Origin of the sequence: Lentzea sp. NBC_00516, from assembly GCF_036346835.1 — a bacterium.
GTDB lineage: Bacteria > Actinomycetota > Actinomycetes > Mycobacteriales > Pseudonocardiaceae > Lentzea > Lentzea sokolovensis.
Genome location: NZ_CP107840.1, coordinates 9,413,595 through 9,469,707, shown reverse-complemented (window position 1 = coordinate 9,469,707; position 56,113 = coordinate 9,413,595). Strand labels below are relative to the sequence as shown.

The 56,113-nt window shown below is 68.7% G+C and carries 56 protein-coding genes (2 of these 56 only partly in view); 27 read left to right on the top strand and 29 right to left on the bottom strand.

The annotated features are described in order from the left end of the window. Positions 1 to 88: the 5' portion of a hypothetical protein gene (locus OG205_RS44100; protein ID WP_330273684.1), read on the bottom strand. 137 nt of this gene lie to the left of the window's left edge; 88 of the gene's 225 nt are visible here — the first part of the coding sequence; its start codon is at positions 86 to 88; its stop codon lies beyond the left edge, outside the window. Positions 89 to 294: 206 nt separating this feature from the next. Between OG205_RS44100 and OG205_RS44095 the strand changes: the two genes are divergently transcribed. Then, complete coding sequence (locus tag OG205_RS44095; protein ID WP_330273683.1) at positions 295 to 618, top strand: hypothetical protein; 324 nt, start codon at positions 295 to 297, stop codon at positions 616 to 618. Positions 619 to 664: 46 nt separating this feature from the next. On the opposite strand, the gene OG205_RS44090 is transcribed toward OG205_RS44095, so the two are convergent. After that, positions 665 to 2,665, bottom strand: coding sequence for a PQQ-dependent sugar dehydrogenase (locus OG205_RS44090; protein ID WP_330273682.1), 2,001 nt, complete (start codon positions 2,663 to 2,665; stop codon positions 665 to 667). A 198-nt stretch (positions 2,666 to 2,863) separates the two neighbouring features. On the opposite strand from OG205_RS44090, the gene OG205_RS44085 reads away from it, so the two are divergent. From OG205_RS44085 to OG205_RS44065, 5 genes are read left to right on the top strand one after another with little or no spacing between them, the layout of a single operon-like run. Continuing rightward, positions 2,864 to 4,057, top strand: coding sequence for an extracellular solute-binding protein (locus OG205_RS44085; protein ID WP_330273681.1), 1,194 nt, complete (start codon positions 2,864 to 2,866; stop codon positions 4,055 to 4,057). After that, entirely contained in the window at positions 4,054 to 5,100 is a 1,047-nt protein-coding gene (locus tag OG205_RS44080) for an ABC transporter ATP-binding protein (protein ID WP_330273680.1), read from the top strand. The genes OG205_RS44085 and OG205_RS44080 overlap by 4 nt, the downstream gene beginning before the upstream one ends. Beyond that, entirely contained in the window at positions 5,097 to 5,987 is an 891-nt protein-coding gene (locus OG205_RS44075; RefSeq protein ID WP_330273679.1) for an ABC transporter permease, read from the top strand. The genes OG205_RS44080 and OG205_RS44075 overlap by 4 nt, the downstream gene beginning before the upstream one ends. Beyond that, complete coding sequence (locus tag OG205_RS44070) at positions 5,984 to 6,808, top strand: ABC transporter permease (RefSeq protein ID WP_330273678.1); 825 nt, start codon at positions 5,984 to 5,986, stop codon at positions 6,806 to 6,808. The genes OG205_RS44075 and OG205_RS44070 overlap by 4 nt, the downstream gene beginning before the upstream one ends. Positions 6,809 to 6,858: 50 nt before the next feature. After that, the gene (locus OG205_RS44065) at positions 6,859 to 7,842 is read left to right on the top strand and encodes a LacI family DNA-binding transcriptional regulator (RefSeq protein ID WP_319978778.1); all 984 of its coding nucleotides are present in this window, start codon (positions 6,859 to 6,861) and stop codon (positions 7,840 to 7,842) included. 210 nt (positions 7,843 to 8,052) lie between these two features. Here OG205_RS44065 and OG205_RS44060 read toward each other — a convergent pair whose 3' ends face one another. The 3 genes from OG205_RS44060 to OG205_RS44050 are packed head-to-tail and all read right to left on the bottom strand — an operon-like array spanning position 8,053 to position 12,684. After that, positions 8,053 to 9,834 (bottom strand): AMP-dependent synthetase/ligase, encoded by a 1,782-nt coding sequence (locus OG205_RS44060; protein ID WP_330273677.1) that lies wholly within the window; start codon positions 9,832 to 9,834, stop codon positions 8,053 to 8,055. Positions 9,835 to 9,864: 30 nt separating this feature from the next. Next, positions 9,865 to 12,003: a molybdopterin oxidoreductase family protein gene (locus tag OG205_RS44055; protein WP_330273676.1), complete on the bottom strand. Its 2,139-nt coding sequence runs from the start codon at positions 12,001 to 12,003 to the stop codon at positions 9,865 to 9,867. A 33-nt stretch (positions 12,004 to 12,036) separates the two neighbouring features. Further along, on the bottom strand, positions 12,037 to 12,684 hold the full coding sequence (locus OG205_RS44050; protein WP_330273675.1) for a zinc-binding dehydrogenase: 648 nt from the start codon (positions 12,682 to 12,684) through the stop codon (positions 12,037 to 12,039). Positions 12,685 to 12,822: 138 nt separating this feature from the next. Here OG205_RS44050 and OG205_RS44045 point away from each other — a divergent pair, with 138 nt between their 5' ends. After that, on the top strand, positions 12,823 to 13,770 hold the full coding sequence (locus OG205_RS44045) for an MASE1 domain-containing protein (protein ID WP_330273674.1): 948 nt from the start codon (positions 12,823 to 12,825) through the stop codon (positions 13,768 to 13,770). On the opposite strand, the gene OG205_RS44040 is transcribed toward OG205_RS44045, so the two are convergent. Beyond that, complete coding sequence (locus OG205_RS44040) at positions 13,767 to 14,987, bottom strand: serine hydrolase domain-containing protein (RefSeq protein WP_330273673.1); 1,221 nt, start codon at positions 14,985 to 14,987, stop codon at positions 13,767 to 13,769. The genes OG205_RS44045 and OG205_RS44040 overlap by 4 nt on opposite strands. A gap of 111 nt (positions 14,988 to 15,098) precedes the next feature. On the opposite strand from OG205_RS44040, the gene OG205_RS44035 reads away from it, so the two are divergent. After that, on the top strand, positions 15,099 to 17,927 hold the full coding sequence (locus OG205_RS44035) for an ATP-binding protein (RefSeq protein ID WP_330273672.1): 2,829 nt from the start codon (positions 15,099 to 15,101) through the stop codon (positions 17,925 to 17,927). Positions 17,928 to 18,000: 73 nt separating this feature from the next. Here the strand turns inward: OG205_RS44035 and OG205_RS44030 are convergent, their stop codons facing one another. Continuing rightward, the gene (locus OG205_RS44030; RefSeq protein ID WP_330273671.1) at positions 18,001 to 19,572 is read right to left on the bottom strand and encodes an alpha/beta fold hydrolase; all 1,572 of its coding nucleotides are present in this window, start codon (positions 19,570 to 19,572) and stop codon (positions 18,001 to 18,003) included. 111 nt (positions 19,573 to 19,683) lie between these two features. Further along, on the bottom strand, positions 19,684 to 20,343 hold the full coding sequence (locus OG205_RS44025) for a TetR/AcrR family transcriptional regulator (protein WP_330273670.1): 660 nt from the start codon (positions 20,341 to 20,343) through the stop codon (positions 19,684 to 19,686). 76 nt (positions 20,344 to 20,419) lie between these two features. Between OG205_RS44025 and OG205_RS44020 the strand changes: the two genes are divergently transcribed. Beyond that, complete coding sequence (locus OG205_RS44020; RefSeq protein ID WP_330273669.1) at positions 20,420 to 21,406, top strand: PHP domain-containing protein; 987 nt, start codon at positions 20,420 to 20,422, stop codon at positions 21,404 to 21,406. Here the strand turns inward: OG205_RS44020 and OG205_RS44015 are convergent. Beyond that, a complete protein-coding gene (locus OG205_RS44015; protein ID WP_330273668.1) occupies positions 21,369 to 21,947 on the bottom strand; it encodes a hypothetical protein in 579 nt (192 codons plus the stop codon). The two genes, OG205_RS44020 and OG205_RS44015, sit on opposite strands and share 38 nt — an antisense overlap. A gap of 169 nt (positions 21,948 to 22,116) precedes the next feature. Between OG205_RS44015 and OG205_RS44010 the strand changes: the two genes are divergently transcribed. The 5 genes from OG205_RS44010 (at position 22,117) to OG205_RS43990 (ending at position 26,967) form a co-directional block, all read left to right on the top strand. After that, complete coding sequence (locus OG205_RS44010) at positions 22,117 to 23,475, top strand: CBM96 family carbohydrate-binding protein (RefSeq protein WP_330273667.1); 1,359 nt, start codon at positions 22,117 to 22,119, stop codon at positions 23,473 to 23,475. 20 nt (positions 23,476 to 23,495) lie between these two features. Next, positions 23,496 to 24,698: an MFS transporter gene (locus tag OG205_RS44005; protein ID WP_330273666.1), complete on the top strand. Its 1,203-nt coding sequence runs from the start codon at positions 23,496 to 23,498 to the stop codon at positions 24,696 to 24,698. After that, entirely contained in the window at positions 24,695 to 25,651 is a 957-nt protein-coding gene (locus tag OG205_RS44000; RefSeq protein WP_330273665.1) for a hypothetical protein, read from the top strand. The genes OG205_RS44005 and OG205_RS44000 overlap by 4 nt, the downstream gene beginning before the upstream one ends. A gap of 111 nt (positions 25,652 to 25,762) precedes the next feature. After that, entirely contained in the window at positions 25,763 to 26,068 is a 306-nt protein-coding gene (locus OG205_RS43995; RefSeq protein ID WP_330273664.1) for a putative quinol monooxygenase, read from the top strand. Further along, a complete protein-coding gene (locus tag OG205_RS43990) occupies positions 26,068 to 26,967 on the top strand; it encodes an alpha/beta hydrolase (RefSeq protein WP_330273663.1) in 900 nt (299 codons plus the stop codon). Before OG205_RS43995 ends, OG205_RS43990 begins: the two co-directional genes overlap by 1 nt. Here the strand turns inward: OG205_RS43990 and OG205_RS43985 are convergent. The 7 genes from OG205_RS43985 to OG205_RS43955 form a co-directional block, all read right to left on the bottom strand. Then, positions 26,964 to 27,227, bottom strand: a complete 264-nt coding sequence (locus OG205_RS43985) for a hypothetical protein (protein WP_319978761.1) — start codon at positions 27,225 to 27,227, stop codon at positions 26,964 to 26,966. The two genes, OG205_RS43990 and OG205_RS43985, sit on opposite strands and share 4 nt — an antisense overlap. A 124-nt stretch (positions 27,228 to 27,351) precedes the next feature. Continuing rightward, positions 27,352 to 28,521, bottom strand: coding sequence for an ABC transporter substrate-binding protein (locus OG205_RS43980; protein ID WP_330273662.1), 1,170 nt, complete (start codon positions 28,519 to 28,521; stop codon positions 27,352 to 27,354). Between the two features lie 132 nt (positions 28,522 to 28,653). Further along, positions 28,654 to 29,712 (bottom strand): branched-chain amino acid ABC transporter permease, encoded by a 1,059-nt coding sequence (locus tag OG205_RS43975; protein ID WP_330273661.1) that lies wholly within the window; start codon positions 29,710 to 29,712, stop codon positions 28,654 to 28,656. Positions 29,713 to 29,750: 38 nt separating this feature from the next. Beyond that, a complete protein-coding gene (locus OG205_RS43970; protein ID WP_093604813.1) occupies positions 29,751 to 30,638 on the bottom strand; it encodes a branched-chain amino acid ABC transporter permease in 888 nt (295 codons plus the stop codon). After that, positions 30,631 to 32,451, bottom strand: coding sequence for an AMP-dependent synthetase/ligase (locus OG205_RS43965; protein WP_330273660.1), 1,821 nt, complete (start codon positions 32,449 to 32,451; stop codon positions 30,631 to 30,633). The genes OG205_RS43970 and OG205_RS43965 overlap by 8 nt, the downstream gene beginning before the upstream one ends. Continuing rightward, complete coding sequence (locus tag OG205_RS43960) at positions 32,448 to 33,227, bottom strand: ABC transporter ATP-binding protein (RefSeq protein WP_330273659.1); 780 nt, start codon at positions 33,225 to 33,227, stop codon at positions 32,448 to 32,450. The genes OG205_RS43965 and OG205_RS43960 overlap by 4 nt, the downstream gene beginning before the upstream one ends. Beyond that, a complete protein-coding gene (locus tag OG205_RS43955; RefSeq protein WP_442916867.1) occupies positions 33,224 to 34,000 on the bottom strand; it encodes an ABC transporter ATP-binding protein in 777 nt (258 codons plus the stop codon). Before OG205_RS43955 ends, OG205_RS43960 begins: the two co-directional genes overlap by 4 nt. 211 nt (positions 34,001 to 34,211) lie before the next feature. On the opposite strand from OG205_RS43955, the gene OG205_RS43950 reads away from it, so the two are divergent. Genes OG205_RS43950 through OG205_RS43940 form a run of 3 tightly spaced genes read left to right on the top strand, consistent with a single transcriptional unit; the run spans position 34,212 to position 35,873 of the window. Further along, positions 34,212 to 34,676, top strand: coding sequence for an SRPBCC family protein (locus OG205_RS43950; protein ID WP_330273658.1), 465 nt, complete (start codon positions 34,212 to 34,214; stop codon positions 34,674 to 34,676). 12 nt (positions 34,677 to 34,688) lie between these two features. Next, the gene (locus OG205_RS43945; protein ID WP_319978754.1) at positions 34,689 to 35,408 is read left to right on the top strand and encodes a SigB/SigF/SigG family RNA polymerase sigma factor; all 720 of its coding nucleotides are present in this window, start codon (positions 34,689 to 34,691) and stop codon (positions 35,406 to 35,408) included. A gap of 42 nt (positions 35,409 to 35,450) precedes the next feature. After that, positions 35,451 to 35,873 carry a DUF4383 domain-containing protein gene (locus OG205_RS43940; RefSeq protein WP_330273657.1) on the top strand — a complete coding sequence of 141 codons (423 nt, stop codon included), beginning with the start codon at positions 35,451 to 35,453 and terminating at the stop codon, positions 35,871 to 35,873. Here the strand turns inward: OG205_RS43940 and OG205_RS43935 are convergent. After that, positions 35,860 to 36,771 (bottom strand): DNA topoisomerase IB, encoded by a 912-nt coding sequence (locus OG205_RS43935; RefSeq protein ID WP_330273656.1) that lies wholly within the window; start codon positions 36,769 to 36,771, stop codon positions 35,860 to 35,862. The genes OG205_RS43940 and OG205_RS43935 overlap by 14 nt on opposite strands. 49 nt (positions 36,772 to 36,820) lie before the next feature. Between OG205_RS43935 and OG205_RS43930 the strand changes: the two genes are divergently transcribed. Genes OG205_RS43930 through OG205_RS43920 form a run of 3 tightly spaced genes read left to right on the top strand, consistent with a single transcriptional unit; the run spans position 36,821 to position 39,039 of the window. Continuing rightward, on the top strand, positions 36,821 to 37,888 hold the full coding sequence (locus OG205_RS43930; protein ID WP_330273655.1) for a carboxylate-amine ligase: 1,068 nt from the start codon (positions 36,821 to 36,823) through the stop codon (positions 37,886 to 37,888). Continuing rightward, positions 37,888 to 38,655 (top strand): iron-containing redox enzyme family protein, encoded by a 768-nt coding sequence (locus OG205_RS43925; protein WP_330273654.1) that lies wholly within the window; start codon positions 37,888 to 37,890, stop codon positions 38,653 to 38,655. The genes OG205_RS43930 and OG205_RS43925 overlap by 1 nt, the downstream gene beginning before the upstream one ends. An 18-nt stretch (positions 38,656 to 38,673) precedes the next feature. Then, positions 38,674 to 39,039 carry an STAS domain-containing protein gene (locus tag OG205_RS43920; protein ID WP_330273653.1) on the top strand — a complete coding sequence of 122 codons (366 nt, stop codon included), beginning with the start codon at positions 38,674 to 38,676 and terminating at the stop codon, positions 39,037 to 39,039. Here OG205_RS43920 and OG205_RS43915 read toward each other — a convergent pair. The 5 genes from OG205_RS43915 to OG205_RS43895 all read right to left on the bottom strand — a co-directional run bounded on the left by OG205_RS43915 (position 39,024) and on the right by OG205_RS43895 (position 43,105). Continuing rightward, positions 39,024 to 39,368: a hypothetical protein gene (locus tag OG205_RS43915; protein WP_330273652.1), complete on the bottom strand. Its 345-nt coding sequence runs from the start codon at positions 39,366 to 39,368 to the stop codon at positions 39,024 to 39,026. The two genes, OG205_RS43920 and OG205_RS43915, sit on opposite strands and share 16 nt — an antisense overlap. A gap of 10 nt (positions 39,369 to 39,378) precedes the next feature. Continuing rightward, positions 39,379 to 39,822 (bottom strand): nucleoside deaminase, encoded by a 444-nt coding sequence (locus tag OG205_RS43910; protein WP_319978747.1) that lies wholly within the window; start codon positions 39,820 to 39,822, stop codon positions 39,379 to 39,381. Positions 39,823 to 39,832: 10 nt separating this feature from the next. Further along, positions 39,833 to 42,157, bottom strand: a complete 2,325-nt coding sequence (locus OG205_RS43905; RefSeq protein WP_330273651.1) for an immune inhibitor A domain-containing protein — start codon at positions 42,155 to 42,157, stop codon at positions 39,833 to 39,835. Between the two features lie 94 nt (positions 42,158 to 42,251). Further along, positions 42,252 to 42,770: a hypothetical protein gene (locus OG205_RS43900; protein WP_330273650.1), complete on the bottom strand. Its 519-nt coding sequence runs from the start codon at positions 42,768 to 42,770 to the stop codon at positions 42,252 to 42,254. Positions 42,771 to 42,775: 5 nt separating this feature from the next. Next, complete coding sequence (locus OG205_RS43895; RefSeq protein WP_319978743.1) at positions 42,776 to 43,105, bottom strand: TfoX/Sxy family protein; 330 nt, start codon at positions 43,103 to 43,105, stop codon at positions 42,776 to 42,778. A gap of 121 nt (positions 43,106 to 43,226) precedes the next feature. Between OG205_RS43895 and OG205_RS43890 the strand changes: the two genes are divergently transcribed. Beyond that, positions 43,227 to 43,463 carry a YggT family protein gene (locus tag OG205_RS43890; protein WP_319978742.1) on the top strand — a complete coding sequence of 79 codons (237 nt, stop codon included), beginning with the start codon at positions 43,227 to 43,229 and terminating at the stop codon, positions 43,461 to 43,463. On the opposite strand, the gene OG205_RS43885 is transcribed toward OG205_RS43890, so the two are convergent. Further along, entirely contained in the window at positions 43,444 to 44,979 is a 1,536-nt protein-coding gene (locus OG205_RS43885) for an FAD-binding oxidoreductase (RefSeq protein WP_330273649.1), read from the bottom strand. The two genes, OG205_RS43890 and OG205_RS43885, sit on opposite strands and share 20 nt — an antisense overlap. 70 nt (positions 44,980 to 45,049) lie before the next feature. On the opposite strand from OG205_RS43885, the gene OG205_RS43880 reads away from it, so the two are divergent. Then, positions 45,050 to 45,841, top strand: coding sequence for a hypothetical protein (locus tag OG205_RS43880; RefSeq protein WP_330273648.1), 792 nt, complete (start codon positions 45,050 to 45,052; stop codon positions 45,839 to 45,841). Here the strand turns inward: OG205_RS43880 and OG205_RS43875 are convergent. Together OG205_RS43875 and OG205_RS43870 are read right to left on the bottom strand one after the other, a co-directional pair. Then, complete coding sequence (locus OG205_RS43875; protein ID WP_330273647.1) at positions 45,838 to 48,426, bottom strand: CHAT domain-containing protein; 2,589 nt, start codon at positions 48,424 to 48,426, stop codon at positions 45,838 to 45,840. The two genes, OG205_RS43880 and OG205_RS43875, sit on opposite strands and share 4 nt — an antisense overlap. Next, positions 48,423 to 48,845: a hypothetical protein gene (locus tag OG205_RS43870; RefSeq protein WP_330273646.1), complete on the bottom strand. Its 423-nt coding sequence runs from the start codon at positions 48,843 to 48,845 to the stop codon at positions 48,423 to 48,425. The genes OG205_RS43875 and OG205_RS43870 overlap by 4 nt, the downstream gene beginning before the upstream one ends. On the opposite strand from OG205_RS43870, the gene OG205_RS43865 reads away from it, so the two are divergent. The 5 genes from OG205_RS43865 to OG205_RS43845 all read left to right on the top strand — a co-directional run bounded on the left by OG205_RS43865 (position 48,831) and on the right by OG205_RS43845 (position 53,527). Continuing rightward, positions 48,831 to 49,703, top strand: coding sequence for a S8 family peptidase (locus tag OG205_RS43865; protein WP_330273645.1), 873 nt, complete (start codon positions 48,831 to 48,833; stop codon positions 49,701 to 49,703). The genes OG205_RS43870 and OG205_RS43865 overlap by 15 nt on opposite strands. Before the next feature lie 54 nt (positions 49,704 to 49,757). Beyond that, positions 49,758 to 50,375 (top strand): RNA polymerase sigma factor, encoded by a 618-nt coding sequence (locus tag OG205_RS43860; protein WP_330273644.1) that lies wholly within the window; start codon positions 49,758 to 49,760, stop codon positions 50,373 to 50,375. Continuing rightward, entirely contained in the window at positions 50,353 to 50,796 is a 444-nt protein-coding gene (locus tag OG205_RS43855) for a hypothetical protein (RefSeq protein WP_330273643.1), read from the top strand. The genes OG205_RS43860 and OG205_RS43855 overlap by 23 nt, the downstream gene beginning before the upstream one ends. 98 nt (positions 50,797 to 50,894) lie before the next feature. After that, a complete protein-coding gene (locus tag OG205_RS43850) occupies positions 50,895 to 51,695 on the top strand; it encodes an SAM-dependent methyltransferase (RefSeq protein ID WP_330273642.1) in 801 nt (266 codons plus the stop codon). Further along, positions 51,695 to 53,527: a diguanylate cyclase domain-containing protein gene (locus OG205_RS43845; RefSeq protein ID WP_330273641.1), complete on the top strand. Its 1,833-nt coding sequence runs from the start codon at positions 51,695 to 51,697 to the stop codon at positions 53,525 to 53,527. The genes OG205_RS43850 and OG205_RS43845 overlap by 1 nt, the downstream gene beginning before the upstream one ends. 43 nt (positions 53,528 to 53,570) lie before the next feature. On the opposite strand, the gene OG205_RS43840 is transcribed toward OG205_RS43845, so the two are convergent. From OG205_RS43840 to OG205_RS43825, 4 genes are all read right to left on the bottom strand, one after another. Continuing rightward, a complete protein-coding gene (locus tag OG205_RS43840; protein ID WP_330273640.1) occupies positions 53,571 to 54,089 on the bottom strand; it encodes a snapalysin family zinc-dependent metalloprotease in 519 nt (172 codons plus the stop codon). Positions 54,090 to 54,509: 420 nt separating this feature from the next. Further along, positions 54,510 to 55,106: a GTP-binding protein gene (locus tag OG205_RS43835; RefSeq protein WP_319978727.1), complete on the bottom strand. Its 597-nt coding sequence runs from the start codon at positions 55,104 to 55,106 to the stop codon at positions 54,510 to 54,512. A 16-nt stretch (positions 55,107 to 55,122) separates the two neighbouring features. Then, positions 55,123 to 55,545, bottom strand: coding sequence for a roadblock/LC7 domain-containing protein (locus tag OG205_RS43830; protein WP_030468876.1), 423 nt, complete (start codon positions 55,543 to 55,545; stop codon positions 55,123 to 55,125). Then, positions 55,542 to 56,113: the final stretch of a sensor histidine kinase gene (locus tag OG205_RS43825; RefSeq protein ID WP_330273639.1), read on the bottom strand. It continues 2,281 nt past the right edge of the window; the window shows 572 of its 2,853 coding nt (coding positions 2,282-2,853); its start codon lies beyond the right edge, outside the window; the stop codon is at positions 55,542 to 55,544. The genes OG205_RS43830 and OG205_RS43825 overlap by 4 nt, the downstream gene beginning before the upstream one ends.

Sequence of the window (56,113 nt, the reverse complement as noted above, 5' to 3'; positions counted from 1 at the left end):
GCGCCTGGAGCTTGGCCAGCGCGGCGGCCGAGTCGGCGATCAACGCGACGTTGACGCGTTCGACGACGGCCGGCTTGTCGGTTCCCATGCATCCATGCTCGCACATGTTCGGCAGCTTTTTGACACAGAAAATGTGGCGAATCGGTTGCGGAAGACCGGTGGTGCGGCGCTATCCTGAGGGCGGACCGCGACGCGACGTTTGGCGCTTGGGGGGAGCGAAACATCGCGACACGGTCCCCCGGTCGCCGCGTTCAGGGCGAGCGCAACGGTTGTGCCGGGTAGAGGGAGACACTTGTGAACACAGGTGTTGTGACTCCGGACCTGGGCGAACCGGAGCCGAACGACGAGCCTGGCGACACGGCACAGCTGCGCATCGAGTTCGACGACAAAGCCGTGGACGTGAGAGGACCGTCGGGCCGGTTGCACGAACTGACCGACTCGATGTCGCTGGCCGTGGCCACCGTGGGTGGCGTGGCCGGTCCGACACTGGCGCTGGGAGCACTTCCCGATGCGACGCCGGTGTGGGTGACCGGAGCCGTGGCCGGCGCGCAGCTGGTTTTTCTGGCGTACGTGGTCACGACGATCTTCGTGCGCGGGCGGCGGACCCGGTCCGCCTGACGATGAGGGGCACTCCGCGCGGAGTGCCCCTCAAGGCGTAGTTCCGCTAGTTCAGCGCCACCTTCAGGAGCTTGGTGGAGCTGTTGCCCGCCGTGGAGTCCTTGTCCCCGTTGGACGTCGTGACCCACAGCGACCCGTCCGGCGCGGGTTCCGGGGTGCGGAGCCGGCCGTAGGTGCCCTGGAAGTGCGACGTCGTGGTGCCGACCGACGAGCCGCTGATCTGCATGCGGTACAGGCGTTCGCCGCGCAGGGCCGCGAGGAACAGCACGTCGTTCACGATCGCGAGGCCCGAGGGCGAGGCCGAGCCGACCGAGAAGGTCTTCTTCGGTGCCACGTAACCGCCACAGGAGCCGGAGGTTCCCTCGCAGGACGGCCAGCCGTAGTTGCCGCCCTTCTGCAGCAGGTTGACCTCGTCCATGTTCGAGTTGCCGAGTTCCGCCTGCCACAGGCGGCCCTGCGAGTCCGTGGCGAGGCCCTGGACGTTGCGGTGGCCGTAGGTCCAGACGTAACGCGCGTTGCCGCCCTCGCTGAAGAACGGGTTGTCGGACGGCGCGGAACCGTCCGGGTTCAGGCGCAGCACCTTGCCGCCCAGGTTCTGCTTGTTCTGGGCGTTCGCGCCGTTCTGGCCGTCGCCGGTGCCCGCGTAGAGCTTGCCGTCGGCGCCGAAGCGCAGGCGGCCGCCGTTGTGGAACTTGTTGCGCGGGATGCCGGTCAGCAACGTCGTCCAGCCCGTCAACGTGTTGCCCTCGATCTTCGCGCGCACGATCCGGTTGTCGCCGGAAGCCGTGTGGTAGAAGTAGATCAGGCCGTCCGAGGCGAACGCCGGTGAGAGCTCGATGCCCAGCAGACCGCCTTCGCCGTTGGTGCCGGAGACACCGGGAACCTTGCCCAGCGTGGTCTTCTGGCCGGAAGGCGTGATGCGCACGATGTCCTGCGCGTCGCGGCGCGAGTAGACGCCGTCGCCGTTGGGCAGGAACGCGAGGCCCCACGGCACGTCGTTGTCGGTGGCGATCTGCGTAACGGCGCCGACCTGGTCGCCGCCGGACTTCGTGCGCGCGGTCAGTTCGTTCGACGCGGGTGAGGCGTTGCCGACGGCGTCGAAGGCCTTGACGGTGAACTTGTAGTCGGTGTTCGCCTTCAGGCCGCCGATGGTCGCTGACGTCGTGGTCGAGTCACCGACCTTCGCGCCCGCGCTGTAGATCTCGTACCGCGTCACGCCGATGTTGTCGGTCGACGCGTCCCACGCCAGCGACACCGAGTTCGCGGTCTGCGCCGGTGAACGGAGGTTCTTCGGCGCGGTCGGCGGGATCGGATCCTCCTGTGCGGGTGGGGTCCTGAACTCCGCGGTGTTGGAGGCCTGCGAGATGTTGCCGGCGGCGTCCTTCGCGTTGACGTAGAAGCCGTACGTGGTGTTCGGCTTCAAGTCCGTCATCGTGGTGGACGTGCCGGGCACGGACTTCACGAACTGGCCCAGGTTGTAGATCTCGTACGACGTCACCGCGACGTTGTCCGTCGACGGCTCCCACGTCAGCTTCGCCGAGTCGGGCTTGACGTCCGACGCGACGAGGTTCGCGGGCGCGCTCGGCGGTTCGGCGTCGGCGGGGCCGGTGTTGCCGAAGACCTGGAACTCCTGCAAGGAGTAGCCGTACGACGTGCCGGTGCGGCAGCGCGTGGTGCCGTACACGCGGACGTAACGGCCGCGGCCGGTGACCGTCAGGTCCTCGACGCCGCCCTTGCCGTCCGCGGTGGTGTGGATCGGTGTCCACGTCGAGTCGTTGTCCGAGGTCTCGACCCGGTACGCCTTGGCGCACGAGAGGTCCCACTGCAGCCGGACGCGGCTGATGGTCGCGGACGCGCCGAGGTCGACGCGGATCCACGCGGGGTCGGTGTTCGACTTGCTGGCCCAGCGCGTCGCCGCGTTGCCGTCGACGGCATTGCGAGGCGCGTAGTTCGCGCCGCCGGACGCCGACTCGGTCGCCGGTTTTCCTTGGGACAGCAGGACATCCGCGGCGGCGGCTGAAGGCGCGGCGGAGACGAGCGAGCTCACTGCGAGTGCGGTGACCAGGAAGCCGGTTCTCGCCGGCGACCGCCGTGAACGGGGTGCCACAGAAGCCTCCCACTTTCGTTGGGAAAAGGTGGTGCGGCGGCGGCATTGCGTTCGACCCGGCGGCGGGTGTACGAGTGTTACAGAAAAACCGTAAACGTTTTCGCGCGCCAGGTCCAGAGTCAGTTAGGGAGCCATGAGATGCGCTGGACAATGAAGTTGCGGCTCGTCATCCCCGCCTTCCTGCTCGTCACGGCGTGTGGTGCGCCGGAAGTCCCCCAGGCGCAGGACGCGCCCTCCTCCGTCCCGGACAAGCCGTCGAAACCGGTCGAGCTGAACGTGCTCGACGTCGCCGGCAACCTGCAGCTCACGCAGGGCATGATCGACGATTTCGTCAAGGCGCACCCCGATGTCGTGTCGAAGGTGAACGCCACCAAGGCGACGGCGCCCGACATGCCGGGCAAGCTGAAGGCCGAGCAGAACTCGGGCACCTCGCAGACCCATCTGGTGCTTACCGGAACCGACGGCCTGGCGAGCGTCATCGAGCAGAAACTCGTCCACACCGTGCTCCCCGAATATTCGGCGAGGCTCCCGAAGCTCGAAGACGTGTACCTTCCCTCGGCCAACGAGATGCAGAAGCTCGCGCAGAACCAGGGCATCGCGATCACCTACTACCCGGCCGGACCACTGCTCGAGTACGACCCGGCGAAGGTGCCGACTCCCCCGTCGTCTCCGGCCGAACTGCTGGAGTGGGCGAAGGCGCATCCCGGCAAGTTCCAGTACGCGCGGCCCGCGAACTCCGGTCCCGGCAGGACGTTCCTCATGGGACTGCCGTACCTGTTGGGGGACAAGGATCCCAAGGACCCGGAGAACGGCTGGGACAAGACCTGGGCGTACCTGAAGGAACTCGGCCAGTACGTCGACAACTACCCCGGCGGCACGACCGACGTCATGAAGAACCTCGCGAACGGCACGTCGTGGATGGTCGCCTCGACCACCGGCTGGGACATCAACCCACGCGTGCTCGGTTCGGTGCCGGAGGGCATGAAGATCGCGACGTTCAAGGACTTCCACTGGGTCACCGACGCGCACTACGCCGTGATCCCCAAGGGCGTCTCCGCGGACGTGCTCTCGGCGAACCTGGCGCTGATCAAGTTCATGCTGGAGCCGCGGCAGCAGGCCAAGGCCTACGACAAGGGCTACTTCTACCCCGGCCCCGCGGTCAAGGGCGTCACGCTGGACATGGCGCCGAAGGAGTCGCAGGAGGCCATCGCGAAGTTCGGCCGTGCCGAGTACGACAGGTTGATCGAGGAGAACCCGAAGGAGCAGTCGCTGCCGGCCACGGCTCAGGTGAAGGCGTTCCAGCGGTGGGACCGAGAGATCGGCAAGAAGTGAGGTTCGCGGAACTGCACCTGGATCACGTGCGGCGGGCGTTCGGTGACACCGTTGCCCTGCAGGGCATGGATCTCACGATCAAGGGCGGCGAGTTCGTCGCCCTGCTCGGACCGTCCGGGTGCGGGAAGTCGACGGCGCTGAACTGCCTGGCGGGACTGCTGCCGCTCACCGGCGGGCGGATCACGCTGGACGGCAAGCGGATCGACGACCTGCCGCCGGAGAAGCGCGGGTTCGGCATGGTGTTCCAGAACTACGCGCTGTTCCCGCACATGTCGGTGCGGCGCAACATCGCGTTCGGGCTGTCCATGCGCAGGACACCCAAGGCCGAGCTGAACCGGCGGGTGGACGAGGCCGTGCGCCTCGTGCAGTTGGAGGAGCACCAGCACAAGTTCCCGGCCCAGCTTTCCGGTGGCCAGCAGCAACGGGTGGCGATCGCCCGCGCGATCGTGCTGGAACCGCCGTTGGTGCTGATGGACGAACCATTGTCCAATCTGGACGCCTCGCTGCGGCTGGAGATGCGCACGGAGATCCGGCGGCTGCACCAGTCGCTCGGGCTCACCACCGTGTACGTCACGCACGACCAGGAGGAGGCGCTGGCCCTCGCCGACCGGCTCGTGGTCCTGCGGCTGGGCGAGGTGCAGCAGGTCGGCTCGCCGGAGGAGGTCTACGCGCACCCGGTGAACCGGTACGTGGCCGGGTTCATGGGCTACCGCAACATGATCCCGGTGACCGTCGCCTCCCAGGACGGCGAGCACACGACCGTCCACACCGGAGACGGCGTGCGGCTCGTCGGCGTCAAACGGGAAGAGCTCGGGACGGAGGCCGTGGCGGCGGTCCGGCCCGAGGACTTCATCGTCGGGGAATCCGGCGAGAACACGCTCGAAGCAGTGGTCGAGATCGTCGAGTACCACGGGCGTGAGCAGGCGGTGGAGGCCCGGCTGCGCGACGGTTCGCCGTTGCACGTCCGCACCAACTCCCGGCTGGCGCCCGGCGACACGATCATGGTGAAGGTGCCGGTCGAACGCGTGCTGGTGTTCTCGTGACCGCCTTACTGGAGAGGGCGTCGCTGAGGCACCGGCTCGCCGAGAAGGGCGTCGACCGCGTGCTGTGGCTGCTGGTGCCGGGCGTGGTCTTCGTGGTGCTGCTGTTCGTCTACCCGTTCCTGTACGGGTTGCAGCTGTCGTTCCAGCCCAAGGGCGGCGGCAGCCCGTTCCAGAACTACATCACCTTCTTCTCCGACCCCTACCTGGCGGAGACCGTCTGGATCACGCTGCGGCTCGGGCTGCCCGCGGCGTTGTTCAACGTGCTGGCGTCCATCCCGATCGCGTTCCGGATGCGCGGGAGGTTCCGGGGCAAGCGGGCGCTCACGACGATCCTGGTCGTCCCGATCACGCTCGGCACCGTGCTGACGGCGGAGGGACTGCTCGCCTTCTTCGGGCCCGCCGGGTGGTTCAACCGGATCTGGATGGCGCTGGGCGCGGACGAACCGGCGAAGCTCACCCACAACTACTGGGGTGTGCTGTTCAGCCTGGTCATCACCGGGTTCCCGTTCGCGTTCCTGCTGACGCTGTCATACCTCTCCGGCATCGACCCGACGCTGGAACAGGCCGCGGCGACGCTGGGCGCCTCGCGGCGGCAGCGGTTCCGGACGATCACCATGCCGCTGCTGGCACCGGGGCTCGCGGTCACGTTCTGTCTGAGCTTCGTGCTGGCGTTCAGCGTGTTCCCCAGCGCGGTCATGGTCGGCGACCCGGTCGGCGAGACGCACGTGATGTCGATCGCCGCGTACGAGACGGCGTTGCGGGACAACGACTTCGCGCTGGGCTCGGCGATCGCGATGCTGATGGCGCTGGTGATGCTGATCGTGATCGGCGTGGTGCTGATCTGGCGCACGTCCCTGTACCGCGGTGCGACGGGAGGCAAGGGATGAGGCTCACCGCTCGGCCTGTTGTATGGCTGACCTGGGGCGCTCTGGCGTTTTTCATGCTCAATCTGGCCGGCATCGTCGGCGCGGTCGTCACGAACTCGTTCGCGGAGACGTGGTTCGGCACCTGGCTGCCCGACGGGTACACCGGCAAGTGGTACGGCGAGGCGTGGCGCGACTACCGGCTGCTGGACGTGCTGGTCGTGACGTTCCAGGTCGCGATCTCGGTCGTGGTCATCTCCGTCCTCATCGGAGTTCCTACGGCGTACGCGCTGGCACGACGCAACTTCCCCGGCAAGAAGCTGCTCAACGTGCTGTTCCTGCTGCCGATCCTGATGCCGCCGATGACGTACGGCATCCCGCTCGCGACCGTGCTCTACAAGTTCCACCTGGCGGGCAGCATGTTCGGGGTGATCGCGGCGAACCTCGTGCCGGCCGTGCCGTTCGTCGTGCTGACGATGACGCCGTTCATCGAGCAGATCGACACGAAGATCGAGTCGGCGGCGCGGATGTGCGGCGCCTCGACGTTCGCGATCTTCACCCGCGTGCTGGCGCCGTTGCTCGTGCCGGGCGTCCTCGCGGCGTCGATCCTCGTGCTGGTGAGGACGGTCGGCATGTTCGAACTGACGTTCCTCACGGCGGGTCCCGCCAGCCAGACCCTGGTGGTGTCGCTGTACGAGGCCATGTCGTCGGCGGGCATCCGGCCACAGCAGATGGTCGACTCGATGGCCGTGATCTACACGGGGTCGATGTTGGTGTTGCTGGTGATCGCGCTTAGGTTTGTGAACCCGACCCAGCTCGTGACCAGACTCAAGGACCCTTCTTGATGCCTGACCCGTCATGATTGTTTCAACCGGCAGTTGAGGGTGAGGTATCCGTGGCAGTCACCATCCGCGACGTGGCTCGTAGGGCGCACGTATCGGTAGCCACCGTTTCGCGTGCGCTGACGTCTCCTGAGCTCGTGCGCCCGGAGACCAGATCGCGTGTGCTGGCTGCCGCGACCGAGCTCGGCTACCAGCCCAACCGGGCTGCCCGCGGGCTCATCACGGGCAAGACGGGCAACATCGGCATCGTCGTGCCCGACCTCGACAACCCGTTCTTCACGGGCGTGCTCAAGGCCGTGCAGGCGCGGGCGATGCAGGCCGACTACGCGGTGTTCGTGGCGGACAGCGACGAGGACCCGGTCGCCGAGGCGAAGCTCGTGCACGCGATGGCGAAGCAGGTCGACGGCGTCGTGCTGTGCGCGCCGGGCCTGGAGGACTCACAGGTCTACGAGGTGGCCGGCGCCACGTCGCTGGTGCTGCTGAACCGGCGCCTGCCCGGCGTGCCCGCCGCGTTGATGGACTCGGCGGGTGGGATGCACGCCGTCATCGACCACCTCGTCGCATTGGGACACCACCGGATCGCTTACCTCAACGGGCCTCGCACGTCATGGTCCAACCAGGAGCGTCGCCGCGGGCTGATGAAGGCGGTCGCACAGCACAAGGTGGACCTCGTCGACCTCGGCCCGTTCGCGCCTCGCTACGAGGGCGGTCTGCAGGCGGCCGATCTGGCCGTGGCGGCCGACACGACGGCGATCGTGGCCTACAACGACATCATGGCGCTGGGCGTGCTGGCACGGCTGCGGGATCGCGGCATCTCCGTGCCTGGCGACGTGTCGGTGACCGGGTTCGACGATCTCACGTACGCCGCGCTGTGCTCGCCCGCGTTGACAACGGTGGCAATGCCGGTGGCGCAGGCCGGCCGCACCGCCGTGAACCTGTTGCTCGACTGGCTGGACTCGGACAACACCGAGGTGCCGCAGATCGTGGCGGAGACGCAACTGATCGTGCGCGGCACCACCACGCCACCTCGGAAGTGAAAAGTGCCGTGGCCCGAAAGGGGGCCACGGCACTTGAAGCAAGGCGGCCCCGGCAGGGCGTCTGGGGGGAGTACGCCTGAGCCGGGGCCGCGAAGCGGCTGGGCCCGAGGGGGGAGGGGGCCTAGCGCCGCTTGGTGTCCCACTCTGCCCTGAGCCGAAGAATTCCGCCAGGGTGGATGTACCTGTTTTTGGATTTCTCGTACGTACGGGTTACTCGTAGAGCCCTTCGTACAACTCAGAGTGAAGGCGATGTACAACGTTGCGTTTGACCTTCAACGTTGGCGTGAGCTCCCCTTCCTCCTGCGACAGGTCCCTGGTGAGCAGCACGAACTTCTTCACCTGGGAAACACTGGCGAAGTGCGAGTTGGCTTCGTCGACAACTTCCCGCACGAGCGTTCGCACGTCCGGGTGACCCACCAATGATTCGACGTCGGACGGCAGTCCACGCGCCGTCGCCCACGGCACGATCTCGTCCGCGTCGAGTGTGATCAGCGCCACACAGTACGGCTTGCGGTCGCCGAACAGGACGGCGTGCGAGATCCAGCGGGACTGGCGCAGCACGTTCTCCACGTTCGCCGGCGCGATGTTCTTGCCGCCCGCGGTGATGATGATGTCCTTCTTGCGGCCGGTGATCGTCACGAAGCCGTCCGCGTCGATCTCGCCCAGGTCACCGGTGTGCAGCCAGCCGTCCCGCAGCGTCTCGGCGGTGGCCTCGTCGTTGCGCCAGTAGCCGGCGAAGACGTGCGGGCCGCGCATCAGCAGCTCGCCGTCCTCCCCCAGCGACATCTCCAAGCCGGCCACGCCGGACGCGCCGACCGAGCCGAGCTTGAAGCGGCCGAGCGTGTTGATGGTGCCCACGGCCGTGGACTCGGTCATGCCGTAGCCCTCCAGCACCGGCACGCCGGCCGCGTGGAAGAACTGCAGCACCTCACGCGAGATCGGCGCGGCGCCGGACAACGCCTGCACGAGCCGGCCGCCGAACACCGCGCGCACGTTGGCGAACAGCGCGTCGACCTGTTCGAACGCCGCCGCCATTTCCGGCGGTACCGATTCACCCGCCGAACGCCGGCGCCGCACTTCCAGACCGAGCGTCACGGCCTGCGCGAGCTGCTCCGGGGGCACGCTCGACGTGACGAACGTGTAGATCTTCTCGAAAATGCGCGGCACCGACGGCAGGAACGTCGGCCGGACCTCGGCCAGTTCCGGCACGATGGCCTTCATGTCGCCGCCGAAGTAGGCCAGTGCACCGCCGCGGTACATCGTTCCGAACATGATGATCTGCGCGAAAACGTGCGCGAGCGGCAGGAACAGGTAAACGGTGCCGGTCATCGCGTCGATGCGGGCTTCTTCCGCGACACGGCAAAGTGCGACCCAGTTCGCGTTGGTGAGAACGCAGCCCTTGGGCGGGCCGGTGGTGCCCGAGGTGTAGATGATCAGGCTCGGGTCCTCCGGCCTGATCGCGGCGCGGCGGACGTCCAGCACGTCTGCCAGCGGCGAGGTGCGGCCGGTGTCCTGCAGATCCGCGATCCTCGGCCGGTCGCCGGCGGGGTCGATCGAGAACACCGAGCGCAGCTCGGGCAGCTCGGTGCTGACGACCTCGACCTTGACGCACTGCTCCTCGTTCTCCGCCACCACGATCGACGCGCCGGAGTCACCGACCACCCAGGCGATCTCCTCGGCCGTGCTCGACGGGTAGATCGGCACGATGATGCCGCCCGCCGCGAGCACGGCCAGTTCGACCGCCGTCCACTCAGGACGCGTGTTCGCGAGCACGCAGACCCGGTCACCCGCCTGCAGTCCGGCGTGGACGAACCCGGACGCGAGGTCCAGCACCAGTTCGGAGATCTCGGCGTAGGTCTGCTCGCGCCACTGCCCGTCCCGCTTGAACCGCCACGCCACCGCGTCGCCGTACGCCTGCTCCGCGAGGAACGGCAGGTCGGCTATCCGGCGGATGGTCTGCACCGCGTTCGGGATGGTGACACCGGCGGTCATGGCGGCTCCTAGACGCTCTGGGAAAGGTCTTCAGGCGGGCACGACCTGCACGCGGGTGCCGTTCAGCACGGCGGTGCCCGAGAGCGGGTCGATGCGGAGGTCGTCGGTGAGGAGGTTGACGTTCACGCCGGCGTGCTCACGGGCGACGGTGAGCCGCGTGCCGGGCTGGTCGTGGCCCCAGCCGTGCGGCATCGAGACGACGCCGGGCGCGATGTCGGCGGTGACCTCGACCAGCACCTCGATCTTGCCGACGCGCGAGGTCACCTGGGCGGTCGCGCCGTCGGTCAGGCCGATGCGGGTAGCGTCGCCGGGGTTCACCAGCAGCGTGCACAACGGCTTGCCCTTCACCAGCGCGGGCACGTTGTGCATCCAGGAGTTGTTGGTGCGCAGGTGCCTGCGACCGACGAGCACCAGTTCGGTCTCGCGGGCCCCCAGGGCCTCCCGGACGCGCGGCAGGTCGTCCATGATCGGCTGCGGGGTCAGTTCGACTTTCCCGGACGGCGTGCGCAGGATCTCCGGCAGGCGCGAGGTGAGCGGGCCGAGGTCGATGCCGTGCGGGTGGTCGAGAAGCTGCTGGAGCGACACCCCGTACGCGCCGGTGCGGAGTTTGAGGTCCAGCAGGCGTTCCTCGCGCGTCTCGCCCTCGGGTTCGAAGTCGGCGCCTGCCTTCTTCTTGAGGTCTGCCAGCTGGAACGCGGCGATGGCGTCGAGATCCGCCGCCGGGCCCAGTCCGCTGAGGATCGTGGCGAGCCGGAAGAAGATGTCCGTCTCGTCGACCCTGCCCTCCTCCAACGGGATCGCGGCGCGCGAGTACTTGGCGACGTTGCGCACCGAGTTGTTGAGGAACGCGATGTCGTAGTGGTCGCGGCGGGACGGCGGCGGCGTCGGCAGGATGACGTCCGCGTGCCTCGTCGTCTCGTTGAGGTACGGGTCCACGCTGACCATGAAGTCCAATGAGGACAGCGCCTCGTTCACGCGCGCCGAGTTCGGCAACGACAGCGCGGGGTTGCCACCGATCGTGAACAGCGCCCGCACCTGGCCCTGCCCGGGCATCTCGATCTCGTCGACCATCGTGACGGCCGGGTACTCCCCCATCACCTCGGGGTGTCCCTTGACCCGGCTGTGCCAGCGGCCGATGCCGAAACCCCTGCCGCTGCCCGTTCCGCGCCTGCTGTGCGCGGGCAGCGGCCACATCACGCCACCGGGCCGGTCGAGGTTGCCGGTGAGGACGTTGAGCGTGTCGACCGCCCAGGACGCGACCGTGCCGAACTCGACGGTCGTCGTGCCGATCCGGCCGTAGACCGCGGCGCGCTCCGCTCCGGCCAACCGCGTTGCCAGCGCACGGATCGTGCCGGCGTCGATGCCGGTGCGTTCGGCGACGGCGTCCGGGCTGAAGGCCTCGACGTGCGCGCGGATCGCCGTGGGGTCGGTGACGTGCCCGGCGAGGTCCTTGAGATCGACCAGGTCCTGCGCGAACAGTTCGTGGATCAACGCCAGCAGCAGGAACACGTCGGTGCCCGGCCGGATCACGACGTGCTGGTCGGCGGCCTGGGCGGTGCGGCTGCGGCGCGGGTCGACGACGACGAACGCGCCGCCGCGTTTCTGCAGGTCCTTGAACCGGCCCGGCACGTCGGGGACCGTCCACAGGCTGCCGTTGGACGAGAACGGGTCCGCGCCCAGCACCAGCATGAAGTCGGTGCGGTCGATGTCGGGCACCGGGATCGAGAAGACGCTGCCGTACATGTGGCCGCACTGGACGTGCTTGGGCATCTGGTCGACGGTGCTGGCGGTGAAGACGTTGCGGCTGCCCAGGGCCTTGCGCAGCGGTCCTGCGTAGAGGCCGCCGGCGAGCGAGTGGACGACCGGGTTGCCGAGGTACATGGCGACGGCGTTGCGGTCGGGGAAGTCCTTCAGGCGTTCGTCGACGTAGGCGAAGGCCTCCTCCCAGGTGACCTCCTGGAACTCGCCGTCACGCTTGATCAGCGGGGTGCTCAGGCGGTCGGGGTCGGCGTCGAGCGTGCCGAGCGAGGCGCCCTTGGGGCAGATGAAGCCGCGGCTGAACTCGTCCTCGCGGTCGCCGCGGACCTTCGTGATGCGGTCTCCCTCGACCGTCAGCTCCAGCCCGCACGTCGCTTCGCAGAGCGGGCAGGTCGTGAACACGGTCCTCATGGGTCCCCTTAAGCGGCTTGTTACCAACGAGTACTAGCTGTCTGCCATCGGACGCAATCGCCCAGCCGAGGTCAACCCGAACAGCTCACTGACAGCCCTCGCGATCATGTCCGGTCGATCGAGAGTGTGCTCGAAACGGAACCCGATGACCGCGCGTGAGCCGCCGAGCAGGCCCGTCAGTTTGATGGATTCGTCCTGGTCAGCGCCATAGCAGACGATCCTGCCGAACGGCGCCAGCGCGTCCAGTGAGGCCTCCAGGGTGCCACCGGGATCGAGCACGACGTCGACCTGTTTGCCCTCGTTCGCCGCGATCACGCGCTGTGCCAGACCGCCTCGGCCGGAGTCCACGGCGACGTCCGCGCCGAGCTTCACGGCCCGGCGCCGGCGGGCCTGGCTCGTCTCGGTCGCGATGACCCGGCCGGCCGCGAAGCTGCGGGCGAGCTGGACCGCGATCGCGCCGATCTCGCTCGCGGCGTCGTGCACGACGATCGACTCGTCCGGCCTGAGGTGCGCGCACGTGCGGAGGAGGTGCCATGCCGTCGTGCCCGCTCTGGCCAGGGTCAGCGCCTGCGCGTCGGTGACGCCCGCGGAGACCGGCAGGCGCAGGCGGCCGGCGACGACCACCACGCGGCGTCCGCCGTCCTCCACGCGGACCTCGTCGGCCGCCTCGGCTGTGCGCATGCCCTCCATCTCACGACGTCGTGGTGACGGGCTGTAGTGCGGCTTCCACAACAGCTAAGAATCCGGGCCGTGGGTCCAGGTGGGTACGCCCGGTCCCGAGGTCTGGCGATCGGGTGTGCGCCGGTGCAGCATGTGGCGGTGAACGCCGCTCTCCGCACCGCAGTCACGATCGCCCTGGTGGCGGTCGCTTACTACGCGACGGCGAAGGTGGGCCTCGTCCTGGCGCTGGTCAAAGGGCAGGTCACCCCGTTGTGGCTGCCGACGGGGATCTCCGTGGCGGCGCTGCTCATGTCCGGCCGCAGGATCTGGCCCGGCATCGCGCTCGGCGCGCTGTCCGCCAACATCGCACTCGGCGCTGGCCCACTCGCGATCGCGATGATCACCGTGGGCAACACGCTCGCGCCACTGACCGCGTGGTACCTGCTGACGCGCTTCGGGTTCCGGCCCGCGCTGAACCGCCTGAAGGACGCGATGCTGCTCGTGTTCGCGGGCGCGCTCGGAGCGATGCTCGTCAGCGCGCTGGTCGGCGCGGCGGCGTTGAAGATCGACGGCGCCGTGCCGTGGAGCGACGTGCCCGCGGTGCTGGCGGTGTGGTGGACCGGCGACGCCATGGGCGTGCTGATCTTCACGCCGTTGCTGGTCACTTTGCCTGGCCGCGGGAACGTCTCCCGCGGCCGGCTCGCGGAGGCCGGCGCGCTGCTCGTGGTCACGGCGGTCCTCGCGGCCTACGTGACGACATCCGAGCTGCGGCTGCTGTTCCTGGTGTTCCCGATGCTGATCTGGGCGGCGCTGCGGTTCCAGCACGCCATCGCCGCACCGTGCGCCGCGATCATCTCGGTGGCCGCGGTGATGTCCGCGGCCTCCGGGGAGTTCTCCCACACCGGGCTGCTGACCACGATGATCGTGCTGCAGGCGTTCAACGGGTCGGTGGCGCTGACCGGGCTGATCCTGAGCGCCGTCACCAGCGAGCGCAACGAGGCCAGGAGGTCCATCGAGCGCGCCTGCGAGCAGCTGGCCGAGACCGTCGCGCGGTACCAGCAGGACGGTGTGCGCAAACGGCTCGGCCGCGTCGTTCCGCCCGGTTAGCGGAACCAGGTGCCACCGCCGGTCCGCCGGTGGCCGAGTGCGCGGTAGACGGCGTCCACAAGGGACTGGCCGCGTTCGTTGACGCCCAGGCCAGGGCCCTGCCGATTCATCGCGTAGCCGAACGAGATCCGGGCTCCGGGGTCGGCGAACCCGAGCGAGCCGCCCATCCCGTTGTGCCCGAAGGCTTCTTCGGAGATCAGCAAACCTTCGCGGTCGTTCGGCGGCAGGTGGGTGTTGTCGGTGGCCTTCTGGAACCCGAGCGCGAACCGCGTCGGCACCAGGACGACCTCGTCCAGTCCGGCGACGGCCACGTTCGACATCTGCGGGAGCTGGGCCTCCTCGACCAGCCGCACGCCGTTGTAGGCGCCGTGAAGAGCGAGTGGCCGGTACATGCCGGCGAGGCCGCGGGCGTTCGAGATGCCGCCGATCGCGCCCATCTCGGCGGCGTGGGCCTGACGGGAATCGGACTCGCCGGGGGCCATGTAGCCGCCGTTGTTGAGCAGCATCAGGCCCGGCACCGAGTCCGGCCGGGTCAGCGCGGTGACGAACAGCGACGGCAGCAGGACGCCCGGCTGGGCCGGGTCGACCGGGATCGTGGGGGCGACGTGCGGTTCGAGGTCCTCCGGCAGGCCCATCCAGAAGTCGAGACCGAGCGGGCCCGAGACCTCCTTCTCGAAGAACCGGCCGAGCGACAGGCCCGTGACGCGGCGGACGATCTCGCCGACGAGGAAGCCGAACGTCAGGCCGTGATAGCCGTGGCGCGTACCCGGTTCCCACAACGGCTGCTGCGCGGCGAGCGTCGAGGTGATCAGGTCCCAGTCGTAGAAGGCGCCGGCCGGAAGCGGTGTGGTGACGGCGGGCAGGCCGGCCTGGTGCGACAACACGTGCCGGACGAGAGTCGCGTCCTTGCCGTTCGCGCCGTACTCCGGCCAGTACTTCACGACCGGTGCGTTCAGATCTAGTTCACCGCGCGAGGCCAGGATGTGCGCGCACAGTGCGGTGGCGGCCTTGGTGCACGACCACACGTGGACGATGGTCTCCTCGGACCAGAGGCGGCCGGTGGCGGGATCGGCGACACCGCCCCAGAGGTCCACGACGGGCTCGCCGTCGAGCGTCACGTGCACGGAGGCCCCGACCTCGCCGCGTTCGGCGAAGTTGCGTTCGAACTCGGTGCGCACCTCTGCGAACTGCGGGGTGACTGTTCCCTGGATCGACATTGATCCTCCTGGGCGGGCGGCGGTGGCTTCAAGGGCATCACCCGGCGGAACCACGGGTCAGTAGGGAACCCTCATCGGCTAACGCGCTCAGCCCGGTGACGTGCACCTGGAGTGACTGATCCGCTGCGGAAAGCGGCGTGGAAGACTTCGGAGCAGCCGAAGTCCCGCCGGGAGGCCGTCATCGCCGACACTCCACCGCGCGCCACGCCGCTCGTGGGCCGCGAGCCGGAACTGCGCGCCGTGCTCGACCGGGTCGACCAGGCGCCCGCGACCGGGCTCGTCGTGGTCCAGGTCAGCGGCGAGCCGGGGATCGGCAAGACGTCGTTGCTCGCGGAGATCGCGCGGCGGCTGCGGGAGCGGCGATGCGGGGTGCTGACGTCGGCGTCGGACGTGCTGGGCAAGCGCATCCCGTACGGCGCGGTGGCGGCGCTGATCCGGTCACTGCCGCCGGACACGATCCGCGCGGACGCCTTGGCGGCGTTGGAGATCTCCGGCAACGAGGATTCCGGGGCGTGGTTCGGGCGCGCGTGCGACCGGGTGGTGCGGCTGCTCACCGAGCTCACCGCGACACGTCCCGCGGCGTTGCTGATCGACGACCTCGACCACGTCGACGACGACTCCCTGGCCCTGCTGACGCTGGTGCTGCGGCGCCTGTCCTCCGCGCCGCTCGTGCTGGTCACCGCGAGCCGGTCCGCCGACGCGGTGCTGCTGGACCGCGTCGAGCCGTACGCCGAGGTCGTGCGTCTCGACCTGGCCCCGCTGTCGGGCGCGGACGTCGCGCGCATCGTCGAGGCCGTCCTGCAGACCTCCGTGGACGAGGGTCTCGCCCGTGAGGTCCAGCAGCGGTCCGACGGCAATCCGTTCTTCGTCACCGAGATCGCGCGCTCGCTGCGAGAACTCGACCTGGTGACGGTGGACGGCAATCGGGCCCGGCTCGCGGTGTCGCCGGACGCGATCCGGCTGACCCGGCGCGAGGCGTTGCTGCGTCGTGTCGCCCCGCTGGAGAACGACACGCGGCTCGTCGCACGGGCGGTGTCGGTGTTCCGGCGCGTGCGGCTCGACCAGATCTCGTTGCTGGCACGGGTGGCATCGCTCCCGGAGGAGACGGTCGTCGCGGCGTTCGACGAACTGCTGCGCGTGCACATAGTGGTGCACGACGACAACGGCTACCGCTTCTCGCACGCTCTCGTCGGTGAGGCGCTGTACCACGAGGTCGGCCCGGCGCAGCGCCGTCACCTGCACTCGCTGATCTCGGCGCGGTTGCTGGACGACCGCGCGCAGGGCCTGCCCGTGGACCTCCTCCAACTCGCCTGGCACCTCGCCGAGTCCGCCGTTCCCGGCGACCGCGTGGCCGTCGGTGTGCTCGCCGAGGCCGCGGCTCATGCCCGTGCGTCCGCACCCGAAACCGCTGCCGCGCTGTGCTTCCGGGCTCTGCAGTTGTTGCCGCGCAACGCCCCTGAACGTGCCGAACTGCTGGCGCTGCAATGCCGTGTCCTGGCGCGCGCCTCCCGTCCGGCGCTGGCGATCGACCCAGGACTCGCCGCCTTGGAGTCCCTCCAACCAGGCTCCGAACGCACGCGCGTCGCCACCGCCGTGATCTCGTCGCTCTTCTCGGTCGGCCGCACGGCAGAAGCCATGGCACTGGCCGATGCCGAGGTCGCGCGCGGAGACGCACCGGCGTCGTTGGAAGCCCAACGCGCCGTGCTCCTCGTCTACAACAACCGCCACGACGACGCCGTCTCCGAAGTGGCCCGCATCGAAGCGCTGCCGATCAGCTCCCCGGCCGAGGGCGTGATCGTCTTCGAGCACCTCGCGATGCTCACCTCGCTGCTGTTCCAGCACGATCGCACCGTCGAGTACGCGAACCGCGCGCTGGCGTACAGCGACGGCCAGCCGATGCTCGAACTCCAGGCGCTCTCCGTCTGCGCCTCGATCTCCGCGCTGGCCGGTCTGGTGCACGACGCGTCCTGGCGCGTCCGCCGGGCGGAGGACCTCCTCGACCAGGTCGGCTCCCACGGCTTCCGCGCCGAACGCGCCGCCTCGCGGGTCGCGCTGGACTGGCTCGGCGGCCGCTGGGACGCGGCCCTCGACGGCATCGGCCGCTGGCTGCCCGACGTCGAGGCCGCGCAGGCCGACCAGGCACTCGGGGTGCTGCAGGCGATCGAGCTGTCCATCCGCACGTGGCGCGGCGAACTCGACGTCGCCGCGCGGCTCGCCTCGTTGCCCGCGCCGCAGTCCGTGAACATCTCGCGCCTGCACGCTGTCTCGCTGGCCGAGTACCTGATCGCGCGGGGCCGGGCCGACGAGGCGTACGCGCTGCTGGACGACAACGTCGGCGCCGGCCTGGAAGCCGCCTACTCGTGCGTGCTGGTGGCGCGGATGATCGAGCTCGACCTGGAGCGCGGCCACCCGGAGGCGGCGGAGAAGGCGCTGGCCCGGCTGTCCGACGTGTCCGCCACGCGGGTGTCGCCGTGGTCGCGCACCACGCTCCGCCGCGTGACCGGGATCGTTCACCGGGACGTGGAATCGTTGCGGGAGGCGGTGTCCGAGGCTGCTTTGGGTGGGCTGGAGTTCGAGAAGGCACGCGCGCAGCTCGCGTTGGGCGAGGTCTCCGACGACGAGGTGCCGATGCTGGTCGAGGCCTACACGGCGTTCCAACGCCTGGGCGCACACGGGTTGCGGCGCCAGGCGGGCACTCGCTTGCGGGCGCTCGGCGCCAAGGTGCCTCGCGCGCGGTCGAAGGCGCCGGGACTGCTCACCGAGGCCGAGGAGAACGTCGCGCGACTGGTGCAGCAGGGCATGCGCAACCGGGACATCGCGGCGGCGCTGCACTACAGCCCGCGCACGATCGAGGTGTACCTGTCGCGGATCTACGCGAAGCTGCACGTGTCGTCACGGCTGGAGCTCGCCCGCGTGCTGGACGCGATGCAGCAACGCTGACGCAGGGGTCCCCCTGAGCTGGGAACCCCTGCGTCATAACGTACTCAGCAGGTCTGACAAGATCGTTCAGCGGTCAGAAGGGCTTCGTCTCCGCCGCGATCTCGCCCAGGATGTCGCTCAACGGCCGGGCCGACTGCGCGCCCAGCGAAGCCGCCGCGCCCGGAGGCACGGTCTCCGCGATGTCCGTGCCGGCACACGTCACCCGCGAGGCCGGCAGGATGCCGGACACCAGGTACTTGTTGACCAGCGCGTCGACGCAGGCGTTGCGGCGCAACGCGTAGTGGCCGTGCTGGCCGTCGTTGGAGACGCTGATCAGCGGCTGGCTGAGGTGCTCCGCCATGACGCGGCCGTTGGCCAGCGGGGTCTGGGTGTCGCCGTCGGAGTTGACCACGAGTCCGGCCGGGTACTTGCGGGTGATGGCCGGGATCTTCTCCGGGCGCTGGAAGGCGCGGAACGTGCAGTTGGTCGGCGCCATGTAGTCGACGGTGCCGCCGTACGGGTTGGTGTCGCGCCAGCGCTTCATGTCGTTGTAGTAGGTGTTGACGTCGCTGAACCAGTCCCACTCGCACACCACGGCCTGGAAGGTGCCGGCCGAGGTCGGTTCGATGTCGCCCTTCTTCAGCGCCGCCACGATCGCGGACGCCTCCGCCGGGTCGGCGACGCCTGCCTTGATCGAGGCGATGTGGCGGGAGAACGCGGCCCAGGAACGGCGGTAGCGGGTGGCGCCGACGGCGTAGTCGAAGGAGGTCACGTCCGCGTAGCCGCCGTGAGGGGCCGTCTTCAGCTTTTCCGCGATCTTGTCGAGTTCGGCGCGCACCGCGGCGGGCGTGGTGCCGAGGCCGTAGGTGCCGTTGCGGGCGGCGGTCCACTCCGTCCACTTGCGAAGGTTGTCGGTGATCGCGTCCACCACGTCGACGTCCTGCTCGTGCCACGTCTTCAGCGGGTCCAGTGCGGAGTCGAGCACGCTGCGGTCGAGGAACTTGGGGAACATCGAGCCGTAGACGGCGCCGAGCTGCGTGCCGTAGGAGTAGCCGACGTAGGAGATCTTCTTCTCCCCCATGGCCCCGCGGATGACGTCCATGTCGCGGGCGGTGTTCATGGTCGAGATGAACCGGCGCATCTCACCGCCGCCGCGCTGGCAGTTCTCCTCGACGGCGCGGGCGTAGTCCGACCAGTTCGCGAGCTGCGAATCCGTTGGGCGCGAAGGGAACTCGTCGTCGGACGGCGTCGAGATGCAGCGGATCTGCGTCGACCGGCCGACACCGCGCGGGTCCATGCCGATGACGTCGTAGATCTTCAGCATGTCGGTCTGGGCGTTGAACCAGTGCACGGCGCCCAAACCGGAACCGCCTGGGCCACCGGGGTTCGTCATCAGCACGCCTCTGCGGCGCGCGGGATCGGTGGCCTTCTTGCGCGAGATGGCGATTTCCAGGTTACCGTTGCCCGGGTTCTTGTAGTCCATCGGCACGACGACCGTGGCGCACTCGATCCCCGTCGAGGGCGTGACCCACCCGGCCGGGCACTCGGCCCAGGCGACCGTCTGGCTGTAGTACTCGTCCAACGGGCCTGGCGCCGCCTGGGCCGTTCCCACCAGTGACATGAACAGCGGAGCGACCAAAGCCGCCGCACCCCAACGCTTCCTCACCGCGTACCCCTCACGATCGTCGGCCAGCGACAGAACGCTTCCGCAGTCGCCGACCCGATCGACACCCCCGAAGGTCGGGTGAAATTCACCGCACCGAGGCCATTTGAGACGTCACCCCGCCGGGGAAACCCCGTACACCGAACGCAGCCACACCGCGGTCAGCGTCTCGACCACCTCACGGTCGCGCGCCGCCGACCTCCGCGAGAGCGAGAGGCTGTAACACATGGACTCGTTCATCGTGACCAGCACGGTGGCGAGAGCACGCGCGGTCGGCGGCCCCGGCACCGCGATCCCCGCCTCCCGCTCGATCTCGATCTGCTGTGCGGTCGAGTCCACGAACCGCCGCGCCACCCCGGACCAGAATCCGCGCATCAGTTCGCTCGTGTCCCGCGCCCGCACCGCCGCCCGCAACACCGGGCCGTGCGCCCGCCACAACGCGACGGTGCCCGCGATCGCGCGCCGGATCGAGTCCTCCGGCGGTTCGCTGCCGCGCCGCAGCCACAGCGCCGCGGAGTCGTACAGGCCTTCCGCGACCCGTTCGGACAGCGCGTACAGCACGGATTCGCGCGACTCGTAGTGGAAGTAGAAGGTGGAACGGGAGATTCCCGCGCCGGAGGTCAGTTCGTCGACGGCGATGTCGTCGAGCGCCCGCGTCTCGAGCAGGTGCTCGGCGGTGTCGAGAATGGCCTGCGAGGTCAGGTCGCCCTTGCTCCGCTTTCGCCGTGAACCGGCTCCGGTCGCCGGTGGCGCACCGGCCGGACGTGGGGACATGGCGGCCATCATGGTTGATCGGCAGGGCTCCAACAACAAAAACCGCGTGTTGGTTCCGGATGAGGTAGGAAGAGGTATGGATCCGGTCAAGGCGTTGAAGCAGGTGGCCTTCCACCTGGAACGAGCCGGCGAGCCGACCTACCGCGTCCAGGCGTTCCGCAACGCGGCCGCCGTCCTCGCCGAGCTGGACCCCTCCGACGTCGAGAAACGCGCGAAGCTCGGCACGCTCACCGATCTCAAGGGCGTCGGCAAGTCGACGGCCGGTGTCGTCGCGGACGCGCTGGCGAACCGCGAGCCTGCCTATCTGGCGAAGCTGCGGCACGTCGACATCACCGGCGGGGAGGAGCTGCGGGCGAAGCTGAAGGGCGACTGCCACGTCCACTCCGACTGGTCCGACGGCGGCAGCCCGATCAGGGACATGGCCGAGGCGGCCCGCGATCTCGGCCACGAGTTCATGGTGCTGACGGACCACTCGCCGCGTCTGACCGTCGCGAATGGACTGAGCAGGGAACGACTCGAGAAGCAGCTCGAGGTAATCGCTGAACTGAACGCCGACCTGGCGCCGTTCGTGATCCTCACCGGCATCGAGGTCGACATCCTCGACGACGGCTCGCTCGACCAGGACGAGGACCTGCTGGCACGGCTCGACGTCGTGGTCGCGAGCGTCCACTCGAAACTGAAGATGCCGCGAGCCGAGATGACGCGCAGGATGGTCAACGCCGTCAGGAACCCGCACGTCGACATCCTCGGCCACTGCACTGGCCGCCTGGTCGTCGGCAAGGGCCGCCCGGAGTCCCAGTTCGACGCGGAGAAGGTCTTCGAGGCCTGCGCCGAACACGGCACGGCGGTCGAGATCAACGCACGGCCCGAACGGCTCGATCCCCCGCGCAGGCTGCTGTCACTGGCCGTCGACGCCGGGTGCACGTTCTCCATCGACAGCGACGCGCACGCGCCCGGCCAGCTGGACTGGCTGAACTACGGCTGCGCGCGGGCGGAGGAGTGCGGCGTCGACCCGGACACCGTGATCAACACCAGGCCCGCATCCCGGCTGCTGTCCGGGTGAGGTGCTCGTACCAGGACACGAGCGGCCCGGTGTCGGCCAGCGCGCGGGTCAGCGCGACCCGGCACAGGTCGCGGACGGGCTCGGGATCCCACGCGGCCACCAGGTCGTCGAGCGACCCCAGCGAACCCAGCGCGTACCGCTCCAGGCCCGCGCAGATCGGCACGACCGTCCCGTCGGCCGTGACCACCAGCGGATCGACCCGCACGAACGCCGCGGGGTCCGCTCGCAGCAGGGCGGCGGACGTGACGTCGAACTGGACCTCGACGGCGGCGTCCTCGGCGACCCGGTTCAGCTCCACGGCCGCGTAGACCAGGTCGACCCGATCGACGCCGTACGGCCGCACGCGCACCTTGCGGGCGCCCTCCCCCACGGCTTCGGCGGCCAGGCCTCGCAACATGAACACGTTGTCCGGCACTAGATCGATCAACACCGTCACCCGGTGCCCGTCGGCGGCGTGCCCGCCCACCTCGTCCAGCGCGACCACGAGCTCGGCTCCCGGCACGGCGGCGAGCCAGCGAGGGTCGTGGACCTCGACTCCCATACCTGTACTGAGCACTTCGCCGGAGCGGAAATACCTCCGTGCCGCAGCCACCCCTGAGGGGGATTTTCCGGCAGTTCACCCAGTAGCCGCCAAACGATCACCGCGTGCGGCTCATTTGAGCCCTACCCTTCGCGACGGCCCATGTCCGCCCACCACCACAAGGACAGGCATGTCACGTCGCAGGGCTCCCTTAGCCGTGCTCTCCACCGTCATCGTCACGGCGGCCACACTCACCGCCTCCACCGCGGCTCACGCTGCCACGACCACGTTCACCCCCACCGCCGACACCTACGTCGACAACGGGTCGACCGGCACGAACTACGGCACGTCCGGCCAGCTCGGCATCGACAACTCGCCGGTCAAGCGGTCGTTCCTCAAGTTCACGGTCTCCGGGATCACCGGCGGCGTCAGCAACGCCAAGCTGCGCATCCACACCGACGACGTCTCGGGCGCGGAAAGCCCGAACGGCGGCACGTTCCGGGCGATGTCCACCGTCAGCTGGACCGAGACCGCGGTGACCTGGGCCAACCAGCCCGCGATCGACGGCGCCACGCTCGGTTCCCTCGGCTCGGTCGCGCGCAACGCGTGGTACGAGGTCGACGTCACCAGTTACGTCACGGGCAACGGCACCTTCAGCATCGGCATCACGTCCAGCAGCACGGACGGCGCCGACTACGACTCGCGCGAGAGCGGGTCGACCGCACCTCAGCTCGTCGTCACGGACGGCACGATCCCGCCTCCCGGCGACCCGGTCTGGGTCGGCGCGGGCGACATCGCCGACTCCGGTTCCGGTGACACGGCCACGGCCGCGCTGCTGGACAACATCCAGGGCACCGTCTGGACCACGGGCGACAACGTCTACCCGGACGGCACCGCCGGCCAGTTCAACACCTACTACGAGCCCACGTGGGGCCGGCACAAGGCGCGCACCAAGCCCTCGCCGGGCAACCACGACTACAACACCAGTGGAGCCACCGGTTACTACAACTACTTCGGCGCGCTGGCCGGGCCGTCCGGCCGGGGTTACTACTCCTACGACCTCGGCGACTGGCACATCGTGTCGCTGAACTCCAACGTCAGCATGTCGGCGGGCAGCGCGCAGGAGCAGTGGCTGCGGCAGGACCTGGCGGCGAGCACGAAGCCGTGCACCGCGGCGTACTGGCACCACCCGCTGTTCACCAGCGGCGCCAACCACTCGCCCTCGACGGCCACCAAGCCGTTGTTCCAGGCGCTGTACGACTACAACGCGGACGTCGTCGTCACCGGGCACAACCACCAGTACGAGCGGTTCGCCCCGCAGAACCCCAGCGGCGGGCTGGACAACTCGCGTGGCATCAGGTCGTTCGTCGCGGGCATGGGCGGTGCGGGCGCCTACGGCTTCGGCACGATCAGGCCCAACAGCGAGGCCCGCAACACCGGCACCCAGGGCGTGCTGAAGCTGACGTTGCACAGCAACAGCTTCGACTGGCAGTTCGTCCCCGTGGCGGGCAAGACCTACACCGACAGCGGCACGACCAACTGTCACTGACGGACCGCTGGAGGCCGGCGATGTATCTTTCCACGATCGACAAACCGAAGTCAGCGAACTGGAAAGGGCTGAGCGGCAACGTCTTCGCGCTCGGCACGGTCAGCCTCATCACCGACGTCTCGTCGGAGATGGTGGCCGCGATCCTGCCGCTGTACCTCGTCATCGGCCTCCAGCTCAGTCCGGCCGCGTACGGGCTGATCGACGGCGTCTACACCGGCGCCACCACGCTCCTCAGACTCGCCGGCGGCTATCTCGCCGACCGGACCAACAAGCGCAAAGCCGTCGCGGGCTTCGGTTACGGGCTCTCCGCGGTGGCCAAGCTCGGACTCCTGGCGGCGGGCAACTCCCTGACCGCGCTGGGTTTCGTCATCACCGCCGACCGCGCGGGCAAAGGCCTGCGGACCGCGCCACGCGACGCGTTGATCACCCTCTCGACCCCCAGCGGCGATCTCGGGCGAGCGTTCGGTGTGCATCGGGCGATGGACGGCATCGGCGCGTTCGCCGGGCCGCTGGTCGCGATGGCCGTGCTCGCGGCCTCCGCCCAGTCGTTCGACGCGGTGTTCGTCGTCAGCTCCTGCATCGCCGCGTTCGGCGTGCTGGTCCTCGTGCTCTACGTGCGGGACCGGCCGGAACCCGTGCAGCGCAAGGAACCCCTCAAGCTCGCCCTGCTCAAGGACCCGGCCGTGCGGAAGATCGTGCTGGCCGCGTCGTTGCTCGGCCTGGTCACCATCGGCGACGGGTTCGTGTACCTGTTGCTGCAGAAGCGCGAAGGGCTGGCGTTCGGCTGGTTCCCGCTGCTCGCCGTGGGCACGAGTCTGGTCTACCTGCTGCTCGCGGCTCCGCTGGGCGCGCTCGCCGACCGCGTCGGCAGGCTCAAGGTCATGCTGGCCGGGTACGGCGCGCTGACCGTCGTCTACCTGTTGCTGCACGGACCTCTGGGTGGCTGGCCGCTGCTCGTGCTGGTCGTGCTGCTCTACGGCGTCTTCTACGCGTGCACGGACGGCGTGCTGATGGCGCTCGCGGGCCCGGTCCTGCCGGAACGCCTGCGCACCACCGGCATCGCGCTGATCCAAAGTGGACAGGCGCTCGCCTACCTCGGCTCGTCCGTGCTGTTCGGCCTCGCCTGGCAGTTCTGGAGCCCCGAGGCCGCCACCAGGATCGCCGCCGTCGCGGTGGTCTGCGCCCTGATCGCCACCGCCGCACTGCTGGGACGCCGCTCATGAACAAGCGCCTGCTGATCACCCTGACCGCCGCCGTCCTGCTCGGCGGCGTCGCCGTCGGCTACACCGCGCTGTCCGGCGCCACTCCGGACGGCGCCGCGCAGTCGGTTCCGACCGGCGCCGGGCCGCGGTTGATGGTCCTGAGCAACGGCAAGCTCTCCACGGTGTCCCGCACCGACCCCGCCGGTGCGCGCGAGGTCACCGAACAGCGCTGCGACCGCGTGTACTCGGCCGCGGGCACGATCTCCTGCCTGCGCCCGGCTGGAGCGCTGAAGGCCAGCGAACTCGCCGTGCTCGACAACGATCTGAAGGAACTCAAAACCGTTCCGCTGACCGGTTTCCCGAACCGCACGCGGGTGTCGGCCAGCGGCCGGATGGTGGCGTGGACGCTGTTCGTCGACGGGCATTCCTACGCCGCCAACGGGTTCTCCACCAGCACGGGCATCCTCGACACGAAGACCGGCACGCTGGTCACGTCCCTGGAGGAGTTCACGGTCGAGGGTCTGCCCCAACGGCCGGTCGACACGAACTACTGGGGCGTCACGTTCACCGCCGACGACAACCGCTTCTACGCCACCATGTCCACCGGCGGACACCGTTACCTGCTCGAAGGCGACTTCGCGGCGCGCAAGGTCCGCCCGCTGACCGACGCGGACAACGTCGAGTGCCCGTCGCTGTCCCCGGACGGCACCCGCATCGCCTACAAGAAGGCCGTCGGCGGCGACCCGCAGAAGGGCTGGCGGGTGTCCGTGCTCGATCTGGCGTCTCGCCGGATCACCGAGCTTGCCGAGACCCGCAGCGTCGACGACCAGCCGGCCTGGGTCGACGACAGGACCGTCGCGTACGGCATCCAGCGCGACGACGGCCTGAACGACGTGTGGGCAGTCCCGGCGGACGGCGCCGGCACGCCCGCGGTCCTCGTGCCGGAAGCCAGCTCGCTGGCGCCGATCAGCTAGATCGCGAGGATTGGGCAAGAGCTCGGCAGCATCGATCTCCTGTCATCCCTGTTCAAGCTGATCTGATGAGTCCATCGCCAGAACAGCAGAACGAACAGAAGGTAGGAACAGATGAGCGTCGAGCACGGCTTCCACGCCACCATGACCGCACAGCCCGGCAAGCGCGACGAGGTGATCGAGTTCCTGCTCGACGCGCCGTCGCTGACCAACGACGACTGCGTGGTCTTCCTGGTCGGCCGCTCCACCACCGACCCGGACGTCGTCTACGTGACCGAGGGCTGGACGACGGCCGAGGCGCACAGCGCGTTCTTCGCCACCGAGGAGGCGCAGGCGCTCGTCGCGAACCTCCAGACCCTGCTGGCCGGCGAGTCCACGTACTCCGCCGAGCTGCCCGTCGGCGGCAAGGCGGCGTTCTGATGTCCCGCCCCGCCCTCGACCCCGAGCTGCGCACGCTGCTCGCCGACATGCCGCTGGGGACCGAGCTCACCTACGAGCTGGTCCAGCAGATCCGCCAGATGCCGTCGCCGCCGTTCAAGACCGACGCCGAACGGCACGACGTGACGCTCGGCGAGATCACGCTGACCGTCTTCCGCCCCAAGGAACTCACCGAACCAGCACCGTGCGTCTACTGGATCCACGGCGGCGGCATGGTGATGGGCGACCGGTTCTCGCAGATCGACATTCCCCTGGAGTGGCTGGCAGAACTCGGCGTCGTCGTGGTCACCGTGGAACACCGCCTCGCACCGGAGGCGACCGGCGCGACGCTGGTCGAGGACTGCTACCGAGGTCTGTTGTGGACGGTCGAGAACGCGGAGTCGCTCGGCATCGGCAAGATCGTCGTGGCGGGGATCAGCGCCGGTGGCGGCCTGGCCGCGGGGGTCACGTTGATGGCCCGTGACCTGGACGGACCGGAGATCGCCGCACAGGTGCTGATCTGCCCGATGCTCGACCACCGCAACAACACCACGTCCAGCGCGCAGTACTCCGGCGACCCCGCGGTGTGGACGCGCGAGATGAACGAGTTCGGCTGGCGGTCGGTGCTCGGCGATCTCGCGGACGTTCCCGGTTACGTGTCACCGGCTTTGGCCGACGACCTGTCCGGATTGCCCACCACGTACATCGACACCGGGACCGCGGAGGTGTTCCGGGACGAGGACGTCGACTACGCCAGCCGGATCTGGGCGGCGGGAGGAGACGCCGAACTGCACACGTGGGCAGGTGGGTTCCACGGGTTCGACGCGCTCTACCCGGACGCACGGCTTTCCATCACGGCGAGGCGAACCCGCACCGAATGGCTCGCGCGCAAGCTGGGTTAGGCGGGCAGGGGACGCATCCGGTCCGGCATGTGCGCGCGAAGAGTGTCGTGCAGCGCGCACACTTCGTCGGCGTCCAGCAGCACGGAACCCGTCTCGCACGCCAGCACCGCCTCGCCGGTGCGCTGGTCGGGCACGTACCGCAGTTCCACGTCCGGCACGGTGCACGACTCCGCCTGACGAATCGCGGCCAGCAACTCCGCCACCCGTTCGTACCCCAGCCGCGCGCTCCAACGCGACGCGGCCAGGGGACGAACGAACAACCGAAGTCCTCCAGCGGATCGGCGAACCTCGACGCACGACAACACCGCCAACAACCTCCTAGAAGCTCAAAAGTGAGACTAGTCAGCGATGTCCGGTTTCAGCGTCGGGTGTCACCCGTTCGGTTCATTGGTAGCAGGGCTTCTCGAACTTGAAATCCTTTGCCGTGGAACCGGTGAAGAAGTCCTCTACCAGCGTCACTCCGGTCGGAGCGGCGTCGTCGGGCTTGTACAGGGTCGACTGACGGAACAGTGCGTCCTGGGGCGAAGCGGAGAAATTGCCCGCACCCGAAGGAAGCATGCCCTCGTAGTCCACCGAGGTGAGCTGGCGCACAGCGGCGAGCACACCGGCACGCGTCAGATCCTTGTTGGAGGCGGCCTTTTCCAGTGCGGCCTTGAGCGGGTACGCCCACACCCAACCGGCGGTGTAGCCGTCGTTGGGCGTCACGCCGGGCAGTGCCGCGCGCATCGCGGTGTGACCGACGGACTCGGTGCCCCACGACTTCCACGGCGCCGACTGCATGTACAGCGCCTTGATCGCGGGAGCGGCCGGCGACTTGAGCAGACCGGGATTCCACGTCGGCGAGGTGCCGATGAACTTGCCCTTGAAGCCACGGGCCGCGGCCTGTCCGATGATCACGGCCGCGTCGGTCGGGCCGGTCGTCAGGATCACCAGGTCCGGCTTCTTCGACACCACGGCGTCGATCGCACCGCCCTGGTTGTCCTGGCCGGCCGTGGTGGTCACGTTCTCGAACGTCAGCCCGCGCTTCTCGGCCGCGATCTTCGTCCCGGCCGCCGCGTCGTCGCCGTAGTCACCGGCGTTGTGCACGGCCATGACGGACTTCACGCCCATCTTCTCGGTGGCGTAGTCGACGGCGTTCATCGACTCGACGCAGTAGTTCGCGCCGGACTCCAGCACGACCTCCTCGTGGCCCCACAACGAGGTCCACGACGCGGGCACCGAGACCATGGGGGTCTTCTCGAGGTCCGGCAGGATCGCGACGGTCGTGGGAGAGCCCAGCGTCTGGGTCAGCGCCAGGACGCTGTTCTTGATCTCCTGGTAGACCTGGTTGTGGATCTGCGGGTTGTACTTGTTGTCCTTGACGTACTTGGTGACGTCGACCTCGTAGCCGCCGATGCCGCCCTTGTCGTTCACGCGCTTCCAGAACGCCTTCTGCGAGTCCGTGATCGGCACGGCCAGGGTCTTGAACGGGCCCTCGGTGAGGTCCGAGATGGTGCCGAGGTAGATGCAGCCCTTGGACTTGTCGACGGCCTCGGGGCACGCCTCCTTCGTCACGCCGGCGTCGACCTTGATGCCGCCCGCGCCCTCCTGAGGCGCGGCCCCGTCCCCGCCACGACACGAGGCTAGTAACAACGCCCCTACCAATATGACCGCAAGTCTCTTACCAGACATGGGGATTCTCTCTCCTCAGTACGAGAACGGCCAGGTGCGCCAGTAGTTGCGGACGCGGACCCAGATGCCGAACAACCCGCGTGGCTCGACGATGAGGAACACGATGATGAGCACGCCGTAGAGCACGGCCTCCAACTGGAAGACCGTGATCACGCCGGTCGCGTCACCACTGATGAACGGCAGCACCGTGGGCAGTTCCCTGGTGATGCGTGGCAGCAGAGTGATGAAGAGCGCGCCCATGATCGCTCCGGAGATGGTGCCCGCGCCGCCGATGAGCACCATCGCGATGTACTGCACTGACAACAGCAGGCTGAACGAGCCCGGATCGAAGAACCCGTTCACCACGAACAACAACGCGCCCGCGACACCCGCGTAGAACGAGGACACCGCGAACGCCAGGACCTTGTACTTCGTCAGGTCGACGCCGATCACCGACGCGGCCAGGTCCCGGTCCCGCACCGCCGCGAACGCCCGCCCGACCCGCGAGCGCACCAGGTTCCGCGCCAGCACACCGAAGATCACCAGCAGCACGAACATCAGCAGGTACAGCTGCTGTGCCGCCGTGAACATCCCGTTGTCCTGGTCCAGCCGCACCCCGAAGAGCTCGGGCACGGCCGCCGGTCGCCCGACTCCCGGGCCGCCGGTCAGCGACGTCCACTCCCGGAACACGTGTTCTCCCAGGAAGACCAGCCCCAGCGTCACGATCGCGAGGTAGAGGCCCCGCAGCCGCACCGCCACCGGCGCCACCAGGACGCCGAACAACGCGGCCACCAGCCCCGCGGCCAGCAGCCAGATCGGCAGCGACGTGATGCCGAACCCGATCACCCGCCCGGTCTCGGGACCGCTGAGGGCCGCGGCCGTGTACGCACCGATCGCGAGGAAGAACGCGTGCCCCAGCGAGACCTGGCCCGCGTACCCCGTGACGATGTTCAGCCCGATCGCGCCGATCGCCGCCACGAAACCGGTGGCGAGCAGCTGCAACAGGTCGTCGGTGATCATGAACGGCAGGACCAGGGCGACAACGACGAGGCCGCCCGTCCACGCGCGCTTGGGACGCGTGTTCAGGAACCCCATGTCCTGCTTATAAGAGGTGTACAGCTCAGGACGCCCCTTCACAGCCGCTCCACCTCCTTCTTGCCGAACAGTCCATACGGTCTGACGAGCAAAACGAGCAGCATCAACGCGTACGGCGCGACCAGCCCGAAGTTCGACCCGAGCCACGGCGCGAAATCGCCCTGGTAGGTGCCGAAGAGCGACTCGACGACACCGACCGCGAGCCCGCCGACCACCGCCCCGCCCAGCGACTCCAGGCCGCCGAGGATGATCGCGGGCAACGCCTTCAGCGCCACGATCCAGAGCTGCTGGTCGACGCCCGCGCCCGTCGCGACGAACACGCCGGCCAGCGCGGCGAGCCCGCCCGCCAGCGCCCACGACAGCGCGAACACCGAGCCGACCGAGATCCCCTGCGCCAGCGCCACTTCCTGGTCGTAGGCGACCGCCCGCATCGCGAGCCCGATCCGCGAGTAGCGGAAGAACGCGAACAGCGCGACCGTCACGACCGCGGTCGTCGCGATCATCACCAGATACCGCTGCTGCACCTCGGCGCCCAGGAAGTTCACCGTGTTCAGGCCCCACGGGTCGCCGACCTGCCGGACGTCGAGGCCGATGAACGCGTTCGTCACCACCCTGACCACGACGTCCACGCCGATGGTGATGATCGCGACCACGAACACCGGTTTGCCGACCATCGGCCGCAGCACCGTGCGTTCGACTCCCAGTGCCAGCACCGCGATCACCACGGCGGCGACGAGAACCGCCCCGACGAACGACACCGCGGGCGAGAGGTACGAGACCAGCACCGCACCCGCCAGCATGAACGCCGGCTGCGCGAAGCTGATCACCTGCGTCGACTTGTAGATGATCACGAAGCCGAGCGCCAGCAACGAATAGATCGACCCGGTGCCGAGACCCCGGATCAGCGACTGGAGAAACTCATCCATACATGCTCTCCACGAGATCGTCGAACATCTTGCCCAGCGCGGATCTCTTGACCTTCTGCGTCGCGGTCAGCTCGCCGTCCTCGTGGTCGAGCTCCTTGGGGAACATGCGGAACTTCTTGATCTGCTCGACCGTCGCGAACTTGCCGTTCGCCTCGGTCACGATCGTCTGCACCAGTTCCAGGACCTCGGGTTTCTCCGACAGGTCCCGGTAGGTGGTGTAGGTGATCCGACGTTGCTGCGCCCAGTGGCCGACCGTCTCCAACTCGATGCCGATCAACGCCACCAGGTACGCCCGCTGGTCGCCGATCACCACGGCCTCCTTGATGTACGGGGAGGTCTTCAGGGCGTTCTCGAGCTCGGACGGCGCGATGTTCTTGCCGCCCGCGGTGATGATGATGTCCTTCATCCGGTCGGTGATCTTCACGTGCGTGCCGTCGACCCACTCGCCGACGTCACCGGTGTGCAGCCAGCCGTCGTTCAGAACCCGTTGCGTGGAATCGGGATCCTGCCAATAGCCTGCGAACGTGCCGCCGTGCCTGGTGAGGATCTCGCCCGTCTCCTCGTCGATCCGGAGCTCGGTGCCGGGCTGCGGCTCGCCGACCGTGCCGATCTTGACGCGTCCCGGCCGGTTTCCCGTTGCCACGGCGGTGTTCTCGGTCATGCCGTAGACCTCGTGCATCGGCACCCCGATGCCCATGAAGAACTTCAGCACGTCCGGCGCGATCGGCGCGGCTCCGGACGCCGCGTACCGGACGTGCCGCATGCCGATCCTGGCCTTCAGCGCGCGGAAGCAGAACAACCAGCCCAGCGCGTAGATCAACCGGCTCTTGCCGGTGTGCCTGCCGCCGTTGTGCACCAGCGTTTCGCCGATGCTCTCCGCGCGCTTGAGCCAGAACCTGCTCGTCGTGCGCTTGAGCCGGGAAGCCGACGACACCCCGATCGTGACGCCCGCCAGCACCTTCTCCCAGATGCGCGGAACGCCGAACAGGATCGTCGGCTGCACCTCGCGCAGGTTCGCCTGCACCGTCTCGATCGACTCGGCGAAGTGGACCTGCACACCGCTGGCCGCGCTGAACCACGTCGTGAAGATGCGTTCGGCGACGTGGCACAACGGCAGGTAGGACAGCGTGACGTCGGCGGAGGACGGCGGTGGCGAAGTGAAACCGCCGCCCTCCACCAGCACGTGGACGGCGAACTCGACGTTGGCGACGGTGAGCATCGCGCCTTTGGGCGGTCCGGTGGTTCCGGACGTGTAGATCAACGTCATGACGTCGTCGGGCTCGGTCTGCGCCATGCGTTCGGCGAGCTCACCGGAGAACGAGTCGCGGTGCTGCGCGCCCAGGGCGAGAAAGTCCTCCCAGGCCAGGAGTTTCGGGTTGTCGTAGCGGCCCTTGATCCCGCGCGGTTCGACGTAGACGATCCATTCCAGGTCAGGCATGTCCTCCAGCACCAGCAACGCCTTGTCGACCTGTTCCTGGTCCTCGGCGATCAGGATCCGCGCGCCGGAGTGCGACAGGAGGTAGGCGACTTCGGGCGCGGGGTTCGTCGGGTAGAGCCCGACCGTGATGCCCCTGGCCGCGACGATGCCGAGGTCGGCGTAGAGCCATTCGCGCCGGTTCTCGGATCCGATCGCGACCCGTTCACCCGGCTGCAGGCCCAGTGCGAGCAACGCGTGCCCGACCAGTTCGACGTTCGCCCAGTAGCCGGACCAGCTGACCTCCTGCCAGATGCCGAAGTCCTTGGCCCGCAAGGCGATCTGGTCGGGCGTGCTCAGCGCCCTGTCCTTGACGCGCGTCACTACCGTGGTGGTCATGGCGTCACGCTCTTGTGCTGCTCGCCGAGGTAGGCGCGGATGACGTCGGGATCCTGCTGCACCTCCGCGGGCGTGCCGGTGCGGATCGGGCGGCCGAAGTCCATGACCATCACGCGGTCGGCGAGGTCCATCACGAGGCCCATGTCGTGCTCCACCATGATCATCGGGATGTTCAGCTCCTCGCGGACGTCGAGGATGAACCGGGCCATGTCCTCGGTCTCCTCGACGTTCATGCCGGCGACCGGCTCGTCGAGCAGCAGGAGCTTGGGCTTCATCGCGAGTGCCCTGCCCAGTTCGACGCGCTTCTGCACGCCGTAGGGCAGCAGGCCGACCGGGAACCGGCGCCACTGCTCCAGTTCCAGGAAGTCGATCACGTCCTCGACCGCGGCCCTGTTCTTCAGCTCCTCGTCGCGCGCCTTGCCGAGCCAGAAGAACGCCGACAGCGCGCCGTACCGCATGTGGTTGTGGCGGCCGAGCATGAGGTTGTCGACGACGGTGAGGTGGGAGAACAGCTCGATGTTCTGGAACGTGCGGGCCATGCCCCGCGCGGCGATGCGGTGCGGCCGCATGCCGATCAGGTCGTCGCCGTGGAACCGCACGGTGCCCTGCTGCGGCCGGTAGACGCCGCTCAGGACGTTGAAGATGGACGTCTTGCCGGCGCCGTTCGGGCCGATGATGGCGAAGAGCTCGCCCTCCTCGACGCTGAACGACACCCCGTCGACAGCGACGACCCCGTTGAACGCGAGCCGGACGTCGTTCACTTCCAGCACGCTCACGACAACCACCTCTTCCTGCGCTTGTAGTGCTTGACCGCACGGAACGAGGAGGTGCCGAGACCGAGGTAGAACTCGCGGATGTCGTCGTCGGCCAGCAGTGCCTCCGCCGGCTTGTCCATGACGACCTTGCCGGTCTCGAGCACGTAGCCGTGGTCGGCGATGGAGAGCGCCATGCTGGCGTTCTGCTCGACCAGCAGGACCGTGGTGCCCTGTTCGTTGATCTTCACGACGAGGTCGCGGATCTGCTGCACCAGCAACGGCGCGAGGCCGAGACTGGGCTCGTCCAGCAGGAGGTAGGACGGTTCCGACATCAGCGCCCGGCCGATCGAGAGCATCTGCTGCTCGCCGCCGGACAGGTAACCCGCGCTCTGTCTTCGCCTTTCCAGCAGCCGCGGGAAGAGCTCGTAGCAACGGTCCAGGTTCTGCTTGAGCCGCTTGGGTCTCGCGTGACCACCGACCTTGAGGTTCTCCTCGACGGTCAGCTCGGCCAGGATCCTCCTGCCCTCCAGAGCCTGTTTGATGCCCCGGTCCGCGATCTTCGCCGGTGAGAGGCGGTGGATCGGTTCACCGTCGAGCGTGATCGAGCCCTTGGTGACCTTGCCGTCGTGCACGTCGAGCAGGCCGCTGAAGGCCCTCATCAACGTCGTCTTGCCTGCTCCGTTGGCTCCGAGCAGTGCCACGACCTTGCCCTGGGGCACCTGCAGGCTCACGCCTCGGAGCACCAGCATCACGTCGTCGTAGACAACCTCAAGGTTGTTCGCCTCGAGCACCAGCGCCTCCTAGGGGGCGTTTACATACCGCGCAGTATGCCGCTCTTGTTACATGGATCACATAGCGATTTGACCACTGTGGGCGAATTCGTGATGCGCAGATGGCGATTGGATCAACACTCAGCGTGACCGTCCTTTATGGACGTGTCACCGATGTGTAACGCGGCGTGACTCGGGTACTCACGAGAAGACACCAATCGAAGGAGGAGGTTTCGTGACCACCATTGAGAAGTCGGTGGATGTCCACGTGCCAGTGAGCACCGCGTACAACCAGTGGACCCAGTTCGAATCCTTCCCGGCGTTCATGGACGGCGTCGAGAAGATCGACCAGGTCACGCCGACCAGGACCCACTGGACCACGAAGATCGGTGGCGTCGTCCGCGAGTTCGACGCGGAGATCACCGAGCAGCACGCGGACGAACGCGTCGCGTGGACCACGGTCGACGGGCCGCCGCAGGGTGGCGTGGTGACGTTCCACCGCCTCGACAACGACACGACCAGGGTCCACCTCCAGATGGAGTACGCCCCGGAGACCCTCACCGAGAAGGCCGGTGCCGCGCTCGGCGTGGTCGGCCACCGGGTCGAGGGTGACCTGAAGCGGTTCAAGGAGTTCATCGAGAATCGCGGTACCGAGACGGGCGCCTGGCGTGGTGACGTGACGCCGCCGCCCCAGGTCTGATCGCGGTGTGCGTTGACGCCGGACCAGCACGCGGCGTTCGAGGAACTCGCCCGCACCTCCCGTGACTCGCAGTGCTACTACGCGCTGCGGGACCGGTTGGTGCGCGAGTACCTCCCCCTCGCCCGGCACATCGCCCGCCGCTTCAGCGAACGCGGCGAGCCCATCGAAGACCTCGCGCAGGTGGCGGCGGTCGGCCTCATCAACGCGATCGACCGGTTCGACGTGGGCCGGCAGACGGACTTCCTGTCCTATGCCGTGCCCACGATCACCGGTGAGGTGCGGCGCCACTTCCGCGACCAGTGCTGGGCGGTCCGGGTCCCCCGCAGGTTGAAAGAGCTGTGCGACTCCATCGACGGAGCCACCGCCGAACTGTCGCACCGCACCGGGCGATCTCCCACTCCCTCCGAGATCGCCCGGCACCTGGGGGTGTCGCTCACCGACGTCTACGAAGGCCTGCGGATCGAGAAGAACGTGGCGTTCGCGCCGCTCGACTCGCTGGAAGGCTCGACCGTCGACGACCCGGCGCTGGAAGGCGTCGAGATCCACGAGGCCCTGCAGCCGATGCTGCGGGGCCTTCCCCGGCGTGAGAGGACCATCGTGGTCCTGCGGTTCTTCGGCCGGCTCACCCAGACCGAGATCGCCCGCCGCGTCGGCATCTCCCAGATGCACGTGTCGCGGCTGCTCACCAAGTCACTGGAGCAGTTGCGGCACGACCTGCTGGCGGAAGAGTGAAATGAGCGAGCGGGAATGTCCGTTTCTGGCGATACTGACCTCATGAACCGGTTGCGGTGGCCTCAGAAGCTGGCGATCGGCACTGGCTCGCTGCTCGTGCTGTGGGGAGTGGCCGGGTTCTTCGTGACCGGCTTCTCCTCCTTCGCCGGCGAGTCCGAGACCTGGATCCTCTGGCTGCGCGTCAACCCGCTGCAGAACGTCATCCACCTGGTCTTCGGTGTCGCGCTGCTGCTCGCCGCCCTGCGGCTGAAGGCGCTGAGCGGGACGGCGCTGCTGGTGGCGGTGGCGTTCCTGGTGCTGTTCGGGCTGGGCCTGGCCCGCTACGACGACGAGGTCGTCAACTTCCTCAACGTCAATCCCGGCAGCAACGCGCTGCACCTGTTCGCCGGGTTCGCGTCGCTGGCCGCGGCGCAGGGGGCCGCGTGGTGCCGGCAGTGCGACCGGGCCGCCCTCAAGCCTGCTTGAGCAACCTGCGGACCGCCCGTTCCGGGTCACCCCTGCCGATGACGTGTCCCTGTTCGAACGCGTCGACCAGGCGCGGGTCGACATAGGACTTCCGCGCCACCGACGGCGTGTTGCCCAGGTTCTCGGCGACCTCCTTCATGACCTTGCCGACCGCCCGTTTCGACGGCTTGGGCTGCGCCGCGAAGGCCTGGGCGGCGAACACCGTGGCGTGCCAGGTGCGCAGGTCCTTCACGCTGAACTCGTCGCCGACCAGTTCGCGGAACCGCTCGTTGACGTCGTCGGCGGTGAGGTCGAAGACCCGGCAGTCCGCGGGCTTGTCCTTGACGAGCGCGCGGACGGCCCGCGCGAGCCGCGGGTCGGTGACCTCCTCATCGACCTCGACGCCGGACTTGGCGGGAAACCGGAACCGGACCCGATCGCCGGTCACCGAGAGGTGTTCGCACAGCAGGGTCGACACGCCGTGCGAGCCGTTCTCCTCCACGTACTCCTCGCTGCCGACGCGGAAGATGCCCAGGTCGAGCATCCGCAACGCGATCGCGAGCAGCCTCTTGGAGCCGCGCGACCTCATGTCCTTCTCGATCTGCTCGCGGAACCCGCCGAGCTTCGGGGCGAGCTTCAGCACCCGGACGAACTTCTCCGTGTCGCGGTCGGTCCGCCATTGCTCGTGATAGAGGTACTGACGGCGGCCGGCGTCGTCCACGCCCACGGCCTGGATGTGGCCGTTGGGGTGCGGCGAGATCCACACGTCCTGCCACGCCGGCGGGATGACCAGGGCTTTCACCCGGTCGACGTCCTCTTGGGGCAGTGGGTCACCCGCCTCGTCCAGGTAGCGGAAACCCTGGCCGTGCCTGCGCCGCGTCCATCCGGGACCCGCCGTCCTGCTGCGCCTCAGTCTCATCCGGCCACTCCGAGGTTGATCACCATGAAACGCGGGTACCCGCTCCGCGATGAATCACTACACGGTCGGCGTGGAACAGGAGTTCCTGCTGGTAGATCCCGATTCGCGGCGGCCGGTGGCACTGGCACCCCGGGTCAGGGAGATCTCCAGCGCGCCCGGCGACCTCGACGTGCAGGGCGAGCTGACGCCGTTCCAGATCGAGGTGGCCACGGGCGTCACCTCGTCCTTCGAGGAACTGGACGAGCAGGTGCGGCAGGGACGGCGGGTGCTCGTGGACGCCGCCGAGGAGGCCGGGTGCCGGCTCGTGGCAGCGGGCATGCCGCCGATCGGCGAGGCCGGTCCCCCTCCCGGATCGGATGACCCCCGCTATCACCGGATCGAGTACTCCCACCGGAGACTCGTATCGGGAACGGGCGCGTGCGGATTGCATGTGCACGTGGGTGTTTCATCGAAGTCCGAAGCATTGGCGGCGTCGAACAAGCTGCGGGCGTGGCTGCCGACGTTGCTGGCTCTGAGCGCGAACTCCCCGTACTCCCAGGGAGAGGACACCGGATACGCGAGCTGGCGGTCGATGGTGTGGTCGCGCTGGCCGGTGAGCGGACCGCCGCCGTTCTGGAACGGGCCTGGCGACTACGACCGCACCGTCGACGCGTTGATCAGCTCGGAAGCGTTGATGGACAGGGCGATGGTGTACTGGGACGTCCGCCCCTCCGCCGATCATCCGACGGTTGAGGTGCGCGTTGCGGACATTCCTCAACTGGCAACGGAAGTCGCGGTTCTCGCGGAGCTGGTCCGGGCCCTCGTCGTGACGGAACCCTCCGAACAGCGGGTGGACGATTCCGTGCTGCGAGCGGCATATTGGCGGGCGTCGCGCGACGGGGTCGACGGACTGGCCGCCGATCCACACACCGGAAAACTCTCCCCCGCGTTCGACCGGGCGACGTCGCTCGTCGAGCACGTCGCGGTCGCACTGCGCGATCGTGGCACTCTGTCTACTGTGGAGCAGCAGTTGGACTGGTTGCGCCACAACGGCTGCGGTGCCGCTCGGCAACGACGCTGCCCGGACCCCGAGTCCCTTGTGGACATGCTGATCGCCCGAACGCGTGAGGAAACCTGATGCGCCTCCCCGGTCCCCGCGGCCACATGAGCTCCGCCCTGGTCGCAGCACTGCGGCTGCCGCCCCCACCGCGGCCCGCGCTGCTCGTCAGCGGCGGCACCAGGGAGGCGTGGCTCGACGACGACCTGCAGCTGTCGCTGTGGATCTGCTACGAGCTGCGGATGCGCGGCTTCGACGACGTCGCCTCCGGCTGGGAGGACCACCCCGCGCTGGCCCAGTTCCACGCGGCCCTGGAAGCGCGCTGGGAAGAGGCGCTGCGGTCGCTGACCGAGGTCACCTCGCCCGCCGCGTTGCCGCCGGAGGGGGTGGCCGAACTTCGCCGGCACCACTCGTTCTGGCAGCCGCGCCGCGAGATGCGGTCGGTGCTGCGCGACATCCACGGCGACGCGTACGGCACTCGGTCCGAGCGGACGCATTCCGTGCTGTTCACCGTGACGTTGCGCGATCTGGAACCGTCCGTCGGCGTCGACGAAATGCCCGCGCCGACCCTGGCCCTCGCGAACGCGCTGTCGCTGTTCGGCCTGCACCGGCGGCTGGTCGGCGCCCTGGTCGGGTTCCTGACCGCGGTCGACACCATCGGCGGTGACCCGTTCGCGCAGCTGCTGCCCGTCCAGTGCCCGCCGGACGACATCCGTCTCGGCTTCACCGCGTGCCACGAACTGCACGCCCGCCTCACTCAGCACGTCCACGTTTCCCGGCAGGCAGGCCGCAGCTCGCTGAGGGGCCGTCGACCGCTGGTTTCGAGCCGGGTTAACGTGGGGTGCTGACCGACTGAAGGAGCTCGCGTGCCTGACCCCACCGCTCTGGCCACCGTGGTCGCCGACCGGATCGCCCCGGACGTCGCCGTGCTGCACGTGTCCGGCGAGCTGGACACCACGTCCAGCGGCGAGCTGACCGGTCCGCTCGAAAGCCACGTGACAGAAGGCCAGCGGGCCATCGTCGTGGATCTCGGCGGCGTGAAGTTCCTGGGTTCCGCCGGGCTGGAGGCTCTCGTCCTCGGCCAGCAACGCGCTTCGCGGACCGGCGTCGAGTTCGTCGTGGTGGCGTCGACGCGCGCCGCGTTGCGGCCGATCGAGGCGACCGGGCTCGACGCGGTGTTCACGATCCTGGGATCGATGGACGAGGCCGTGGAGCGCTACTCGGCGAAGTAGCCGCCGGTCGGCCCGTCCGGTCCGATCCGCGTCAACCGCTCGACGGCGCCGGTGTTCTGCTCGGCGGCGTTGATCCGCATCCGCGGGAACGCCTTCGCGTACTGCACCGTGACCACGTTGACCGCTGCCGCGGACGGCGAGTCCTGGGGGCCGCTGACGTTCACCACGACCGGGGAGGCCGACCGCTCCAGCAGCGGAAGGTAGGCCTGCAGGACGCGGGCCGCGCCTTCGAGTGCGGCCTCGAACGTCTCCTCAGCGGCTCCGCCGTGGTTGACCAGCACGTCGAGCGAGTCCGGGGTCGCGGCCGAGGTGATCAGCACAGAAGCCATGCGTCCCACGTTAATCCTGGCCGATGTCCTCGTACCAGAGCTCGGGACGCTCGGCGATGAAGGTCGTCATCAGCTCGACCAGCGCGGGATCCTCGACGACGGTGATGCCGACGCCGTGCTCGGCCAGCCAGTCGTGGCCGCCGTGGAACGTCGTGGCCTCGCCGATCAGCACGTTCGAGATGCCGAACTGGCGGACCAGGCCGCTGCAGTACCAGCACGGCGACAGGGTCGTGACCATCGTGGTGCCGCGGTAACTGCGCTGACGGCCGGCGTTGCGGAAGGCCGAGGTCTCCGCGTGCATCGAGGCGTCGCCGTCCTGCACGCGCCGGTTGTGGCCCCGGCCCAGCAGACGGCCGTCGCCGTCGAAGAGTGCCGCGCCGATGGGGATCCCGCCTTCGGCGAGCCCCATCCGCGCCTCTTCGACGGCGACGGCCAGCATGTCTTCAGCAGTCATGCGTTCGACGCTACTTCGTCTTGTACAACTTCACCGTCATCGACGTGCCGCCCTGGCGCAGAACCTTCAGACCGACACCGGCGGCGGGCAGCTTGACACCCGCGTTCGGCTGCTCGGCGTACCAGAACTGCTTGGTGTCGTCGAAGGTCGGCTGGGCCGCCGCGCCGCGGACGTAGGACGCCTTGCCGTTGACGTGCAACGTGAAGGAGTCCGACTTCTGCAGCGAGAACGGCGCGTCGTACCCGCTGACGGTCGGCGACCAGCGCTGACCCTCCAGATTGTAGAGCGGCGCCGGGTTGGCGTCGATCGGCAGGATCAGGCCCTCGCCGGGGTGCTCGCTGACGTTGTTGTCGAGGAAGCTCGTGTTCCACAACGACACCAGCAGACCGTCCTGGTACGGGAAGTGCTCCACGAAGTCGGGCTTGTCCGGGAAGCTGTAGCGGTACGGGCCGGTCTGGTTGTACTTGCCGTACGACTCGTAGGTGCGGTTCGAGGCGATGTAGAACTGGTCGAACGCCTTCGTTTCCTTGCCCTCGGTCGTGCGGAAGCCGCGCGTGGTCCACAGACCGGCGGTCTCGCCGCCGTCGGTCAGCACCGGGGCGCCGTCCGCGGTCACCGTGATCTGGTCGGCGAAGAAGCCCTGCAGCGCGAGGGCTCCGTCGGTGCGGTAGGCGAAGCGCAGCTTGGTGTTCTTGCCGGCGTACGCGTCGAGCGACACGTTCACGTCGACCCACTGGTTGTCCGACGAGCTGCTGATCGCGGGCGAGTTGCCGGAGTCCCGCGCGAACGGCTGACCACCAGCGGTGCCGTCGAGCTGCGTCCAGCTGCCGTCCTCGTTGGACGCTTCGACGTAGAGGTAGTCGTAGTCGACCTCGATGTCGAACCGTGCCTTGAGGGTGAGCGACGCCGACGTCTTGCCGCGCAGGTCGAGCGGGGCGGTCATGGAGTGGTCGAGGTCGTTGCCCTTCTCGCTCCACCACATCTTGCTGCCCGCGAAGGGAGCGCCGTAGTCGAAGTTCTTCGAGATGTCCGGCAGGACGACCACGAGCCCCTGGGCCTTGGCGCTGTTGTACTCGTGCGGGCCGAGGTCGAAGACGCGTTCCTGACCGGCGACCGCGACCTCGTAGTCGAGCCAGCCGAGCTGCAGCTTGTCCCACGCGGAGAACTCGTTGGCGCGCTCACCGGGAGCCTCGCCGGGGGCGTTCACCCGGTTCTGGGCCATGATCGACCACCAGTTGACGCCGTTCGTGCCGCCGTTGGTGTCGTAGTGGTCCGGCAGGCCGAGGTCGTGACCGAACTCGTGCGCGAAGACGCTCACGCCGCCGTTCTCGGGCTGCACGGTGTAGTCGCCGACCCAGATGCCGGTGTCACCGATCTGCGCGCCGCCGAGCTTGTTGCTGCCAGGACCGGACGTGTAGTTCTTGTACGCGTAACCGCGGTGACTCCAGAGCGCGTCCTCACCCTGCAACGGGTCGCCGTCGGCCTGGTCGCCACCGGCGTGCACGATCTGGAAGTGGTCGATGTAGCCGTCGGCCTCGTTGAAGTCGCCGTCGGAGTCGTAGTCGTAGCGGTCCCACACGTCGTACTCGGCCAGCGACGCCTTGATCTGAGCGGTCGTCTTGCCGGCGGCCTTCTGGTCGGCGACCCACTGCGTGACCGCGTCCTTGATGAGCTCACGCGAGTTGTTGCAAATGTTGTCGTTGCACGGGTAGCCGTTGCTGCGGCCGTAGCGCGCCTCGTTGTACTGGACCTTCACCCAGTCCGTGACGAGCCCGTTGACCGTGTACCGGCCGCTCGACTGCTTGTCGTAGAAGTTCGCGACGGAGTTGGCGTCCTTCTTGCGGCTGAAGTACAGGTCCTGGAAGTACTTCTGGCTGAAGTCCTTGCGCCAGATCGTCGTGTTGTCCACGGCCCGGTTCGGCTCGGGGATCTGGTTGTGCGCCGGCCCGTCGAACCGCTGCGGCCCCGGCGTGGCCGGGTTCGTGTCGCGGTCGGGGTAGTCGGGATGCCGCTCGTTGCCGAACTCCGTCAGGATCACGAAGATCTTGTCGGTCTTCTCCCGCTTGAGCTCGACGTACTGGTCCTTGTCCTTCTTCTTGCCGACCTTCGCGACGGTGCTGGTCCCCCGCTTCTCGGTCGTGGCCTGACCGGTCAGCACGTCGGCGAGCGCCTGCTGCTTCAACGCGCGGCGCTTGACCTCCAGCTCGTGCGGCTGCTCGTCGGACTGCCGCGTCTCCTGCACCTCGGGCTGCGCGGGCGGCGTCGCGGTCGCCGGTGTGACCATGCCCGCGGTGATGAGCGCGAGCGCCGCTGCTCCCGCCAGAACTCTTCGCACTTGTCGTTCCCCTCTCGGAATCCCGAGCGCACGCTACGTAGGGGATTTTCGGCTCGACACGTCCGAAGGTCGGGAGAAAAGGGACATGGGGCTGTCAGTCGGTGCGACCGACGAAGTCGCCGATGTCGTCGAGCGCGTCCTCGGCCCTGCCCGCGCGGTCCGGATCGCCGAGCAGCTCCCGCAGCCGCGGCACGACCTCGGGCAGCACCTCGCGGTCGATCCTGCCCACGTGTCCCAGGCAGGTGACGGCGAGCTGGGCGAGATCTCGGTCGGAGCCACGGGTCACGTCGAGCAGGACGCGCTGCAACTGCTCGCGTTCCGGGTCGTGGCGGACGAGGGCGAGCATGGCCTGGTAGGCGTCGAGGCCGCCTGCACGGAGCTCGCCGTGCCAGCGCACCACGCACTCGTCGAGCACGACGTCGGCCGACCGCGCCAACCACTCGTCGATGTCGCCGGTCACCGTCGCCCAACCGCCGCCTTCGGCGCGCACGACCAGTTCGTCGTCCACGACGCCGACGAGCGGGTCACCGTCCCACTCGAACACCAGCCCGCCGAGCGCCGGGACCTCGCGGATGTCACGCCATTCCGCCAGGGCCGCGCGGACCCGTTCCACCAGGCTCACTTCGGCGGCAGCGCTTCCACGAACTCGCGGCACCGCGCGATCCAGTCCTCCAGCGCCTCGTCCTCCGCCACCGCCTCCCCGTCGACGACCACCCAGCCGTTCATCGGCCGTCCGGTGAAGTCGAAGACGCGGGCGCCCGGCTGGGCCAGCGCGTCGGCCTGCGCCTGCGGGCCGACGCGCGCGATCACATCGGAGCCCAGCACTCCTACCAGCATGTTTCCCCGCCACATGAACACCAGGCTGCCGAACATCTTCTTCGTGCTCAGGTCCGGGAGGTCGCCCAGCGACTCGCCCAGACGGTGCGCAAGGCCCTCGTCGTACGCCACACGCTGAATCTTGTCTCAGCGAGTTGCCAGGCGCCTCTCAGTTTCGTGTGGCTTGATGGACATACAGGACATAGGGAGGCTCATCTTGTTCGGCTTGGTCGGATGGATCGTCGGTTGGATCTTGACGCTGTTCATCCTCGTGATGATCGGCCGGATGATCGTGGACTGGGCGGTCACGCTGCAGGCGCGCGGTGACTGGGTGTGGAAGGTGCGGCGGGTGACGCACGGCATCACCGAGCCCGTGCTGGCGCCGGTGCGCAAGGTGTTGCCGCCCGTGCGGTTCGGTGGGTTCGGGCTGGACCTCGCGTTCACGGTGGTGTTCATCGCGGCGTTGATCCTCAGGTCGATCGTGTGGTGAGGACGCCGGGGTTGAGCACGCCCTGAGGGTCCAGCGCGGCCTTGGCACCGGACAGGGCCGCGCCGAAGACGTCCGGCCGTTGGCGCGTGTACCAGGGCATGTGGTCGCGGCCGACGGAGTGGTGGTGCGTGATCGTGCCGCCCGACGAGATGAGTGCTTCGGAGACCGCGGCCTTGATCTCGTCCCACTGCGCGGTGAGGCTGCCCCAGCGGCCCGGCGCGTAGACGCCGTAGTAGGGCGCGGGACCGTCCGGGTAGACGTGGGTGAAGCGGCACGTGACGATGCCGATGCCGCACACCTTCTTCAGCGCCTCGGTCGCCGCTTCCGTCACCGCCGCGTGCAGGCCGGGGAAGCGGTCCCAGGTGCAGGCCGTCTCGAACGTCTCGGTGATCATCGCGTGCTGGGCCATCGCGTCCCGCTGGTAGGGCATGCGCAGGAACGACTTCCGCCACTGCTGTGCCGCTCCCTCGACGACCTCGCCGTCACCGCAGAGCTCCAATGCTCGAGCCAGCAGCGCGTCGACGGGATGGTCGGCGGACTCGAAGGCCAGCACCAGCACGGACGACGGCGACCCGGCGTTGAGGAACGCCTCCGCCGGATCGAGCAGCCGGCAGTTGGCGGGATGCAGCCCGGACTGCGCGATCAGCCGCGTCGCCTCGACGGCCCGGTCCCACGACGCGAACCGCACCGACGCGCCCGCCCGGTGGACCGGCGGCTCCTGCAGCCGCATCCACGCCTCGGTGATCACGCCCAAAGTGCCCTCGGAGCCCAGGAAGAGCCGGTCCGGGGACGGACCCGCACCCGACCCCGGCAGCCGGCGCGACTCGGAGATCCCGCTCGGCGTCACGACCCGCAGCGACTCGGTCAGGTCGTCGACGTGCGTGTAGAGCGTGGCGTAGTGGCCACCGGCGCGCGTCGCGAGCCAGCCGCCGAGCGTCGAGAACTCGAACGACTGCGGGAAGTGCCGCAACGTCAGCCCGTGTTCCTTCAACTGGGCCTCCAGCGACGGCCCCAGCACCCCCGCCTGGATCCGCGCGGCACGACTCGTCGGGTCGACCTCCAGCACCCGGTCCAGCCCGCCGAGGTCCAGCGTCACGACCCGGTCCAGGTCACGAGGTTCGACCCCGCCGACGACGGAAGTGCCGCCACCGAAGGGAATCAGCGCCACTCCGTTCGACCCGCACCAGTCGAGCACGTCCACGACGTCCTGCTCGGTGCGCGGCCGGGCGACGGCGTCCGGCAACGGGCCGACGTCGCCGGCGAGGTTGCGGGTGACGTCGCGATAGGCCTGGCCGCGGGCGTGTGCGAGCCGGTCGACGGGATCGGTCGAGTAGATCTCGCCCGGCGGTTGGACGCGCGGCTCAGGCAGGTCCAGCGTCGACGGGTCCGGTGGCTCGTGGAACGTCAGGTCCGCATCCGGCAGCACGGCCCGGACCCGCTCGACCAGCGCACGGCGTTCCTCGGGGGTGACGGCGTCCTCGACGTTGCCCCAGCCCCACCACGACCTCGTTGTCATGACGAGCAACCATAAGCGAAACGTTCGAGTTCTGGAATGCCTCGGAGCAGAAACCGCTAGCGTCGAGGCCATGAAGCCTGGGGGGAAAACGGCTTTGGCCGCGGCGGTGCTCGCCGTGGTGGCGGCCGGTTACTTCATGACGCGTCCGGACGGCAACAGCGACACCGACGAGAAGGCGAGACAGGTCGCCGAGCGCATCGGCTACCCGCGCGGCACCGACGGCAACGACTACGCCCGTTCCGCGCTCCACGGCAACACGGACCAGAAGTACTTCGCGGTCCTGGAGATCACCGACAGCCCGGTCACCGACCCGGAGAAGGTGCGCGTCAGCCTGCTCTTCCGCGTCTACGACCCCGGTACCACCGAGTCCACGGGCTTCCGGCTCTGGGACGAGGATCCGGTGACCGCGTGCTACCGCGCGGACTTCAACCACTACGGCGTCACCGACGGCGGCCCCGACCGAGTCCGCTGCCCGGACGGCGCCAGGCCGATCGTCCCGCCACCCGCCCAGCGCACCGGCGTTCCGGAGAGCTACGTCGAAGCCTTCAAGACCGTGCTCACCGCACTGCCACCCACCCCGACGCAGGACGAGGTGCTCGCGGCGTTGCGCGCCGGCCTGCCGCCGATGCCGGTCGATCCGGAGACCAAGCTGCCCTGGAAGGAGCCGCGCCTCGACGCGTTCGTCAAGGACGGCGCCGTCGGCATCATCGCCGGTGGTGGCGGCGACTGCCTCAACGGAGTGCGGCTCGCCAACGGAACGGTCGAAGCCTGGCACCCGCCGCGCGTGCAGACCCAGCCGGGCGAGATCGGCTGTTCCGGCCAAAGCGCGCTGGTCCTCTACGCGACGCCGCCACCGCACTAACCAGCGCCGAAGCAGACGAAGCCCACTGCTGCGGCATAAGCGGCGTTGTCGACCGAAGCCCGTTGCACGGCGGCGAGAGCCTCGGCCGGAGCCATCCCGGCCGCGAGTTTCTGGTGCAGCTCCACCATCACCGGAGCCGTGCCGTCGGTCGGCACCGGCACGACAGGCGCGATCAACGTGCGCGTGCCCAGGCCGAGCAGCGCCGCGGTGAAACCCATCAACTCGTCACCCGGCCGGACAGCGGACTGGCCCGTGTCGCAGGCCGACAGCACCACCAGCGTCGGCGGGGTGCGCAGGCGTTCGATGTCGAAGACGGTCAACGGCCCGTCGGCCAGCTCCAAGGCCGAGAACAGCGGGTTGTCGACGCGGAACGAGCCGTGGGCGGCGATGTGAGCCAGCGCCGCACCGTCCATTGCGGACGCCACGGCGCTCACGGTCGCCTCGGCGTCGACCAGCACGCGCCCTGACACGTGCGCGCTGATGGCCTTGATCTCGGCGGGGGCTGCGGCCATCCGCGGCCCGGCGGCCAGCACGGCCTCCCCGGAGGCGTCGGGCACCGAAGTGGCGCGCAGCCAGACCGAGGCCGAGGGCGCGACGGTCACCTGGCGGTTCAGGACCGCCCACGGCAGTCCGTTCAGAGCACCGGTCGGCACGACCACCAAAGGCCGGCCGTCGATCCGCGAGGCCAGCGGATCGAGCAGACGGCGTGCCAGCAGCGAAGCGGCGTGCGACGCCGACGAGCGGGCCACGGCCATGTTCGGCAGCTGCGGCGGCAGGGTCACGAGGCGGTGCAGGGCGAAGCGGAGCAGGCGGATCTCGCGGACCACGCCCTCCACGGCGCCCAGGGAGTGCAGCGAGGCGCGGCCGCCGGCCAGGACGACGGCCATCAGCACACCGTCGTCCTCCACGAACTCGATCAGCGCCGAGGAGCCCAGAGCGGACCCGAGTGAGCCGACCGACGGTGGCTTGAAGACGGAGACCTCGCCGGAGACCTGGCGGGTGAGGTCGCGGACGCGTTGCTCGGCGCGGACCAGCTTGACGCGCAGCGCACCGGCGGGTTTCCCGGCCAACACAGCGGATTCCACGTCCGCCGCCACCGCGCGCAACGACGCCAGAGCGTCTTCGAGGCGAGGGTCGTCCGGCGGTGACACGGACTTCATCCGCAACGCCCCGGCCCGCCAGCTCTCGGTCCACGACAGCACGCGCGCCGCGTTTCCCGAAGCGACCGCGAGCCGCAGGCCCTCCAGAGCGAGCGCTTGGCCCTGCACACCGGTCGACGCCCGCAGCTCGGCCGCGCCCAGCGACACCCGGTACTCGTCCAGCAGCCCGATCCCCCGGCGCAACGCGGCAGAGGTCCCCCGCACGTCACCGGAAAGCTTGCGGCGCAACGCTTCCGCGTACCAGCCGCGCACGCGCAGACCGGCCGGTCCGCGCAGACGGGCACCGGCCGCGACGGAGAACTCAGCGACGGCACGGGCGCGGTGGCCCAGGTCGGCGGCGACCAGACCGGCGTCGATGCGGGCCTCCAGGGCGGGCAGCCTCCAGTCCATCGCGTCCAGCTCGGAGGCGACCCGCGACAAGGCCAGCCGCAACGGCCTGGTCCGGTCCCCACGCAGCACCGCCGCGTGCAGTTCCAGGTAGCGCGCACCGGCCGCCCACAGCAGGCGTTGCTCGCGGCGGAACCGGCGGCGCGCCTCGGCGGCGAACGAGTTGGCGGCGTCGGGATCGTCGTCCAGCAGAGCGATCCGGGCGCGGAAGTACAGAGCCTCCGAGACGCCCAACGGGTTCTTCAGCGCCTTCAGCTCGGTGATCGCGCGGTCGGCGGCGGCGCGGGCCTCGTCCAGCAGCGGCACCGAGACGAGCAGTTCCAGCCGGTTCACCAGCAACACGGGCCGCATCACGTCGAGGCGGCGGTACACCTCTTCCGCCTTGTCGAACAACGTCAGCGCGGCGGGCACGTCACCACCGCGGGTCGCCATGATGCCGGCGTTCCAGTGCACGTCGGCGACGCCGAGCTCCTGGCCGAGTTCGCCCAGCAGGAAGGCCGCCAGCTCGAAGTCCGCCGACGCCTCACGCATGTTCCCCACGTACGCGCGCACGAGGCCGCGGTTGTTGAGAGCGCGCGCCTCGACCAACTGGTCCCCCACGCGGCGTGCGCCGGCAATGGCCGCCGTGTAGTCGCGCTGCGCGTCGTCGTAGCGAGTCAGGTAGTGGAAGACGACGCCGCGTTGCATCAGGGCGGCCACCGAATCCGCTCCTGTCAGTTCCGGCATGGCGTCGTCCAGCAACGTCAGCGCGGCCTTCTGCTTGCCCGTGTACGCGAGCACCCACGCGAGACTCATCTGGGCCAGCGCGGCCAATCGGGGCAGCGACGCGTCCGAGGCGATCCTGATCGAGCGACGCAGATGCCTGGCCGCGCCGGGGAAGTCGTGCATCTCCCGCAACGCGAGGCCGATCGCGCGCTCGGCGATCGACCATTCCGAGCGATCTTCCGTCGCGCGAAGGACAGCGCGGGCCATCTCCACGGCCGCGCGTGGGTTGCGCTGCCTGGCCTCCAGCGCGTCCTCCGCACAAAAGTCGGTCACGGCAACACTTTATCCGCTGTGGTAGCTTGATCAAGCTCGGTCGGGGTGCCCGTCAACGCTGCTTTAGTGAGGCCGTGGTGTCGAAAACGCCAGAAAGCGCGGAGCTTTACCAAAGAGCTTTCCTGCAGCTCATCGCCGAGGACAAGAACATCAGCTTCCACGCCGAGCGCGGGCGTGAATTCCTTTATCGACCCGGCCAGTTGCTCGTCGCAGCCGAGGATCAGCAACGCGTGATCGAGAAACTGCGCGAAAACAACATCGTCGCCCGGCCAGGCGAAGGATTCGCCGGTTTGGCGCGATTGACGTTGCCGAACAACGCGGAGGACATTCCCCGCATTGTTCGCCTGTTGCGCGACCAGCGAAACTGGCCGAACGAGCGCGTCCCCCTCGTACAGCCGCACCACGTGATCGTCGGGCACGGCGGCCTCGTCATGGGCAACCCCGGCGACCGGCCCTACCCGGCCGACCCGGTGTCCGCGCCGAAGATCGACGAGCGCCTCAAGGACGTCCGCGTCGGCATCATCGACACGGGCATCTCGCAGGGCGCCGACAGCGACCACTCCGACTGGTTCGACGGCCGCTACGCCAAGGAGGCCGACGACGTCGACCCCGCCTACAGCAGCGGCGACAACTTCGCGTTGCAGGGCGGGCACGGCACGTTCGTCGCGGGTGTCATCCAGAACGCGGCGCCCGGCGTCACGTTCGACCCGGAGGTCGGCCTCGACCCGAACGGCTTCGGCGACGAGGAACGGCTCTGCCGCAAGATCACCGAGCTGGCCAAGAAGAAGATCAACCTGCTGAACCTGTCGCTCGGCTGCTTCACCGAGGACGACGTGGCCTCCGAACCGTTGCGGCGCACCATCGAGGCCTTGCCCGCCGACATCGTCGTGGTGGCCTCGGCCGGCAACCAGGGCACCCAGCGGCCGAGCTGGCCCGCGGCGCTGTGCGGGGTCACCGCCGTCGCCGCCGCCCAGCAGGAGCGGGACGGCTCGATCGGCCCCGCCTTCTACTCGAACTGGGGTCACTGGGTCGACGCGTGCGCAATCGGCAACCGGGCCTCCACCTATCTCAAGGGCGAGTGGCAGCTGCCCGGCGAGGCCGCCGCTACGCCGTTCGCGCTGTGGGCGGAGTGGTACGGCACGTCGTTCGCCGCGCCCCTGGTCACCGGCCGGATCGCCGCCACGATGGTGTCAGACGGCATCGGCGCAGCTCAGGCACGTGACAAACTGCTGAGCGGGCCGGAGCTGCATCCCGGCTACGGAGTTTTCGTCAAATAGTTGTATCTGGGGAGCAACCTCGGCCTCCGCCAGTTGTGATCGCAAGGAGTCGACGTGAGTTCTGCATCCCCGATCGCCGCGCTCGTGAGCGCGGCGGCCGAGGGCGATCAGTCGGCGTGGAACGAGATCGTGGACCGTTACACGCCGCTGGTGGTGTCGGTGATCTACAAGCACCGGCTGCGCCCTTCGGATGCGGCCGACGTGAACCAGACGCTGTGGCTTCGGCTCGTGGAGCAGATCGGACGACTGCGCGAGCCGGAGGCGCTGCCGGGCTGGATCATGACGACCACCCGCAACGAGTGTCTGCGCGTGCTGCGCGTGCAGCAGCGGACGCACCTCTACGACCCGTTGTCCGAGTCCGACGCGCTGGAGTCGGAACAGGTGGACGCGGACGTGGAGGCGGACCTGCTGGCCGTGGAGCGGCGGCAGGCGTTGCGAGATGGGTTCGCCGAGCTCACGGAGCAGTGCAAGCGGTTGCTGACGAGGCTGATGACCGATCCGCCGCCGAGCTACCAGGTCGTGAGCGAAGAGCTCTCGATGCCGGTCGGCAGCATCGGTCCGACGCGAATACGTTGCCTGGAGAAGTTGCGGAAGACCCCTGCGCTGTCAGCGTTTCTGGGGTCACCGTTGAAGAGAGGAGGTGTGCTGGGTGCGGCACGACTGGGACAGTGACGACTTGCTGCTCGACGCCTTGCGGGACGCGTTGAGCACACCTTCCGAGGAGGTGCCGCCAGAGTTCGTGGAGGCCGCGAAGGCCGCTTTCACGTGGCGGAACATCGACGAGGAGCTGCTGCTCATCACGTCGTACGACTCCGTGCTGGACGACACGCTGTTCGCCCGTGCGCGGTCGACGTCGACGGCGCGGCAGCTCGTGTTCGACGCGGACGGCGTGATGCTGCAGGTGGAGGTGTCGGCGGCGGGGGTCACCGGCCAGCTGATGCCGGCCAACGGACAGGTCACCCTGGTGACGCCGGCCGGCGACCACGAGACAGCGGAACTCGACGAAATGGGCATGTTCGTCATGGGGGTCGCACCACGAGGACCGGTGAAGTTCCGGTTCGCAAGTGGCTGCACCGATTGGTTCATCCTCTGACTCACCATTCGTGTGATGGGTGAATTCCCTCGTTCGGCCTACATCTGCGGCCAGTAGGGTTATCGACGCTCAGAATTCGCATCGCGAGAGGTGTGGCTGTGGTCGATCGAGTCAGCTGGGTTCCGGAAGGCGTCAACGTCGAGGTTCCGAGTTCCGCCCGGATCTACGACTACCTGCTCGGCGGCGGACACAACTTCGAGGCGGACCGCAGGACGGCGGAAGCGCTGATCAAGGTCCTTCCGGTGCGCGACATGGCACGGCGCAACCGCGCCTATCTGCGCCGGGTCGTGCTGGAACTGGCCGGACTGGGCGTACGGCAGTTCCTCGACCTCGGCTCCGGCATCCCGACGGTCGGCAACGTGCACGAGGTGGCGCACGAGGTCGCCCCCGGTTCGAAGGTCGTGTACGTCGACTTCGAACCGGTCGCGATCACGCACGCCGAGCTGATGCTGGCCGGTGAGCGGGACGTGACAGCACTGCTGGGCGACCTGCGCGAGCCGGAGAAGGTCGTGGCGCAGGCTCAGCAGCACCTGGACTTCTCCCAGCCGATCGGTCTGCTGGTCGTGGGCGTCCTGCAGTTCATCCCGGACTCGGACGACCCGTGGGGCGTGTTGTCCCGTTACGTGGAATCACTCTCGTCCGGTTCGTACCTGGCGCTGTCGCACTTCACCGCGGACAGCATGCCGGCGGCCATGGCTGCCGGTAAGGAGATCTTCGCGAAGACCGCGGAACCGATCACCCCGCGCACCCGCGCTCAGGTGACGGACATGTTGACGGGCACCGAGATCGTGGAGCCCGGCATCGTGTTCACGCCGGAGTGGCGGCCCGAGACGCCCGAGGACGTCGGCGACGATCCGTCCAAGGCCAACCTCTACGCCGCGGTGGGTCGCAAGCCCTGATGTCCGCCGCGCCCGTCGCAGAGCGCTGGGCGGCTGTTCTGATCGAGAGCGCGTATTCGCCGATGTCACGGCGGAAGCTGACGCAGCACCTCGAGGAACACGCCGCCCGGCTGCATGCCGGTCAGGCGGCGGTGGCCATCGGCGAATGGCTGGTGCGCAAGCGTTTCACCGGACCGGACTCGTTGCGCCGCACGCTGGAGGTGCTCGGGCCGGAGTTCCCGCCCGAGGTGCTCGGCGCGCTGGCGTCGGGCTACGTGCGGGCGACGCGCGACCAGTTGTTCGCCGAGCAGGAGCTGGTCAAGAACGCGCTGCTGAAGGCCGTCGAGGACGCGCAGCGCGACCTGCACGACAGCGAGGCCCGCTTCGCCCAGGTCTTCGCGACGACGGCGGTGGGCATCGCGATCTTCGACCTGGACGGCGCGGTCGTGGAGGCGAACGAGGCGCTGGCCGCCATCCTCGGGCACGAGGAGATGCCCAAGGAACTGTTCGCCGAGCCGGACGCGACCGCGCTGGCCGCGGCCTGCCGGCGGATCCTCACGTCCTCTGTGGACACTGATCGCCGGGAGTGGGAGCTCGCTCGCGCCAACGGTGACACGGTGTGGGCGAACGTCGTGCTGTCCGTGCTGCGCGGGTCGGACGGGCTGCCGAAGTTCCACGTGGCGTTGATCGAGGACGTCACCGAGCAGCGGATGCTCCAGGAGTGGCTGCGGCACCAGTCGCTGACGGACCTGCTGACCGGACTGCCGAACAGGGCGTCGTTCACCGACAAGCTGGAGTCCGCGCTCGCGACCGGGGAGCCGCACACGCTGGGCTACCTGGACGTCGACAGCCTGACGATCGTCAACGACGGCCTGGGGTACGTGGCGGGCGACGCCGTGCTGGTCGAGGTGGCGCGGCGGTTGAGGGTGGTGCTGCCGGACGCTGTGGTGGCACGGGTTGGAGGCGACGAGTTCGTCGTGCTGATCCAGGGTTCTCCCGACGTCGCGGCGCTCGCGGCGATGATCGACGAGGAGCTGTCCGAGCCGGTGTACCTGCAGGGCGCCGGGGTCGCGGTGTCGACGTCGATCGGTTTCGTGCACACGTCGGGCCCCGGTGTGGATCCCACGGCGGTGCTGCGGCGCGCGCATTCGACTTTGCGAAGAGCAGAAACCGGCGGCAAGAGGCAGTGGGCGATCTACGACCACGAGGCCGACGCCGCCGACCGCACCCGGTTCGCGCGGATCGCGGCGATGCCCGGTGCCTTCGAGAACGGCGAGATCTCCGTGGAGTACGCGCCGGTGTCGTGGGTCTCGGGACCGCTCGCCTTCGTGGAGGCCTCACTGCGGTGGGGCGCCACCCGGCACGACGACGTCGTCGCCCACGCGGACGCGCTCGGCCTGGCCGCCCGGCTCGCGCGGATGGTGCTGCAGGACGCGTGTTCGCGCGGCGAGCCGGTGCTGATCCGGTTGTCGCGGGACCAGTCGCGGGATCCGGACCTCGCGGCGCACGTGCGATCGACGTTGCGGGACAACTCGTTCCCGGCTTCTTCGCTGTTCCTGGCGCTGGACGTCCGGTCGATGCCGGACGGCGAGGAGAACCTCGAGGTGCTGCACGACATGGGCGTGCACGTGCTGCTGCACGAGTTCGGCGGCGGGTTCGCCGGGCTGTCCACTGTGGACCGCAGTTCGGTCTGGGGTGTCCGGCTGGCCAGGCCACCTTCGGAACGTCTTGCGCGGCAAGGGCTCGCGCTCATGGTGCCGCTGCTGCGGTCGGCCGGCGTGCACGTGATCGGCGGGCCGGGCGATCCGGACGAGCTTCGGGCGTTGGGCGTGGACCTGGTGGTCTCGCTGTGAGTGGTTGTGGCCGTCAGGGAGGCCACAACCACTCACGTGCGTTCTAGGCAGCGTCCTCGAACGTCGTGGCCTGAACCGTCACGGACCCGCCGAAGTTCCGCACGACCTCGGCCTTCTCCGCGGCGTTCGGGTTGGGGTTCTTGCACGACGTGCCGGCGCTGGCACCGGACATCAGGTCGGTGCACAGACCCGTCCGGCGGTCCGGCAGACCCAGGATGTGGCCGAGCTCGTGCGCGGCGATCCTGACCTTGTCGTGGCCTTCGGTGACCGCCTGGCGGCCCATCCAGACCCGGCCACGACCGAGGCTCGTCGTCTGGGCGCGGGGCCAGCCGTTGTCCGCGACGATGGTGATGTTCGCGGCCCCGGAGACCTTCACCAGCTTGATCGTGTTCGGGAGCTGCGTGTTCCACACGTTCGCGCCCGCGTCGACGGCCGCCACGAACTCAGCGGCGCCGGACGAGTTGTAGGTCAACTGGCGGGGCGCGGCTTCCGCGGTGCCGATGAGACCGACCGAGAGGGCGGCAGCACTGGCGACCACAGCAATTGTTTTGCGCAGGGACACAGGAATCTCCTCGCAATGCAGGGTAATTGCACCCCGACTGTATCGCTGCGCCGTTGGGGCACAAGAAGAGTCAAGTGTGAACCGCCGCTGGCACGGTCAAGTGCGTTCGTAGGTGATCGGACGACCCGGATCGCGAAAGTACCGCACGGCAAGGCGAAACACGCCCTACTACCGGACTTCGCGCGCACTTCCACACCGGACAGGCCGCCGCCGAACGGACGAATAACTGTTCACACGCGTCTGGCTCTGATGGACCAGAAGGCGCAACGTCCACCGCGGTTTCGTCCTGTTCACCAGCGGGCCGATGACCCGGCGAGCACGAACTCACCGGGTCATCGGCCGCGACGCGAAAATGGTTACCGCACAACGCGAACGGGGCCGGTGCACACGGCACCGGCCCCGTTTCCGCGGGAAGCGGGTCTAAGCGAACGAAGGCTGGCGCAGCGCGTGCTCCACCAGCGCGATCAGGATCTGCTTCGTGGACTGCCGGTTGCGGGCGTCGCACGGAATTATCGGCACCGACGACGGAATCGTCAGCGCGTCCCGGATCTCCTCCGCACGGTGGTGCATGAGCCCGTCGAAGCAGTTCACCGCGATCACGTAGGGCAGATCGCGGTCCTCGAAGAAGTCGATGGGCGCGAACGCCTCGTCGATCCTGCGGGTGTCGACCATGACCACGGCACCGATGGCGCCGCGGACCAGGTCGTCCCACATGAACCAGAACCGGTGCTGACCGGGCGTGCCGAACAGGTACAGGATCAGGTCCTTGTCCAGCGACACCCGGCCGAAGTCCATGGCCACCGTGGTGGTCACCTTGTCCGGCACCATCGACAGGTCGTCGACGCCTACCGATGCCTGGGTCATCACGGCCTCGGTCGTCAGCGGGGTGATCTCGGAGACCGACCCCACGAACGTCGTCTTGCCGACGCCGAACCCGCCGGCGACGACGATCTTCGACGACACCACGCTCAGGCCGGCCCCAGGTGACCCCGGACGACCCGGAGCACCGTTGCTCATGGGAACTTCTCTCTACTCAGGCTCTCATGGAAACGTGCAGCTGGGCGCGAATCTCCGGCGTCAGCTGGAGGCCGACCCTCTCCACCAGGCGGGTCATCGCGTAGCCGATGAGCCCGATGTCGCAGTTGGGTGCGGCGAGCACGGCGAGGCAGGACCCGTCGCTGATGGACATCAGGAAAAGATAGCCCCGTTCCATCTCGACGACGGTCTGTTTGACCTCACCGGCCTCGAAACAGCGCGCCGCGCCGAGGTTCAGCGAGACCAGTCCGGACGAGACGGCGGCGAGCTGCTCCGCGCGGTCGTGCGGCAGACGGTCGGACGAAGCGAGCAACAGGCCGTCGGCGGAGACGACGATCGCGTGCGCGACACCGGCCACCCTGCTGACGAAGTCCTCGACCAGCCAGCTGAAGTTGTCCAGTTCCTCAGTCGCGGTGGTCACTGGCGTTCCCTTTCTGCGATCACGGGGATGCCTCCGACGGCCGAGTCGAAGAGCGACTCACGGCCCATCTGGACACCCTTCTGGTACGTGGCGAACCGCTGACGCAACCGGTCGGCGGACCGGCCGGGGATGGCGGAGGCGCTCGTCAGCTGGGGTGCCGGTGACGACGGCTTCGGCAGCGAACCGGGGACCAGGCGCGCCTTCGGGACGCGCTTGGGCAGACCGTTCTCCGTCGTCTGAGCCGTACCACCGTTGCCGAGCGCGCCCGCGGCCTTCCAGCCCTCGTCCGCCGCGCCCCAGTCGGAGTCGGCGTAGTCGGCGACCGCGCGCGGCACCGCCGTTGGTGCCTCGATCTTCACGGTGTCCGCCGAACGCTGCCGCTTGGGCAGGCCGTTCACCGTGGCGGGCTCCGCGTCGTGCTCCGCTTCGTCGTGCCCTGCCTGGTCGTGCACTGCGAGTTCGTGCCCTGCAAGGTCGTGCCCTGCTGGGGCGTGCACCGGCTGGTCGTGCTCGGCGCGTTCCGGCTCCGCTGACGGAATGACCTTTGTGGAGGGTTCGGGCGCCGAGG

Excerpts from the sequence above, each read along its gene's own strand:
- OG205_RS43915 (WP_330273652.1), bottom strand. The coding sequence starts at position 39,368 with ATGGCTTCTGTGCTGATCACCTCGGCCGCGACCCCGGACTCGCTCGAC.
- OG205_RS43930 (WP_330273655.1), top strand. The coding sequence starts at position 36,821 with ATGAATCACTACACGGTCGGCGTGGAACAGGAGTTCCTGCTGGTAGAT.
- OG205_RS43885 (WP_330273649.1), bottom strand. The coding sequence starts at position 44,979 with ATGACAACGAGGTCGTGGTGGGGCTGGGGCAACGTCGAGGACGCCGTC.
- OG205_RS43990 (WP_330273663.1), top strand. The coding sequence starts at position 26,068 with ATGTCCCGCCCCGCCCTCGACCCCGAGCTGCGCACGCTGCTCGCCGAC.
- OG205_RS44020 (WP_330273669.1), top strand. The coding sequence starts at position 20,420 with ATGGATCCGGTCAAGGCGTTGAAGCAGGTGGCCTTCCACCTGGAACGA.
- OG205_RS44000 (WP_330273665.1), top strand. The coding sequence starts at position 24,695 with ATGAACAAGCGCCTGCTGATCACCCTGACCGCCGCCGTCCTGCTCGGC.
- OG205_RS44055 (WP_330273676.1), bottom strand. The coding sequence starts at position 12,003 with ATGAGGACCGTGTTCACGACCTGCCCGCTCTGCGAAGCGACGTGCGGG.
- OG205_RS43935 (WP_330273656.1), bottom strand. The coding sequence starts at position 36,771 with ATGAGACTGAGGCGCAGCAGGACGGCGGGTCCCGGATGGACGCGGCGC.
- OG205_RS43880 (WP_330273648.1), top strand. The coding sequence starts at position 45,050 with ATGAAGCCTGGGGGGAAAACGGCTTTGGCCGCGGCGGTGCTCGCCGTG.
- OG205_RS43835 (WP_319978727.1), bottom strand. The coding sequence starts at position 55,106 with ATGAGCAACGGTGCTCCGGGTCGTCCGGGGTCACCTGGGGCCGGCCTG.
- OG205_RS43925 (WP_330273654.1), top strand. The coding sequence starts at position 37,888 with ATGCGCCTCCCCGGTCCCCGCGGCCACATGAGCTCCGCCCTGGTCGCA.
- OG205_RS43975 (WP_330273661.1), bottom strand. The coding sequence starts at position 29,712 with ATGGGGTTCCTGAACACGCGTCCCAAGCGCGCGTGGACGGGCGGCCTC.
- OG205_RS44025 (WP_330273670.1), bottom strand. The coding sequence starts at position 20,343 with ATGTCCCCACGTCCGGCCGGTGCGCCACCGGCGACCGGAGCCGGTTCA.
- OG205_RS43845 (WP_330273641.1), top strand. The coding sequence starts at position 51,695 with ATGTCCGCCGCGCCCGTCGCAGAGCGCTGGGCGGCTGTTCTGATCGAG.
- OG205_RS43940 (WP_330273657.1), top strand. The coding sequence starts at position 35,451 with ATGAACCGGTTGCGGTGGCCTCAGAAGCTGGCGATCGGCACTGGCTCG.
- OG205_RS43910 (WP_319978747.1), bottom strand. The coding sequence starts at position 39,822 with ATGACTGCTGAAGACATGCTGGCCGTCGCCGTCGAAGAGGCGCGGATG.
- OG205_RS44040 (WP_330273673.1), bottom strand. The coding sequence starts at position 14,987 with ATGTCGATCCAGGGAACAGTCACCCCGCAGTTCGCAGAGGTGCGCACC.
- OG205_RS43965 (WP_330273660.1), bottom strand. The coding sequence starts at position 32,451 with ATGACCACCACGGTAGTGACGCGCGTCAAGGACAGGGCGCTGAGCACG.
- OG205_RS44050 (WP_330273675.1), bottom strand. The coding sequence starts at position 12,684 with ATGCGCACAGCCGAGGCGGCCGACGAGGTCCGCGTGGAGGACGGCGGA.
- OG205_RS44010 (WP_330273667.1), top strand. The coding sequence starts at position 22,117 with ATGTCACGTCGCAGGGCTCCCTTAGCCGTGCTCTCCACCGTCATCGTC.
- OG205_RS44085 (WP_330273681.1), top strand. The coding sequence starts at position 2,864 with ATGCGCTGGACAATGAAGTTGCGGCTCGTCATCCCCGCCTTCCTGCTC.
- OG205_RS43970 (WP_093604813.1), bottom strand. The coding sequence starts at position 30,638 with ATGGATGAGTTTCTCCAGTCGCTGATCCGGGGTCTCGGCACCGGGTCG.
- OG205_RS44005 (WP_330273666.1), top strand. The coding sequence starts at position 23,496 with ATGTATCTTTCCACGATCGACAAACCGAAGTCAGCGAACTGGAAAGGG.
- OG205_RS44070 (WP_330273678.1), top strand. The coding sequence starts at position 5,984 with ATGAGGCTCACCGCTCGGCCTGTTGTATGGCTGACCTGGGGCGCTCTG.
- OG205_RS43995 (WP_330273664.1), top strand. The coding sequence starts at position 25,763 with ATGAGCGTCGAGCACGGCTTCCACGCCACCATGACCGCACAGCCCGGC.
- OG205_RS44060 (WP_330273677.1), bottom strand. The coding sequence starts at position 9,834 with ATGACCGCCGGTGTCACCATCCCGAACGCGGTGCAGACCATCCGCCGG.
- OG205_RS44015 (WP_330273668.1), bottom strand. The coding sequence starts at position 21,947 with ATGGGAGTCGAGGTCCACGACCCTCGCTGGCTCGCCGCCGTGCCGGGA.